This is a genomic window from Sphingobium estronivorans, from assembly GCF_008692605.1.
Lineage (GTDB): Bacteria > Pseudomonadota > Alphaproteobacteria > Sphingomonadales > Sphingomonadaceae > Sphingobium > Sphingobium estronivorans.
Genome location: NZ_LFCT01000006.1, coordinates 1 through 55,899, shown reverse-complemented (window position 1 = coordinate 55,899; position 55,899 = coordinate 1). Strand labels below are relative to the sequence as shown.

General features: G+C 64.1%; 57 protein-coding genes and 1 tRNA gene (1 of these 58 only partly in view). 14 read left to right on the top strand and 44 right to left on the bottom strand.

Annotated elements, in window-relative coordinates; genetic code table 11:
- From F7P65_RS06260 to rpsB, 6 genes are all read right to left on the bottom strand, one after another.
- Window positions 1-100 carry the beginning of a phosphatidate cytidylyltransferase gene (locus tag F7P65_RS06260; RefSeq protein ID WP_150290898.1) on the bottom strand. Its footprint begins 677 nt before the window's first position, so the window shows 100 of its 777 coding nt (coding positions 1-100); its start codon is at window positions 98-100; its stop codon lies off the left edge, out of view.
- 5 nt (window positions 101-105) lie between these two features.
- The gene (locus F7P65_RS06255) at window positions 106-885 is read right to left on the bottom strand and encodes an isoprenyl transferase (RefSeq protein WP_150290897.1); all 780 of its coding nucleotides are present in this window, start codon (window positions 883-885) and stop codon (window positions 106-108) included.
- Between the two features lie 43 nt (window positions 886-928).
- Window positions 929-1,486, bottom strand: a complete 558-nt coding sequence (gene frr, locus F7P65_RS06250) for a ribosome recycling factor (RefSeq protein WP_150290896.1) — start codon at window positions 1,484-1,486, stop codon at window positions 929-931.
- Between the two features lie 6 nt (window positions 1,487-1,492).
- A complete protein-coding gene (pyrH, locus tag F7P65_RS06245) occupies window positions 1,493-2,218 on the bottom strand; it encodes a UMP kinase (protein ID WP_150290908.1) in 726 nt (241 codons plus the stop codon).
- Window positions 2,219-2,399: 181 nt separating this feature from the next.
- The gene (gene tsf / locus F7P65_RS06240) at window positions 2,400-3,326 is read right to left on the bottom strand and encodes a translation elongation factor Ts (RefSeq protein ID WP_150290895.1); all 927 of its coding nucleotides are present in this window, start codon (window positions 3,324-3,326) and stop codon (window positions 2,400-2,402) included.
- Window positions 3,327-3,426: 100 nt separating this feature from the next.
- On the bottom strand, window positions 3,427-4,185 hold the full coding sequence (rpsB, locus tag F7P65_RS06235) for a 30S ribosomal protein S2 (RefSeq protein ID WP_150290894.1): 759 nt from the start codon (window positions 4,183-4,185) through the stop codon (window positions 3,427-3,429).
- Between the two features lie 248 nt (window positions 4,186-4,433).
- Here rpsB and F7P65_RS06230 point away from each other — a divergent pair, with 248 nt between their 5' ends.
- Window positions 4,434-4,664: a hypothetical protein gene (locus tag F7P65_RS06230; RefSeq protein ID WP_150290893.1), complete on the top strand. Its 231-nt coding sequence runs from the start codon at window positions 4,434-4,436 to the stop codon at window positions 4,662-4,664.
- 4 nt (window positions 4,665-4,668) lie between these two features.
- Here the strand turns inward: F7P65_RS06230 and F7P65_RS06225 are convergent, their stop codons facing one another.
- Window positions 4,669-5,445, bottom strand: a complete 777-nt coding sequence (locus F7P65_RS06225) for a CDP-alcohol phosphatidyltransferase family protein (protein WP_150290892.1) — start codon at window positions 5,443-5,445, stop codon at window positions 4,669-4,671.
- A complete protein-coding gene (locus tag F7P65_RS06220) occupies window positions 5,445-6,179 on the bottom strand; it encodes a phosphatidylserine decarboxylase (RefSeq protein ID WP_150290891.1) in 735 nt (244 codons plus the stop codon). The genes F7P65_RS06225 and F7P65_RS06220 overlap by 1 nt, the downstream gene beginning before the upstream one ends.
- Before the next feature lie 166 nt (window positions 6,180-6,345).
- Between F7P65_RS06220 and F7P65_RS06215 the strand changes: the two genes are divergently transcribed.
- Both F7P65_RS06215 and F7P65_RS06210 read left to right on the top strand, forming a co-directional pair.
- The gene (locus tag F7P65_RS06215) at window positions 6,346-7,566 is read left to right on the top strand and encodes an NADP-dependent isocitrate dehydrogenase (protein WP_150290890.1); all 1,221 of its coding nucleotides are present in this window, start codon (window positions 6,346-6,348) and stop codon (window positions 7,564-7,566) included.
- Between the two features lie 98 nt (window positions 7,567-7,664).
- Window positions 7,665-9,278: a carbon-nitrogen hydrolase family protein gene (locus F7P65_RS06210; RefSeq protein ID WP_150290907.1), complete on the top strand. Its 1,614-nt coding sequence runs from the start codon at window positions 7,665-7,667 to the stop codon at window positions 9,276-9,278.
- On the opposite strand, the gene F7P65_RS06205 is transcribed toward F7P65_RS06210, so the two are convergent.
- Window positions 9,275-10,489: an FAD-dependent oxidoreductase gene (locus tag F7P65_RS06205; RefSeq protein WP_150290889.1), complete on the bottom strand. Its 1,215-nt coding sequence runs from the start codon at window positions 10,487-10,489 to the stop codon at window positions 9,275-9,277. The two genes, F7P65_RS06210 and F7P65_RS06205, sit on opposite strands and share 4 nt — an antisense overlap.
- Window positions 10,490-10,533: 44 nt before the next feature.
- On the opposite strand from F7P65_RS06205, the gene F7P65_RS06200 reads away from it, so the two are divergent.
- A complete protein-coding gene (locus F7P65_RS06200; protein WP_150290888.1) occupies window positions 10,534-10,746 on the top strand; it encodes a KTSC domain-containing protein in 213 nt (70 codons plus the stop codon).
- On the opposite strand, the gene glmS is transcribed toward F7P65_RS06200, so the two are convergent.
- From glmS to glmU, 3 genes are all read right to left on the bottom strand, one after another.
- Window positions 10,733-12,556 (bottom strand): glutamine--fructose-6-phosphate transaminase (isomerizing), encoded by a 1,824-nt coding sequence (gene glmS, locus F7P65_RS06195; protein WP_150290887.1) that lies wholly within the window; start codon window positions 12,554-12,556, stop codon window positions 10,733-10,735. The genes F7P65_RS06200 and glmS overlap by 14 nt on opposite strands.
- A gap of 80 nt (window positions 12,557-12,636) precedes the next feature.
- A complete protein-coding gene (locus tag F7P65_RS06190; RefSeq protein WP_150290906.1) occupies window positions 12,637-13,491 on the bottom strand; it encodes a metallophosphoesterase in 855 nt (284 codons plus the stop codon).
- The gene (glmU, locus tag F7P65_RS06185) at window positions 13,491-14,783 is read right to left on the bottom strand and encodes a bifunctional UDP-N-acetylglucosamine diphosphorylase/glucosamine-1-phosphate N-acetyltransferase GlmU (RefSeq protein WP_240334219.1); all 1,293 of its coding nucleotides are present in this window, start codon (window positions 14,781-14,783) and stop codon (window positions 13,491-13,493) included. Before glmU ends, F7P65_RS06190 begins: the two co-directional genes overlap by 1 nt.
- A 163-nt stretch (window positions 14,784-14,946) precedes the next feature.
- On the opposite strand from glmU, the gene F7P65_RS06180 reads away from it, so the two are divergent.
- From F7P65_RS06180 to F7P65_RS06170, 3 genes are all read left to right on the top strand, one after another.
- The gene (locus F7P65_RS06180) at window positions 14,947-15,615 is read left to right on the top strand and encodes an HAD family hydrolase (RefSeq protein ID WP_205451955.1); all 669 of its coding nucleotides are present in this window, start codon (window positions 14,947-14,949) and stop codon (window positions 15,613-15,615) included.
- Window positions 15,612-16,373 carry an enoyl-CoA hydratase/isomerase family protein gene (locus tag F7P65_RS06175; protein WP_150290885.1) on the top strand — a complete coding sequence of 254 codons (762 nt, stop codon included), beginning with the start codon at window positions 15,612-15,614 and terminating at the stop codon, window positions 16,371-16,373. The genes F7P65_RS06180 and F7P65_RS06175 overlap by 4 nt, the downstream gene beginning before the upstream one ends.
- Window positions 16,374-16,525: 152 nt before the next feature.
- The gene (locus F7P65_RS06170) at window positions 16,526-17,704 is read left to right on the top strand and encodes a GGDEF domain-containing protein (protein ID WP_150290884.1); all 1,179 of its coding nucleotides are present in this window, start codon (window positions 16,526-16,528) and stop codon (window positions 17,702-17,704) included.
- 70 nt (window positions 17,705-17,774) lie between these two features.
- On the opposite strand, the gene lpdA is transcribed toward F7P65_RS06170, so the two are convergent.
- The 9 genes from lpdA to F7P65_RS06125 form a co-directional block, all read right to left on the bottom strand.
- Window positions 17,775-19,175 (bottom strand): dihydrolipoyl dehydrogenase, encoded by a 1,401-nt coding sequence (gene lpdA, locus F7P65_RS06165; RefSeq protein WP_150290883.1) that lies wholly within the window; start codon window positions 19,173-19,175, stop codon window positions 17,775-17,777.
- A 26-nt stretch (window positions 19,176-19,201) separates the two neighbouring features.
- A complete protein-coding gene (gene odhB / locus F7P65_RS06160; RefSeq protein ID WP_150290882.1) occupies window positions 19,202-20,440 on the bottom strand; it encodes a 2-oxoglutarate dehydrogenase complex dihydrolipoyllysine-residue succinyltransferase in 1,239 nt (412 codons plus the stop codon).
- Between the two features lie 8 nt (window positions 20,441-20,448).
- Window positions 20,449-23,244 carry a 2-oxoglutarate dehydrogenase E1 component gene (locus F7P65_RS06155; protein ID WP_150290881.1) on the bottom strand — a complete coding sequence of 932 codons (2,796 nt, stop codon included), beginning with the start codon at window positions 23,242-23,244 and terminating at the stop codon, window positions 20,449-20,451.
- A 91-nt stretch (window positions 23,245-23,335) separates the two neighbouring features.
- Window positions 23,336-24,220 carry a succinate--CoA ligase subunit alpha gene (gene sucD / locus F7P65_RS06150; RefSeq protein WP_022681282.1) on the bottom strand — a complete coding sequence of 295 codons (885 nt, stop codon included), beginning with the start codon at window positions 24,218-24,220 and terminating at the stop codon, window positions 23,336-23,338.
- 104 nt (window positions 24,221-24,324) lie between these two features.
- Window positions 24,325-25,287 (bottom strand): malate dehydrogenase, encoded by a 963-nt coding sequence (gene mdh / locus F7P65_RS06145; RefSeq protein WP_150290880.1) that lies wholly within the window; start codon window positions 25,285-25,287, stop codon window positions 24,325-24,327.
- A gap of 282 nt (window positions 25,288-25,569) precedes the next feature.
- The gene (gene zapE, locus F7P65_RS06140; RefSeq protein WP_150290879.1) at window positions 25,570-26,682 is read right to left on the bottom strand and encodes a cell division protein ZapE; all 1,113 of its coding nucleotides are present in this window, start codon (window positions 26,680-26,682) and stop codon (window positions 25,570-25,572) included.
- On the bottom strand, window positions 26,679-27,140 hold the full coding sequence (locus tag F7P65_RS06135) for a PaaI family thioesterase (RefSeq protein WP_420853307.1): 462 nt from the start codon (window positions 27,138-27,140) through the stop codon (window positions 26,679-26,681). Before F7P65_RS06135 ends, zapE begins: the two co-directional genes overlap by 4 nt.
- 5 nt (window positions 27,141-27,145) lie before the next feature.
- Window positions 27,146-27,934, bottom strand: coding sequence for a succinate dehydrogenase iron-sulfur subunit (locus tag F7P65_RS06130; protein WP_150290878.1), 789 nt, complete (start codon window positions 27,932-27,934; stop codon window positions 27,146-27,148).
- 88 nt (window positions 27,935-28,022) lie between these two features.
- Window positions 28,023-29,147 carry a glycosyltransferase gene (locus tag F7P65_RS06125; protein WP_162854544.1) on the bottom strand — a complete coding sequence of 375 codons (1,125 nt, stop codon included), beginning with the start codon at window positions 29,145-29,147 and terminating at the stop codon, window positions 28,023-28,025.
- A gap of 128 nt (window positions 29,148-29,275) precedes the next feature.
- Between F7P65_RS06125 and F7P65_RS06120 the strand changes: the two genes are divergently transcribed.
- Window positions 29,276-30,385 (top strand): CDP-alcohol phosphatidyltransferase family protein, encoded by a 1,110-nt coding sequence (locus F7P65_RS06120; RefSeq protein ID WP_150290876.1) that lies wholly within the window; start codon window positions 29,276-29,278, stop codon window positions 30,383-30,385.
- Entirely contained in the window at window positions 30,382-30,810 is a 429-nt protein-coding gene (locus F7P65_RS06115) for an HIT family protein (protein WP_150290875.1), read from the top strand. Before F7P65_RS06120 ends, F7P65_RS06115 begins: the two co-directional genes overlap by 4 nt.
- Here the strand turns inward: F7P65_RS06115 and F7P65_RS06110 are convergent.
- On the bottom strand, window positions 30,798-31,565 hold the full coding sequence (locus F7P65_RS06110) for a phosphocholine cytidylyltransferase family protein (RefSeq protein WP_150290874.1): 768 nt from the start codon (window positions 31,563-31,565) through the stop codon (window positions 30,798-30,800). The genes F7P65_RS06115 and F7P65_RS06110 overlap by 13 nt on opposite strands.
- A gap of 119 nt (window positions 31,566-31,684) precedes the next feature.
- Here F7P65_RS06110 and F7P65_RS06105 point away from each other — a divergent pair, with 119 nt between their 5' ends.
- Window positions 31,685-32,995, top strand: coding sequence for a lipopolysaccharide biosynthesis protein (locus F7P65_RS06105; protein WP_150290873.1), 1,311 nt, complete (start codon window positions 31,685-31,687; stop codon window positions 32,993-32,995).
- Window positions 32,996-33,099: 104 nt separating this feature from the next.
- Here the strand turns inward: F7P65_RS06105 and F7P65_RS06100 are convergent, their stop codons facing one another.
- The 7 genes from F7P65_RS06100 to F7P65_RS06070 all read right to left on the bottom strand — a co-directional run bounded on the left by F7P65_RS06100 (window position 33,100) and on the right by F7P65_RS06070 (window position 38,957).
- Window positions 33,100-33,603, bottom strand: a complete 504-nt coding sequence (locus tag F7P65_RS06100) for an asparaginase domain-containing protein (RefSeq protein WP_150290872.1) — start codon at window positions 33,601-33,603, stop codon at window positions 33,100-33,102.
- Window positions 33,604-33,738: 135 nt separating this feature from the next.
- Entirely contained in the window at window positions 33,739-34,551 is an 813-nt protein-coding gene (gene proC, locus F7P65_RS06095) for a pyrroline-5-carboxylate reductase (RefSeq protein WP_150290871.1), read from the bottom strand.
- Between the two features lie 11 nt (window positions 34,552-34,562).
- Window positions 34,563-35,069 carry a type III secretion system chaperone family protein gene (locus F7P65_RS06090; protein WP_150290870.1) on the bottom strand — a complete coding sequence of 169 codons (507 nt, stop codon included), beginning with the start codon at window positions 35,067-35,069 and terminating at the stop codon, window positions 34,563-34,565.
- A gap of 91 nt (window positions 35,070-35,160) precedes the next feature.
- Entirely contained in the window at window positions 35,161-35,451 is a 291-nt protein-coding gene (locus F7P65_RS06085) for an accessory factor UbiK family protein (protein ID WP_150290869.1), read from the bottom strand.
- A gap of 45 nt (window positions 35,452-35,496) precedes the next feature.
- Entirely contained in the window at window positions 35,497-36,045 is a 549-nt protein-coding gene (locus tag F7P65_RS06080; protein WP_150290868.1) for a TspO/MBR family protein, read from the bottom strand.
- Window positions 36,046-36,195: 150 nt separating this feature from the next.
- Window positions 36,196-36,933: a TlyA family RNA methyltransferase gene (locus tag F7P65_RS06075; protein ID WP_150290867.1), complete on the bottom strand. Its 738-nt coding sequence runs from the start codon at window positions 36,931-36,933 to the stop codon at window positions 36,196-36,198.
- Entirely contained in the window at window positions 36,933-38,957 is a 2,025-nt protein-coding gene (locus F7P65_RS06070) for a protein-disulfide reductase DsbD family protein (protein ID WP_150290866.1), read from the bottom strand. Before F7P65_RS06070 ends, F7P65_RS06075 begins: the two co-directional genes overlap by 1 nt.
- 80 nt (window positions 38,958-39,037) lie before the next feature.
- Between F7P65_RS06070 and F7P65_RS06065 the strand changes: the two genes are divergently transcribed.
- Window positions 39,038-40,705 (top strand): alkaline phosphatase family protein, encoded by a 1,668-nt coding sequence (locus F7P65_RS06065; protein ID WP_150290865.1) that lies wholly within the window; start codon window positions 39,038-39,040, stop codon window positions 40,703-40,705.
- Between the two features lie 147 nt (window positions 40,706-40,852).
- Here the strand turns inward: F7P65_RS06065 and epsC are convergent, their stop codons facing one another.
- The 8 genes from epsC to F7P65_RS06025 all read right to left on the bottom strand — a co-directional run bounded on the left by epsC (window position 40,853) and on the right by F7P65_RS06025 (window position 49,090).
- Complete coding sequence (epsC, locus tag F7P65_RS06060; protein ID WP_150290864.1) at window positions 40,853-41,836, bottom strand: serine O-acetyltransferase EpsC; 984 nt, start codon at window positions 41,834-41,836, stop codon at window positions 40,853-40,855.
- Window positions 41,837-41,943: 107 nt separating this feature from the next.
- Entirely contained in the window at window positions 41,944-43,257 is a 1,314-nt protein-coding gene (locus F7P65_RS06055; protein ID WP_150290863.1) for an ATP-binding protein, read from the bottom strand.
- Entirely contained in the window at window positions 43,254-43,964 is a 711-nt protein-coding gene (locus tag F7P65_RS06050) for a response regulator (protein WP_150290862.1), read from the bottom strand. Before F7P65_RS06050 ends, F7P65_RS06055 begins: the two co-directional genes overlap by 4 nt.
- Window positions 43,965-44,160: 196 nt before the next feature.
- A complete protein-coding gene (locus F7P65_RS06045; protein ID WP_150290861.1) occupies window positions 44,161-44,982 on the bottom strand; it encodes a TorF family putative porin in 822 nt (273 codons plus the stop codon).
- Window positions 44,983-45,277: 295 nt separating this feature from the next.
- Window positions 45,278-46,774, bottom strand: a complete 1,497-nt coding sequence (locus F7P65_RS06040; RefSeq protein ID WP_150290860.1) for a SulP family inorganic anion transporter — start codon at window positions 46,772-46,774, stop codon at window positions 45,278-45,280.
- 6 nt (window positions 46,775-46,780) lie between these two features.
- A complete protein-coding gene (locus F7P65_RS06035; protein ID WP_150290859.1) occupies window positions 46,781-47,479 on the bottom strand; it encodes a carbonic anhydrase in 699 nt (232 codons plus the stop codon).
- Window positions 47,480-47,675: 196 nt separating this feature from the next.
- On the bottom strand, window positions 47,676-48,386 hold the full coding sequence (locus tag F7P65_RS06030; protein ID WP_150290858.1) for a response regulator transcription factor: 711 nt from the start codon (window positions 48,384-48,386) through the stop codon (window positions 47,676-47,678).
- A 164-nt stretch (window positions 48,387-48,550) separates the two neighbouring features.
- Window positions 48,551-49,090 carry a 3'-5' exonuclease gene (locus F7P65_RS06025; protein WP_150290857.1) on the bottom strand — a complete coding sequence of 180 codons (540 nt, stop codon included), beginning with the start codon at window positions 49,088-49,090 and terminating at the stop codon, window positions 48,551-48,553.
- Window positions 49,091-49,427: 337 nt separating this feature from the next.
- Here F7P65_RS06025 and F7P65_RS06020 point away from each other — a divergent pair, with 337 nt between their 5' ends.
- Window positions 49,428-50,186, top strand: a complete 759-nt coding sequence (locus F7P65_RS06020) for an SDR family NAD(P)-dependent oxidoreductase (RefSeq protein ID WP_150290856.1) — start codon at window positions 49,428-49,430, stop codon at window positions 50,184-50,186.
- Between the two features lie 282 nt (window positions 50,187-50,468).
- Here F7P65_RS06020 and F7P65_RS06015 read toward each other — a convergent pair whose 3' ends face one another.
- Together F7P65_RS06015 and F7P65_RS06010 are read right to left on the bottom strand one after the other, a co-directional pair.
- Window positions 50,469-51,233: an SDR family NAD(P)-dependent oxidoreductase gene (locus F7P65_RS06015; RefSeq protein WP_150290855.1), complete on the bottom strand. Its 765-nt coding sequence runs from the start codon at window positions 51,231-51,233 to the stop codon at window positions 50,469-50,471.
- The gene (locus F7P65_RS06010) at window positions 51,230-51,964 is read right to left on the bottom strand and encodes a hypothetical protein (protein ID WP_150290854.1); all 735 of its coding nucleotides are present in this window, start codon (window positions 51,962-51,964) and stop codon (window positions 51,230-51,232) included. Before F7P65_RS06010 ends, F7P65_RS06015 begins: the two co-directional genes overlap by 4 nt.
- A gap of 175 nt (window positions 51,965-52,139) precedes the next feature.
- Between F7P65_RS06010 and F7P65_RS06005 the strand changes: the two genes are divergently transcribed.
- Window positions 52,140-52,547 carry a hypothetical protein gene (locus tag F7P65_RS06005; protein ID WP_205451951.1) on the top strand — a complete coding sequence of 136 codons (408 nt, stop codon included), beginning with the start codon at window positions 52,140-52,142 and terminating at the stop codon, window positions 52,545-52,547.
- A gap of 152 nt (window positions 52,548-52,699) precedes the next feature.
- Here the strand turns inward: F7P65_RS06005 and F7P65_RS06000 are convergent.
- The 5 genes from F7P65_RS06000 to F7P65_RS05980 all read right to left on the bottom strand — a co-directional run bounded on the left by F7P65_RS06000 (window position 52,700) and on the right by F7P65_RS05980 (window position 55,164).
- A tRNA-Arg gene (locus F7P65_RS06000) sits at window positions 52,700-52,776 on the bottom strand.
- Between the two features lie 34 nt (window positions 52,777-52,810).
- Window positions 52,811-53,293, bottom strand: coding sequence for a DUF1178 family protein (locus tag F7P65_RS05995; protein WP_150290853.1), 483 nt, complete (start codon window positions 53,291-53,293; stop codon window positions 52,811-52,813).
- Window positions 53,290-54,120 carry a carbon-nitrogen hydrolase family protein gene (locus tag F7P65_RS05990; protein ID WP_150290852.1) on the bottom strand — a complete coding sequence of 277 codons (831 nt, stop codon included), beginning with the start codon at window positions 54,118-54,120 and terminating at the stop codon, window positions 53,290-53,292. Before F7P65_RS05990 ends, F7P65_RS05995 begins: the two co-directional genes overlap by 4 nt.
- 5 nt (window positions 54,121-54,125) lie before the next feature.
- A complete protein-coding gene (gene grxC / locus F7P65_RS05985) occupies window positions 54,126-54,383 on the bottom strand; it encodes a glutaredoxin 3 (RefSeq protein ID WP_150290851.1) in 258 nt (85 codons plus the stop codon).
- A gap of 49 nt (window positions 54,384-54,432) precedes the next feature.
- Window positions 54,433-55,164: a ComF family protein gene (locus F7P65_RS05980; RefSeq protein ID WP_150290850.1), complete on the bottom strand. Its 732-nt coding sequence runs from the start codon at window positions 55,162-55,164 to the stop codon at window positions 54,433-54,435.
- Window positions 55,165-55,205: 41 nt separating this feature from the next.
- Between F7P65_RS05980 and F7P65_RS05975 the strand changes: the two genes are divergently transcribed.
- A partial coding sequence (locus tag F7P65_RS05975) for a class I SAM-dependent methyltransferase (protein ID WP_150290849.1) occupies window positions 55,206-55,899 on the top strand: 694 nt, incomplete at its 3' end.

Sequence of the window (55,899 nt, the reverse complement as noted above, 5' to 3'; positions counted from 1 at the left end):
GCAGCAGCCAGAAGAAGAAGCCACCGGCGAACAGCGCGCCCAGCGCCAGCAGGATCAGGACGACGCCGACAATCGCGCGGGTACGAAGCTCGCTCGACATATGCGTCACAGCCCGCCGAAACGGCGGTCCCTCAGGCGGAAGGCATCGAGCGCGTCGGCCAGCGCGCGCCCGTCGAAATCGGGCCACAGCATGTCGGTGAAGTAGAGTTCCGCATAGGCCGCCTGCCACAGCATGAAATTGCTGAGCCGCTGCTCGCCGGAGGTGCGGATGATAAGGTCCAGCGGCGGCAGGTCGGCGGTATAGAGCGCCCCGTCGATATCGCCGATGCCGATCTCCTCTGCCCCGATCTCGCCCGCAGCCACGCGACGAGCCAGCGTTTGCGCCACCCGCACCAGTTCGTCCTGCGCACCATAGTTGAGCGCAATGGCGATGATAGGGCCGGTGTTCGCCGCCGTGCGGGCCATCGCGTCCTCGATCAGGTCGACCAGCACCGGATCGAGAGCCTGATAATGACCGATGATCCGTAGTCGCACGCCATTGGCGTGAAACTCATTGAGATCGGACTGGATGAAATGGCGCAGCAGGCCCATCAGGTCCGCCACCTCGCTTGCCGGGCGCTTCCAGTTTTCCGAGGAAAAGGCGTAAAGCGTCAGGCACTCCAGCCCCAGTTCCTGCGCCGCGCGCGCGACGCGGCGCACCGCCTCCGCCCCGGCACGATGCCCGGCGACGCGCGGCAGGAACCGCTTCTTGGCCCAGCGGCCATTGCCATCCATGATGATGGCGACGTGACGGGGCCCGGGGGACCCCGTGCGGATGCCATCGACGTGACGCGCGCCATGGGCTGGCGCGCCGCTGGTCAGATCGGGCTTGGCTTGGCTGGCCATCAGAGGGTGATGCGTGCTTTGATCACGAAAGGAAAGCCCCGGCTCACTGGCCGAGAATTTCCTTCTCCTTCGTCGCCGCCGCCGCGTCGATGTCGGCGATGGTGCTGTCGGTCAGCTTCTGGACTTCAGTTTCCAGCCGCTTGCGCTCGTCCTCGCTGATCTCGCCCTTTTTCTCGTCGGTCTTCAGGCTGTCCATGCCATCGCGGCGCACGTTGCGGGCGGCGACACGGGCGCCCTCGGCATATTTACTGGCAAGCTTCGCCAGTTCCTTGCGGCGTTCTTCGGTCAGGTCCGGGATCGGCAGGCGCAGCGTCTGGCCGTCGACGATCGGGTTGAGACCCAGGCCCGCCGAACGGATCGCCTTGTCGCAGGGGCCGACATTGCTCTTGTCCCACACCTGCACCGACAGCATGCGCGGTTCGGGTGCGGAGACGGTCGCCACCTGATTGAGCGGCATATGCGCGCCATAAACCTCGACCGTCACCGGGTCGAGCAGCTGGATATTGGCGCGGCCGGTGCGCAGACCCGCCAGATCGCCCTTCAGCGATTCGACGGCACCGTGCATACGGCGTTCGAGGTCGGCCTTGTCATATTGAGCCATTGTCTTTCAGCGCTCCTGATTTTGCACGATCGTCGCCACACCGTCACCGGCCAGCACCTTGGCCAGATTACCGGTTTCACGGATGTTGAACACGACGATGGGAATATTGTTTTCGCGGCAAAGGGCAATGGCGCTTGCGTCCATGACCTTCAGATTGTCGTTCAGCACGCGATCAAAGCTGATTTCCTCATAACGCGCCGCATCGGGCACATTTTTGGGATCGGCATTGTAGATGCCGTCAACGCTGGTGCCCTTGAACAGCGCATCGCAGTTCATTTCCGCCGCGCGCAGCGCCGCCGTGGTATCGGTGGTGAAATAGGGGCTGCCGGTCCCCGCCGCGAAGATCACGATCCGGCCCTTCTCCATGTGCCGCACCGCCTTGCGCCGGATATAGGGCTCACAGACCGAGGCCATCGGAATGGCGGACTGGACGCGGGTGTCATAGCCCAGCTTTTCCAGCGCATTCTGCACCGCCAGCGCGTTCATGACGGTGGCGAGCATGCCCATATAATCGGCGCTCGCCCGGTCGAAACCCTTGGCAGCGCCCGCCAGCCCACGGAAAATATTGCCGCCGCCGACAACGACGCACAGCTCGAAACCCGCATCCTTCGCCGCAGCGATTTCGCCCGCGACCCGGTTCACGGTTTCCGGCTCGATGCCGAACTGCCCCTGCCCCATCAGCACTTCGCCCGAGAGTTTCAACAGGATGCGCTTAAAGGCGGGTCGGGTCATGCCGGGCAATGTTCCATTAATGATCAGGCCCATTTTACGGGCAAGGAAATGGCGCGCACCTTAACAGCACGCGCCATTATGTGAAGCGGGGTTTTAAGCCCCCGGCTTCCTTAGCGCCCCCTTCGGACTTGTCGAGAAGCCTCAGCCTCCCGTCATCGTCCGAAGCGAACCTTCTGCCAGATCAGACGCCAGCGGCCGCCGCGACTTCCGCCGCGAAGTCGCTCGTTTCCTTCTCGATGCCTTCGCCGAGCTGGAAGCGGACATAGTTCTTCAGCGTGATCGACGCGCCGGCATCCTTCGCCGCCTTGGCAACGACGTCTGCAACCGGGGTCTTGTTGTCCATCACGAACAGCTGCGAGAGGAGCGCCTGCTCCTTGGCGAACTTGGCGACCGCGCCGTCGACCATCTTGGCGACGATTTCAGCAGGCTTGCCCGATTCGGCAGCCTTTTCAGCGGCGATGGCGCGCTCACGCTCCAGCAACGCCGGGTCGATGTCGGCAGCCGACAGGGCCAGCGGGAAGGCAGCAGCGATGTGCATGGCGATCTGCTTGCCCAGCGGCTCCAGAACGTCAGCCGGCGCGTCGCCTTCGAGCGCAACCAGAACGCCGATCTTGCCCAGGCCCGGAGCAGCCGCATTGTGGACGTAGGGAACGACCACGCCCTGGCTCACTTCGATCTGGCCGACGCGGCGCAGGGTCTGGTTCTCACCGATGGTGGCGATGTTCGCGACCAGCTTTTCAGCGACCGTGCCGCCCGAGGGATAGGCCGCGTTCGACAGCGCATCGGCATCGGCAGTGCCGTTTTCCAGCGCGATGGTCGATACGGTGCGGACGAAGTCCTGGAACTGGTCGTTCTTGGCGACGAAGTCGGTCTCGCTGTTCACTTCAACGGCAACGCCCTTGGTGCCCGCAACGGCGACGCCCACCAGACCTTCAGCGGCGGTGCGGCTCGACTTCTTCTGGGCAGCGGCCAGCCCCTTGGCGCGCAGCCAGTCGGTTGCCGCTTCGATGTCGCCATTGGCTTCGGTGAGCGCCTTCTTGCAATCCATCATGCCCGCGCCCGAACGGTCGCGCAGTTCCTTGACGGCAGCAGCGGTAATCTCGGCCATGTTTCGGCTCCTAAATGTTCAAAGGGTTCAAATAAGCGCTAGGGCGCGTTCCATCGGAGCGCGCCCTAGCCTGTCATTCTTGCAGTTCGAAGACCGCGTCTCAGGCCTGAGCGACGACCTCTTCGGCCTCGGGCTCGTCCAGAGCGCCCAGGTCGACGCCCGAAGCCTGCTGCGCACCACGGTTGCCCTTGGTGGCGGCGGCGGCGATGGCGTCGCAGTAGAGGCGGATCGCTCGGCTGGCGTCATCGTTCGCCGGAACCGGGAAAGCGATGCCGTCGGGCGAGACGTTCGAATCGAGGATCGCGACGACCGGAATACCCAGCGTGTTGGCTTCCTTGATCGCCAGCTCTTCCTTGTTGGCGTCGATCACGAACATGACATCGGGGATGCCGTTCATATCGCGGATGCCGCCCAGCGACAGTTCGAGCTTCTCGCGCTCGCGGGTCATCTGAAGGACTTCCTTCTTGGTGAAGCCGTGGGTGTCGCCCGACAGCTTTTCCTCAAGGGTCTTCAGACGCTTGATCGAACCCGAAATGGTCTTCCAGTTGGTGAGCATGCCGCCCAGCCAGCGGTGGTTGACGAAATGCTGACCCGACTTGCGGGCGGCTTCAGCGATCGGATCCTGCGCCTGGCGCTTGGTGCCGACGAACAGCACCTTGCCACCGGCGGCGACGGTGCCGGACACGAAATCCAGCGCGCGGCCGAAGAGCGGCACGGTCTGCGACAGGTCGAGGATGTGGATGCCGTTGCGCTCGCCGAAGATGTACGGCTTCATGCGCGGGTTCCAGCGGTGGGTCTGGTGGCCGAAGTGGGCGCCAGCCTCGATCAATTGGTGCATGGTGACGACAGGTGCCGCCATAATAACTTCTCCTTCCGGTTACACCTCTGGGAATCAGGAACTGGGCGTCGCGCCACAGCACCGGATATGTCGATTCCCATGTGGAATGGGCGCGCCTTTAGACGCGTCCGAATATCAATGCAAGGGGTTGACTCTCCGTTCTGGATGGAACATAAGGAGAACATAGGGAACAAATGACGGTTTTCCGCCGTTTGCCCACCCATAGTGAACCAAGCCGTGCAAATGGCAAGACAGAAAGTGGATGCCTTATGTTCGCACTGATCGCCGCATTGGTTTTTACTGGATCGTTCCTGCTCGCCGCAGGGACCATCGTCGGCATGTTTCTGGCCTATCATGACAAGATGGTCGCGGCGCTGACGTTCGAACCGATCCCTCAGGAAGCGCCGGTTTATCGCTTGCGGATCAGCCGCCGCCGGGCCGCCCCTGCAACAGCGCAGCGTCCAGCCCGCGCCTTCCCGGCAACCGCCTTCGCCGCGTAAAGGGTTATTGCCCCTCGTCCAGCCGGTGACGCCGGACCTTGGCATAGGACATCATGCCGAAGGGGATAAGCGCGAGATAAATGGCGCAGAGAACCAGAAGCGTCAGCCAGGGATCGGTGAGCAACAAAGCCCCCAACAGACCGGCAAGCGCGATCGCCTCCAACCTGATCCGCTTGCGCAGACGAAGCGCGGACCAGCTGTAGGTCGCGACACTGGAGATCATCAAAAAGGCGGTAAAGGCCGTCCAGGGTGCCACCACATACCATTCGCGGAACAGCGGTTCGCCCGTCACCAGCCAGAGATAGAGCGGTACGAAAGCCAGTCCGGCGCCCGCCGGCGCGGGTACGCCGGTCAGAAAACCAGCCGATTTATGCGGCTGCACATCGGCATCGATATTCGCATTGAAGCGCGCCAGGCGCAGGGCACAGGACAGGGCATGCGCCAGCGCGAAAATCCAGCCGAATTTCGGCATGGCATGAAGCGACCAGAGATAGAGGACCAACGCCGGCGCCACGCCGAAGGCGATGGAATCGGACAGCGAATCCAACTCCGCGCCAAAGCGGCTTTCACCCCGCAGCAGCCGGGCGATGCGGCCGTCCAGACCGTCCAGCACACCTGCGATCAGGATGGAAAGAACCGCTTTCTCCCACTCGCCGGAAATGCCGTAGCGCACTCCGGTCAGGCCGAAGCAAAGCGCCATCGCCGTCACGGCATTGGGCGCCACCATCCGCAGGGTGATCCCGCGGCGCAGGCCGCGCGGGATGGCGCGCCGCTGTCGCATTATTGCTGAATCCCCGAAATGACGCGCATATCGCCCATCTGGCCGAGAATCGTCTCCCCCGCGACGGTGCGCTGTCCCAGCACCACGCGCGGCGCGGTTCCAGCGGGCAGATAGACATCCACCCGGCTGCCGAAACGGATCAGGCCGATCCGCTGCCCCGCCGCGACCATGTCGCCAGGCTTCACGAACGGCACGATCCGCCGCGCCACCAGCCCGGCGATCTGGGTGAAGCCGACGCGCACGCCGTCATGCCGCTCGACCAGGATATGCTGGCGTTCATTATCTTCGCTCGCCTTGTCGAGATCGGCGTTCAGGAACTTGCCCGAAATATAGACGACCGACTTCACCGTCCCGCCGATCGGCGTGCGGTTGATGTGCACGTCGAACACACTCATGAAGATCGACACGCGGATCATCGGCTGATCCCCCAGCCCGTCCGGCCCCGCCATTTCCCGAGGCGGCGGCACGCGCTGGATCAGCGTCACCAATCCGTCGGCCGGGGCGACGATGGCGCGTTCGTCCTGCGGCACGGCACGCACCGGATCGCGGAAAAAGGCAAAGACCCAGATCGACACCATCACCATCAGCCAGGCCGGAATCTGCCAGCCGACCAGGAACAGCAGGACGGTGATCGCCACCGCGATCAGGCCGAATTTCATGCCCTCCGGATGGACCGAAGGGAATCGCCATTTTACATTGCCGCCCAGCGCGACGGTCAGTTCGTCATTTTCCATGGCCACGTCTTTAGGGACAGTCGGTTAGAGTGACAACGTCCGATGCCGCCCGGCGCGCCATGAAATGATCCTGCCGGTGCAGATGGCATTGCGCAGTTGAACATTGCCGCCGCTTTCCCTAGGGCGTGTCGCAAATTCCACCCGAACGAAGAAAGCGAACAGGCGCATGGCTAAGATCAAGGTGAAGAACCCCGTCGTGGAGATCGACGGCGACGAAATGACCCGGATCATCTGGGAATGGATTCGTGAGCGCCTGATCCTTCCCTATCTCGACGTTGACCTGAAATATTACGATCTGGGTGTCGAGAAGCGCGACGAGACCAACGATCAGATCACCATCGATTCCGCCAACGCGATCAAGGAATATGGCGTCGGCGTGAAGTGCGCCACCATCACCCCGGACGAAGCGCGCGTCGAGGAATTCGGCCTCAAGGAAATGTGGAAGTCGCCTAACGGCACGATCCGCAACATCCTGGGCGGCGTGGTGTTCCGCGAACCCATCGTCATCCGCAACGTGCCCCGCCTGGTGCCCGGCTGGACCGACCCCATCGTCATCGGCCGTCACGCGTTCGGCGACCAGTATCGCGCCACCGACTTCCTCGTCCCCGGCCCCGGCAAGCTGCGCATGATCTGGGACGGCGAAAATGGCGAGAAGATCGAAAAGGACGTGTTCAACTTCCCCAGCTCCGGCGTCGCCATGGGGATGTACAACCTCGACGACTCGATCCGCGATTTCGCCCGCGCCAGCATGAACTATGCGCTGGGCCGCGGCTGGCCGTTGTACCTGTCGACCAAGAACACCATCCTCAAGGCCTATGACGGTCGCTTCAAGGATCTGTTCCAGGAAGTGTTCGACAAGGAATTCGCCGACCAGTTCAAGGCTGTGGGCGCCGTTTACGAACACCGCCTGATCGACGACATGGTCGCCTCCGCCCTCAAGTGGAGCGGCAAGTTCGTCTGGGCCTGCAAGAACTATGACGGCGACGTCCAGTCGGACACCGTGGCGCAGGGCTTCGGTTCGCTCGGCCTCATGACCTCCGTACTGCTCTCGCCCGACGGCAAGACCGTCGAGGCCGAAGCCGCGCACGGCACCGTCACCCGCCACTATCGCCAGCACCAGCAGGGCAAGGCGACCTCGACCAACCCGATCGCCTCGATCTTCGCCTGGACGCAGGGCCTGGCCTATCGCGGCAAGTTCGACGAGACGCCGGAAGTCACCAAGTTCGCCGAAACGCTGGAGCGGGTCTGCATCGAGACCGTCGAAAGCGGCGCGATGACCAAGGATCTGGCGCTGCTGATCGGTCCGGATCAGGCGTGGATGACCACCGAACAGTTCTTCGAGGCAATCCGCGTCAACCTGGAAACCGCTATGGGCCAGTGGAACTGATCCGCTTTTCCTAGGTTCAATACGCTAACGGAACGAGGCGGCGCCGCATCCCGGCGCCGCCTTTTTTCATGGGTCGTATTGGACGGGAGATTACAGCGATGACGACGACGGCCAAGAAACGTCTGGAGGTCCGCGCAGCGGTTCCTGCTGACGTGCGCGGCATCCAGCGATTGATCGCCCGCGTCTATCCGGGCCTCCCCAATTATTCGCTCGCCACCCTGCGCGGGCAGATCAACAATTTCCCGACCGGCTGCTTCGTCGCGCTCTACGACAGCAAGGTCGTGGGCTATTGCGCGACCATGCGCGTCAGCAGGAGCATGGCCTTTTCCACCCATGATTGGGAAGAAATCACCGCCAATGGCTTCGGCACGCGGCACAGCGCGGCGGGCGAGTGGCTCTATGGCTATGAAATGGCCGTCGACCCCAAGCTGCGCGGCCTGCGCATCGGTCAGCGGCTGTATGATGAGCGAAAGGAACTGGCCGAGGAACTGGACCTGCACGGCATTGTGATCGCCGGGCGGATGCCGGGCTATGCCCGCGCCAAACGGCGCGTTCAGGGTCCCTCCGACTATCTGGAGAGGGTCGTTCACGGCAAGATCCGCGACCAGGTGATCAGCTTCCAGCTGAAAAACCAGTTCGAACCGATCGGCATCCTTGAAAATTATCTGCCCGAGGACAGGCAGTCCGACGGACATGCCGCCCATCTGGTCTGGCGCAATCCCTATGTCGATCCCGACGAAGCGCCGGAAATGCGGGTTCCGCGGGGGGTGGAGAGCGTTCGCCTCGCCACCTGCCAGCTACAGGCGCGCGCCGTGAAGGATTTCGACGAGTTCGTGCGCAACATCGAATATTTCGTCGACGTGGCGGCGGATTACCGATCCGACTTCATCGTCTTTCCCGAACTGTTCACCCTCCCGCTCCTCTCCTTCGAAACGAAGAAGCTGTCGCCCATCGAGGCCATCGACAGGCTGACCGGCTACACACCGCGCCTCACCCGGGAACTGACGCGGATGGCGCTGGAATATAATATCAATATCATCGGTGGCTCCCACCCGACACGCGCCGAGGATGAGGATATTCAGAACATCGCCTATGTGGCGCTGCGCGACGGATCGGTCCACACCCAGGAGAAGATTCACCCGACGCCCAATGAAGCCTTTTGGTGGAACATCAAGGGCGGGGATTCGCTGGACGTGATCCAGACCGATTGCGGGCCGATCGGCGTCCTCATCTGTTATGACAGCGAGTTCCCGGAACTGGCGCGGCGACTGGTCGACCAGGGCGCGCGGATCATCTTCGTCCCCTTCTGCACCGACTCGCGGCTGGGCTATATGCGGGTGCGCTACTGCGCGCAGGCGCGCGCCATCGAAAATCAATGCTATGTCGTGATGTCGGGCAATGTCGGCAATCTGCCCAATGTCGACAATATGGACATCCAATATGCCCAGAGCGCGATCCTGACCCCCTGCGACCTGCCCTTTGCGCGGGACGGCATCGCGGCGGAATCGACGGAGAATGTCGAGACGCTGACCATGGCGGACGTGAACCTCGCGGACCTGAGCTGGGCGCGGGCGGAGGGCACGGTGCGCAACCTGCGCGACCGGCGGTTCGACCTCTATCATATCGATTGGGACAGCAATCCCGATCACAGCCACGCCCCCAGCGGCGGCCCGGTGCCTGCGGGCGGGCATAATGCGCCGGGTGGGGGTTAACCCCGCTTCCCGGCATCCGGCGAGCGGATATGCTCGCGACGGATGCCCAGACCGACAAGCCGCGCCGGGATGCCACGCAATGGGGCGCAGCGGTCGAGCAGTCTTACCACCCATGGCGGCCGGACGAGGCGCGCGTCGAGATCGAGCAGCGCGCCGATGATCCGGTCATGCGCCATCTTCTGCGCCCGCTGGATCACCCGCGTGGGAAACAGCCGGCGCTGCTGAACGCGGGACGCGGCGGCGTCCACGTCTCCGCCCTCAACCATGGTCTGCGCCATCAGGTTGGCCGCCGCCACCGCATCCTGTATGGCAAGGTTGATCCCGACCCCACCCACCGGCGACATGGCGTGGGCCGCATCGCCGATCGCCAGCAAGCCGGGTCGATACCAACGCGTCAGCCGGTCCAGCGCCACCGAGAGCAGCTTCACCTGATCCCAATCCGTCAATGCCCCGGCGGCCGCGCCCAATTCGGGCAGCAAACGGGCAATCTCCTCCCGAAAAGCCGGCAGACCGCGCGCCCGCACTGCATCCGCCTGCCCCTTGGCGAAGACATAGGCGCACTGCCAATAATCGCGGCGGTCGATCTGAACGAACAGCCGCCCCGCCTCGAACACGCCCATGGTCTGGTTCTCCAGCGTCGCCGCCTTGGGCAATCGGAACCAGAAGACATCCATCGGCGCACCCAGATCCTCCAGAGGCAGCGCCGCCGCATCGCGCAGCACGGATCGCCGCCCATCCGCCGCGATGACATAATCGGCGGGCACCCGTTCCCCGCCCGCCAGCATGACGCCATTCACGCGTCCGGCCGCATCATGGCTCAGGCCCACGGCTTCCGCACGCATGCGCAGGGTGAAGTCGGGATAGCATTCCGCTTCCCGCGCCACGAAATCCAGGAAATCCCATTGCGGCATCAGGGCGATGAACTTGCTGTCCACCGGCAGGCGACGGAAATCGGCAATCCGCAACCGCTGGCCGGCGATGCGTCCGGCAAGTTCGCTCACCTTGTCATGCGGCCGCTCCAGCAATCGGTCGCGCAGGCCGAGTTCGCGAAACAGTTCCAGCGTCGAGGGATGCACCGTGTCGCCCCGGAAATCGCGCAGGAAATCGCCATGCTTCTCCAGCACCGTGACCGGTACGCCTGCCCGCGCGAATAACAGGCCCGCCATCATGCCCGCGGGGCCACCCCCGACAATCACCAGATGCGCTGCCATAGCCTCTCCCGAAACATCGCCCGCCGCCGCGCATTATAACGGGCATGCCGTCGATCGCCATCCAGAGCTTTGTCTATGATCCGGACTGGCACCGGCTGGACGTGCAGTTCGTCAGCGGCAAACGCTACAGCTATTTCGACGTGCCCGCCGAAGTGGCGGAAGGCATGCGGGCGGCGGCATCGCAAGGCGGTTATTTCAACCGCCTGATCCGCGATCGCTATCGCTTCACCCGCCTGTCCCGCTTCACTCCACCGTGACGGATTTGGCGAGGTTCCTGGGCTGATCGACGTCCGTGCCCTTGGCGACGGCGACATGATAGGCGAGGAGTTGCACCGGCACGGCATAGACCATCGGCGCGATCAGCGGATGCACCTTGGGCATGGTGATGGTCGCCATGCAACCCTCGCCCGCTGCAGCCACGCCGTCATAGTCGGAGATCAGCACGACCTTGCCGCCGCGCGCCTGCACTTCCTGCATGTTGCTGACGGTCTTTTCGAACAAAGGCCCGCTGGGCACCAGCACGATCACCGGCACCTTGTCGTCGATGAGGGCAATCGGGCCATGCTTCATCTCGCCCGCCGCATAGCCCTCGGCATGGATATAGCTGATTTCCTTGAGCTTGAGCGCCCCCTCCAGCGCCAGCGGATAATCCGGCCCGCGCCCCAGATAGAGCACGTCCCGCGCCCCGGCGATCAGATGCGCCATCGCCTCGATCGATTCGTCATAGGCCAGCGCGCCGTTGAGCGCGGCGGGCGCTTCGGCCAGATGCCGCACCAGTTCCTTCTCGGCCTTCGCGTCCAGCCGTCCCTTGGCCCGCGCCAGATTGGCCGCGAACGCCGCCAGCACCGCCAACTGGCAGGTGAAGGCCTTGGTCGAGGCCACGCCGATTTCCGGTCCGGCCAGCGTCGGCAGCAGCAGGTCCGCCTCCCGCGCCATGGTGCTGGTCGGCACATTGACGACGGCGGCGATCTTCTGCCCCTCGGCCCGCGCATGGCGCAGCGCGGCCAGCGTATCGGCGGTCTCCCCCGACTGGCTGATGACGATCATCAGCCCGCCTTCCTCCATCACCGGCGCGCGATAGCGGAATTCGCTGGCCACATCGATGTCGACGGGTACGCGGGCGAACTGCTCGAACCAATATTTGGCGACCATGCCGGCATAATAGCTGGTTCCGCACGCGACGATCGTCACCCGGCGAATCGTGCCCAGATCGAAATCGGGGATCGGCAGCGACACCCGGTCCTCCATCCGCTGGAGATAGGATTTCAGCGTCTGGGCCACGACCACCGGCTGCTCGTAAATCTCCTTGAGCATGTAATGGCGGTGATTGCCCTTGGAGATCAGCTCGCCGGTCACGCCGGAGATGGTGACAGGACGCTCGGCGGGATTATTGTCCTTGTCGAAAATCTCCGCGCCGTCGCGGGTGATGACGACCCAGTCGCCTTCCTCCAGATAGGCGATGCGCTGGGTCAGCGGCGCAAGCGCCAGCGCGTCGGAACCCAGATAGGTCTCGCCCTCGCCATAGCCCACCACCAGCGGCGAGCCGAGGCGCGCGCCGATCAGCATGTCGGGATGGCTGCGGAACAGGATCGCCAGCGCGAAGGCGCCGTGCAGGCGGGGCAGAACCTGTTGCACGGCCTCCTTCGGCGAAGCGCCCTGCTCGACCAGTTCGCTCACCAGATGGGCGACGACTTCGGTGTCGGTCTGGCTGTCGAAGGTCCGGCCGCGCGCCATCAGTTCTTCGCGCAGCGGCTTGAAATTCTCGATAATGCCGTTGTGGACCAGCGCCACCTCGCGCGTCGCATGGGGGTGTGCATTGCTGGTCGTCGGCGCGCCATGGGTCGCCCAGCGCGTATGCGCGATGCCGGTCGTGCCGGGCAGCGGAGCCTCCGCCAATCCCTTCACCAGATTGACCAGCTTGCCCTCGGCCCGGCGGCGGTCGATCGCGCCCTCATACACCGTCGCCACGCCCGCGCTGTCATAGCCGCGATATTCCAGACGCTTGAGCCCCTCGACAAGCCGCTCCGCCACGTCGTCCTGGCCGATGATTCCAATGATGCCGCACATGGATTGAAGCCCCAAACCCCAAGAAATTCAACAATGCGATGCCTATGCCATGTTCGCGCGACCGGCGACAGGGGCATGGTTCATCGTGGACGAATTGTAATCAGCCAGACATCCGGCGGCGCGAGCATCCGGATCGGCAGGCCGCTGGTACCCAGGCCGCCCGAAACCACCATGGTCTTCGCACCGTCGCGATAGGTGCCGCAGGCATAGCGCGTCCCGTACCGCGACGGGACATAGACGATCCCCGCAAAGGGCAGCGCCACCTGCCCGCAATGGGTATGCCCCACCAGCGTCAGCATGGCCCGGTCCGGCAGCAGCGGAAAGACATCCGGCCCATGGGAAAGCATCAGCGGCGCCCCGCCCAGCACGCGCATCTCCGCCAGCGTGCCGGGAATATCGGGCCGGGCGGTATAGATGTCGCGCAGGCCGCCCACCACCAGCGGCCCCTTCCGCACCGCCTCATTATCGAGCAGGCGGATGCCGATCCGATTGAACAGGATGCGCCATTGCTTGCGGCCGATCCCGGCATGTTTGCGGGCATCGTGATTGCCCAGCACGGCGAGCACGCCCAAGGGCGCGCGCAAGGCCGCGAAAGGCGCAAGGCTTTGCACCGGATCATAGGTGGCGCCCCCCTTGGCATCCCCTATATAATCGCCGCCCAGCGCGATCAGATCGGGCTTCAGCCCATTCACCAGAGCCACGATCCGCGCCATCCGCTGCGGGCTGTTGTCCGGCCCGGACAAATGGCTGTCGGTCATCAGGGCGACCGTGATCGGGCGGCGTGGCGCATCCGCCGGAAAGGGCAGCGCGATCTCCATATGCCGGACGACCGGCATCGCCCGCGCATTGGCGATCAGCCAGACGATCCCGCCGACCAGAGCGAAAAGAAAGATGAGCAGCGCCGTCAGCCAGCGCCGCCTGCGGACAAATCCCATCACTTGCCGGCTTTGCGCGCCTGCATCCTGGCCCGGAAACGGGCGGCCCAGCCCGGCTTGCCCTCCTGCTTCGGCCGCACGAGACAGAGCGCGTCGGCCTCCACCTCCTGCGTCACGACGCTGCCCGCGGCGACGATCGCGCCGGCGCCGATCTTCACCGGCGCGACCAGCGCGCTGTTGGAGCCGATGAACGCCCCCGCGCCGATCTCCGTCCTGTATTTGAAGAAGCCGTCATAATTGCAGGTGATGGTGCCCGCGCCGACATTGGCGCCCGCGCCGATGCTGGCGTCGCCGATGTAGGACAGGTGATTGGCCTTCGCCCCGTCTCCCAGTTCGGCCTTCTTCACCTCGACGAAATTGCCGACCTTCGCCTTGACGCCGATCTTCGCGCCGGGGCGCAGGCGGGCATAGGGGCCGATCTGAGCGCCGATCCCGACCGTTGCGCCTTCCAGATGGGAGAAGGCATGGATCGTCGCCTCGTCCGCGACCGTCACGCCAGGACCGAAGACGACATGCGGTTCGACCACCACATCCCGGCCCAGCACCGTATCATGGGCAAAGAACACCGTTTCCGGCGCGATCAGCGTCACCCCTTCGCGCATCGCCTCGGCGCGGCGGCGGTCCTGCCAGACGGCCTCGACACCGGCCAGTTCGGCCCGGCTATTGACGCCCGCCACTTCCCAGGCTTCCGCCTCGATCACCGCGCTCTGGGCACCGGGCAGCATGACGATGTCGGGCAGATAATATTCCCCCGCCGCATTGTCGTTGCCGATCTTGTCGAGCAGCACGAACAAGTCGGTCGAGCGCACCGCCATCAGCCCCGAGTTGCACAGCGTCACCGCCCGCTCCTCGGCATTGGCATCCTTATATTCGACCATCTTCTCGATCACGCCCTGATCGCGGGCGATGATCCGGCCATAGGCGGCCGCATCCTCCGGGCGGAAGCCCAGCACCACGGCGCGCGGCTCATCGCCCCAGTTCAGCCGCTCCAGCATGGTCCGCATGGTTTCGGTCCGCACCAGCGGCACGTCGCCGTAGAGAATCAGGATGTCGCCCGCAAAACCGGCCAGCGCATCATGCGCCTGCGCGACGGCATGGCCCGTGCCGAGTTGCTCCGCCTGCACGGCAATCACGGTGCCGCTACCCTCCACCGCCTTTTCCACCTGTTCGCGTCCGGCGCCGACCACGACCACCTGCCGCTCCGGCTGCAATTCGGCGACGCTGGCGAGCAGATGGAGCAGCATCGGCCGCCCCGCAATCGGGTGCAGCACCTTATGCTTTGCGGACTTCATGCGGGTCCCCTGCCCAGCGGCAAGGATGATGACGGCCAAAGGGCGAGCAGGTGGGCGAGTGGCAGTCACAGGAACGTCCTTTATGGCAAAGAGGCCAAGAATCTGAGCGCTCTCTGCCATGTTTGGCTTGCCATTGCCACCGCCGAGACGGCATGAGCCGCCTATGGCCTCCATCCCCTTCGACATCGTCGGCTTCGACCTTGACGGCACTTTGCTCGACACCAGCGGCGATCTGGCCGCCGCGGTCAATTACGCCATCGCTACCGATGGCCGCCCACCCTTCCCGGTCGAGGCGATCCATCCCTTCGTCGGCAAGGGCGCGAAGGTGATGCTTCAGCGCGCGCTCGATGCTTCGGGCGGCTATGATGAGGCCATGCTGGCTAAGATGTTGCCGATCCTGCTCGATTATTACGAGCAAAATTTGGCGATCCATTCCCTCCCCTATCCCGGCCTGATCGCGGCGATGGACGCGTTGCAGGCAACAGGCGTGAAGCTCGCCATCTGCACCAACAAGGCGGAGCGCTTCACCATTCCGCTGCTGCACCAGATCGGCCTGTCGGAACGCTTCGCCAGTGTGGTCGGCGGCGATACGGTCGGCATCGCCAAGCCCGATCCGGCGCCGATCCATGCCATGATCGCGCGCGCCGGTGGCGGCCGGACGATCTTCCTGGGCGACACGATCAACGACATTGCGGGCGCGCGCAATGCGGGCATTCCCAGCATCGCGGTCAGCTTCGGCTTTCTCGACGGTCCGGTCGAAGATCTGGAGGCGGACGCCGTCATCCATCATTTCGATGAACTGCTGCCTGTGCTGGAGCGCTGGCCCGCATGACGCTGCGGCTGGAACGGAACGGCGCCGTCGCGACGCTGCTGATCGACCGGCCCGACCGGCACAATGCCATGACGCAGGCGATGTGGGAGCTGCTGCCTGAACTGGTCGGGCAGGCCATGGCCGATGATGCGGTGCGCGTCCTCATCCTGACCTCCGCCGCGCCCGGCCTGTTCTGCGCGGGCGCCGACATTCACGAATTCGCCAGCCATTCGGGCGAAGAAGACTGGCGCATCGCCAATCAAGCCGCGATCCGTTCGACCCAATATGCCTTGGCCCATGCCGAAAAGCCGGTGATCGCCGCCATCGACGGAGACGCCGTTGGCGGCGGCTGCGGGCTGGCCATCGCCTGCGACCTGCGGATCGCTTCGCCCAAGGCGCGGTTGGGCATCACCCCGGCGAAACTCGGCATCGTCTATTCATTGTTCGACACCAAATTGCTGGTCGATCTGGTCGGCCCGGCACGGGCCAAGCGCATCTTGTTCACCGGCGCGCTCCATGACGCGAACGACGCGCTTTCCATCGGCCTGATCGACGAGATCGCACCCGATCCCCTGCTTGCCGCGCAAGCCATGGCGGGCGTGATGGCGGCCAATGCGCAACATTCGATCCGCTCGTCCAAGGCGATCATCCGCCGCATTCTGGACGGCCAGGCCGATGATGACGCAACGACGCTCGGCTTGTTCCGCGATGCCTTCACCTTGCCTGATTTCAAGGAAGGCGTGCAGGCGTTTCGCGAAAAGAGGCGACCCCGCTTCTGAACTACATTCCCTTCGCCATGTAATTCATCCATATCGGACTAACATCTCATCCGATCTGGAAATATTTGTTAAGGATCAGCCGATACCCGCTTGTCGGCCCGAACAGGTGCTGGCCCGCATATATTTCCGCAAACAAGGAACGACAGAGCTGCGTGGGAGAAAATTTCGCCTTCTTCCTGCCCGTCATGATGGCAAGCTTCGGCGTCCTGTTCGCGGGCGTCTGGCGATTGCGCGTGCGATCGGCGGGTTATTGGAGCGGCGCCTTTTTCTCCGTCGCGGGCGGCTTCGCCATTCCGGCGGCCTTTGCTGCATTGCCCAGCACGATCTGGGGCTTCGTCGCGGACCTGCTCTTCGGCACCGGTTTCCTGCTGTTCAGTCAGGCGCTGCTGGAACGCTGGCATCCATCCTGGCTGTTGCGGGAACGGTTCGCCATTTTGGGGTTGTCGATGCTGCTTTGCGCGATCGCCGTCGCCCTCGACAATCTCCCTCTGGAACTGGTGGCCTCCGATTTCGGCTGCTTCCTGCTGATCGGGTTGCCCCTGATCGCGGGCAGGAAACATCTGCGCCATTGGCCCGACCGCACCCTGTTCGGCGCGGTCACGCTGGTCGCCCTCGACAATTTGGTGCGAGGCAGCACCGTGCCGCTCACTTTGTCGAGCAACGATTTCCAGAACAGCGCCTATGCCTTTCTGATGCAGGCGCTGGCCTGTGTCTTCGGACTTTTCCTCGCGCTCACGGCGCTCGCGGCGAACATGCTCGATCTCCTCGCCCGCTACCGACACGAAGCGCTGCATGATCCGCTATCCGGCCTGCTAAACCGGCGCGGCTTTGACGAAGCCATAGCCACGCAGGTGCGCAAGCCCCTCCCGGATGGCAGCCTGATCGTCTGCGACATCGACCATTTCAAGACGATCAACGACGAATATGGCCACGCGCTCGGCGACCGCGTCATCGTTGCCCTTGCCGGAATATTGGCAAAAGCCACACCGCCGGGCGCCGTCACCGCCCGTTTCGGGGGTGAGGAGTTTGTGCTGTTCCTGCCCGACACCAACGCGGCGCGGGCAGCGGGTATCGCCAATGACATTCGCGAAACGCTTGCCCAGGACGTCGCAGGCAAATTCGGCCTGGCTCGCCCGCTCACGGCCAGCTTTGGCCTGTCGACGGTCCAACGGACCGATAGCGCGATTCATGACGCGATCGCGCGGGCCGACGCGGCGCTTTATGAAGCAAAGGCGCGCGGCCGTAACAGGGTTTGCGTGAGACGGGCGCTATCGTCACCGAGTGCATCCGGTATCGAGCCGGTAGCCGCGCATCTCTCCAACCGAGCCTGATCCAGCGCCCCAAATGAAAAAGGCCGCCCCCAGGGGCGACCTCCTCATGCTTACGAAAAGCAGGCAGCGATCACATATGGATCGGCTTGCCGGTCACGGCCATGGCCGCTTCCTTGATCGCTTCGCTGTGCGTCGGATGCGCATGGCAGGTATAGGCGATGTCCTCGCTCGACGCGCCGAATTCCATCGCCTGCGCCGCCTGCGCGATCATCGTGCCGGCCACCGAAGCGATGATCCAGACGCCCAGCACCTTGTCGGTTTCGGCATCGGCGATCACCTTCACAAAGCCATCCGGCTCATGATTGGTCTTGGCGCGGCTGTTCGCCATCATCGGGAACTTGCCGACTTTGACCGCACCCTTTTCCTTGGCGGCTTCCTCGGTCAGGCCCACACCTGCGATCTCCGGCTTGGTGTAGACCACCGAGGGGATCACGTCATGGTTCACGATGCCGGTCAGGCCCGCGATATTCTCGGCCACGGCAATGCCTTCGTCCTCGGCCTTGTGCGCGAGCATCGGCCCGGGGATGACGTCGCCGATCGCCCAGACGCCGGGAACCTTGGTCGCGAAATCATGATCGGTCTCGATCTGGCCGCGTGCGTTGAGTTCCAGGCCGATCTTGTCGAGGCCCAGCCCGTCCGTGTTCGGGCGACGGCCGATCGACACCAGCACGACATCGGCCTCGATTGTCTCGGCATCGCCACCGGCGGCGGGTTCGACGGTCAGGGTCACGCCCTTCTTGCCGACTTCAGCGCCCGTAACCTTCGTGCCGAGCTTATATTCGAAGCCCTGTTTCTTGAAGATCTTGTTCGCTTCCTTGCGGACTTCGCCGTCCATGCCGGGCAGGATCTGGTCGAGATACTCGACGACCGTGACCTTGGCCCCGACGCGGCGCCACACCGAGCCCAGTTCCAGGCCGATGACACCGCCGCCGACGACGACCAAATGGCCGGGAACCTTGTCCAGTTCCAACGCGCCGGTCGAATCGACGATCTTGCCGCCCGCATTGTCAACCTGAACGCCCGGAAGCGGCGTGACCGACGAACCGGTGGCGATGACGATATTCTTCGCGGTTACCGTCTTGCCAGCCACCTCGACGGTGTTGGCGCCGGTGAAGGTCGCCAGGCCCTTCAGCCAATCGACCTTGTTCTTCTTGAACAGGAACTCGATGCCGCCGGTCAGGCCCTTCACCGCGTCCTTGCGCTGGCCCTGCATGGTGTCGAGGTCCAGGCTCATCTTGTCGATCTTCACGCCCAGCTTGGCGAGCGCGCCGTTCGCAGCTTCCTCATAAAGCTCCGAAGCGTGCAACAGCGCCTTGGACGGGATGCAGCCGACATTGAGGCAGGTGCCGCCCAGCGTCTCGCGGCTTTCGGCGCAAGCGGTCTTGAGGCCCAGTTGCGCCGCGCGGATCGCGGCGACATAGCCGCCCGGACCCGCGCCGATTACCAGAACGTCATAATCGAATTCAGCCATGGTTCGTCTTCCTCTGGCGTGATGTATTACAGGTCGATCAGCAGGCGGGTCGGATCTTCGATCGCGTTCTTGACCGCGACGAGGAAGGTGACCGCTTCGCGACCGTCGATCAGACGATGGTCATAGCTGAGCGCAAGATACATCATCGGACGAATGACGATCTCGCCGTTGCGGACGACCGGACGGTCCTCGATCCGGTGCAGGCCCAGCACCGCCGACTGGGGCGGGTTGATGATTGGGCTGGACAGCAGCGAGCCGAAGACGCCGCCATTGGAGATGGTGAAGGTGCCGCCCTTCATATCGTCCATGGTCAGCGTGCCTTCCTTGGCCTTCTTGCCGAAGCCGCCGATGGTCTTTTCGATCTCGGCCACGCTCAGCGATTCCGCGTTGCGGATGACCGGCACGACCAGACCGTTCGGGGCCGACACGGCGACCGAGATGTCGGCGAAATCGTTATAGACGATCTCGTCGCCCTCGATCTGCGCGTTGACGCCCGGAATGTCGCGCAGCGCCATGCAGACGGCCTTGGTGAAGAAGCCCATGAAGCCCAGACGGACGCCATGCTTCTTCTCGAACAGGTCCTTATACTTGGCGCGCGCCTCGATGACGTTGGTCATGTCCACGTCATTATAGGTGGTGAGCAGCGCGGCGTTGTTCTGCGCTTCCTTCAGACGCTTGGCGACGGTCTGGCGCAAACGGGTCATCTTGACGCGTTCCTGCGCGCGGCTGGGACCAGCGGCGGGGGCAGCGGCGGCAGGCGCAGCGGCCGGGGCAGAAGCCGCTGCCTTGGCGGTGCCGGCGGCGACAGCGGCCATCACGTCATCCTTGGTCAGGCGGCCATCCTTGCCCGTGCCCTTGATCTTGCTCGGGTCCAGACCATGTTCCAGCACCAGGCGACGAACGGCCGGGGACAGGGTCAGGCTGCCGCCCTCGTCCTCGTCAGCCGGAGCCGCAGCGGCCGGAGCCGGGGTCGCGGCTTCCGCCTTGGCAGCGGGCGCCGCAGCGGCAGGAGCAGCCGCGGCGGCCGCGCCTTCGTTCACATAGGCCAGCAGGGCGCCGACATTCACCGTGTCGCCTTCCTTGGCGACGATGTCGCCCAGCGTACCGCCGACCGGCGCCGGCACGTCGACCGCCACCTTGTCGGTTTCGAGGGACACGATGGGCTCATCGGCCTTCACGGCATCGCCGGGCTTCTTGAGCCACTGGCCAACGGTTGCTTCGGTAACGGATTCGCCCAGCGTGGGGACTTTAACTTCGGTAGCCATGAGCTTGTTCAGCCTTTCTTCTGGCGACGGATTTCTTCACGGACGCTGTGACCCAGCGCATCGGCGACGAGGGCGCCCTGTTCGGCGACATGGCGCTTGGCAAGGCCCGTTGCGGGCGACGCCGAGGCCTTGCGACCGGCATAGCGGGCGCGCATCGGCGCCTTGCCCGCCGTAGCCAGAGCTTCCTCGATATAGGGTTCCACAAAGAACCAGGCGCCATTGTTGCGCGGTTCTTCCTGACACCAGACGACTTCCTGCAGGTTCGTCATGCGCTTGATGCGCTCGGCGAGAGCTTCCGTCGCGAACGGGTAGATCTGTTCGATGCGAACGATCTGCACGTCCTTGTCGCCGGCGGCGTCGCGGGCTTCCATCAGGTCGTAGAAAACCTTGCCGGAACACAGGACCAGCCGCTTGGTGTCCTTGTCGGGTGCCGCATTGGGGTCCGACAGGATGCGCTTGAAGTGCGTTTCACCCAGGAAGTCCTCCGCCTTGCTGACCGCCAGCTTGTGGCGCAGCAGCGACTTGGGCGCCATGATGATGAGCGGCTTGCGGAAGGGCCGCAGCATCTGACGACGCAGGACGTGGAAGTAATTTGCCGGGGTCGTGATGTTCGCGACCTGGATATTCCCTTCGGCGCAGAGCTGGAGGTAACGTTCCAGACGGGCCGAGCTATGCTCCGGCCCCTGCCCTTCATAGCCATGCGGCAGCAGGCAGACGAGGCCGTTGGACCGCAGCCACTTGGTCTCCGACGAGCTGATATACTGGTCGAAGATGATCTGCGCGCCATTGGCGAAGTCGCCGAACTGGGCTTCCCAAAGCACAAGGCTCTTGGGATCGGCCAGCGCGAAGCCATATTCGAAGCCCAGCACGCCATATTCGGACAGCGGCGAGTCCAGCACCTCGAACCGGCCATGCGGCACGGTGGAGAGTGGAATATATTTCGCTTCCGTATCCTGGTCGGTCCATACGGCGTGACGCTGGCTGAACGTGCCGCGTCCGGAATCCTGCCCCGAAAGACGGACGCCATAGCCCTCCGACAGCAGCGAACCGAAGGCCAGCGCCTCACCGGTCGCCCAGTCGAAATTCTCGCCGGACTTGAACATTTCCGCCTTGGCGTCGATCACGCGCTTCAGCGTCTTGTGGACATTATGCCCTTCCGGGATTGTCGTCAGCGTCTTGCCGAGGCTGTCGAACAGCTTCTGGCTGACTGCGGACTCCACGCTCTGGCGGGTGGTTTCAGCATCGGCGGGCTTGTGCAGCCCCGACCAGCGGCCGGCGAACCAATCGGCCTTGTTGGGCTTATAGCTCTTGCCCGCCTCGAACTCGTCTTCCAGATGGTTGAAGAAATCGCCGGTCACCTGATTGACATAGTCGTCATCGACCACGCCTTCAGCCTTCAGGCGTGACGAATACATGTCGCTGACCGGCGGATGCTGGCGGATTTTCGCGTACATTTGCGGCTGCGTGAACGAAGGCTCGTCGCCCTCATTGTGGCCGAAGCGGCGATAGCACCACATATCGATCACGATGTCGCGATGGAATTCCTGACGATATTCCATCGCCAGCTTGCAGGCGAAGGTCACCGCTTCCGGATCATCACCATTGACGTGCAGGATCGGGGCCTGAACGCCCTTCGCCACGTCGCTCGGATAGGGCGAGCCGCGCGAGAATTGCGGGCTGGTCGTGAAACCGATCTGGTTGTTGACGATGAAGTGGATGCAGCCGCCGGTATTATAGCCCGGCACACCCGAGAAGCCGAGGCATTCCCAGACGATGCCCTGTCCGGCAAAGGCTGCGTCGCCATGGATCAGCACGGGCAGGACCTGCTCATGCTTTTCGAGGTCGTCGCGGAAGGTCTGCTGCGCGCGGACCTTGCCCAGCACCACCGGATCGACGGTTTCGAGGTGCGAGGGGTTGGGGACCAGCGACATATGGACCTTGACGCCGTCGAACTCGCGGTCGGTCGAGGTGCCGAGGTGATATTTCACGTCACCCGAACCGCCGACATCCTCGGGGTTGGCGGTGCCGCCGGAAAATTCGTGGAAGATGACGCGGAAGCCCTTGGCCATGACATTGGCCAGCACGTTCAGACGGCCGCGATGCGCCATGCCGAACACGATCTCGCGCACGCCCGACTGGCCGCCATATTTGATGACCGCTTCCAGCGCCGGGATCATCGATTCGCCGCCGTCCAGGCCGAAGCGCTTGGTGCCGACATATTTACGGCCCAGGAACTTCTCATATTGCTCGGCGTGGATCACCTTGGTCAGGATCGCCTTCTTGCCCTCGGGCGTGAAGTGGATTTCCTTATCCTTGCCCTCCAGGCGGTCCTGCAGGAAGCGGCGCTCCTCCACATCGGCGATGTGCATATATTCCAGGCCGACATTGCCGCAATAATTGGCCCGCAGGATCGCGACGATCTCGCCCACCGTGCCATATTGCAGGCCCAGCGTGCCGCCGAGATAGATCTTCTTCTCAAGATTGGTGAGACCGTGATATTCGGGCGTGAGGTCCGCAGGCAGGTCACGCTTGGCCAGGCCCAGCGGATCGAGATTGGCCGCCAGATGACCGCGGACGCGATAGGTGCGGATCAGCATCTGGGCGCGGATTGCATCTTCGGCCGCTTCTGCGATATCGGCGTCCGAAACCGCCTTCCCCGCGGCCTTGGCGGCGGCCTTCACGGCCACCTGCATCTGAGTGGGGTCAAGCGCCCCGGTCAGGTCGTCGGTGTCAATCGGCGGCCAGTTGGTGCGCGCCCAGCTCGGCCCGCGCTCAATCTCGAAATCCTGCTTCTCGTAACCCATTTCTCACGTCCCATCCGTGCCGCGTGCAGTCGCGGAGCGGCGTAACAGGCGGCCGGGGTGCAGCCCGGCCGTCTTGTCTGGTCTGGCTTGATTAGCCCTTCAGCACTTCGAGCAGGGTCGTGCCCAGCTCGGAGGGGCTGGCAGCGACCTTGATCCCGGCCGCTTCCATCGCCGCGATCTTGCTTTCCGCGTCGCCCTTGCCGCCCGACACGATCGCGCCGGCATGGCCCATGCGACGGCCCGGAGGCGCCGTGCGGCCCGCGATGAAGCCAGCCATCGGCTTCTTGCGGCCCTTCTTGGCCTCGTCGATCAGGAACTGGGCAGCCTGCTCTTCCGCGTCGCCGCCGATTTCACCGATCATGATGATCGATTCGGTGGCGTCGTCGGCCAGGAACAGTTCCAGCACGTCGATGAAGTTGGTGCCGTTGACCGGGTCGCCGCCGATGCCGACAGCCGTGGTCTGGCCCAGGCCCGCATTGGTGGTCTGGAACACCGCCTCATAGGTCAGCGTGCCCGAACGCGACACGACGCCGACGCTGCCCTTGGAGAAGATGTTGCCGGGCATGATGCCGATCTTGCATTCGCCGGGGGTCAGCAGGCCGGGGCAGTTCGGGCCGATCAGGCGCGACTTGGAACCCGAAAGCGCGCGCTTCACGCGCACCATGTCGAGCACCGGAATGCCTTCCGTGATACAGACGATCAGCGGGATTTCGGCATCGATCGCTTCCAGGATCGAGTCGGCCGCGAACGGCGGTGGAACATAGATGACCGAGGCGTCGGCGCCGGTCTTCGACTTGGCTTCGGCAACCGTGTCGAACATGGGCAGACCGATATGGGTCGTGCCGCCCTTGCCCGGCGTGACGCCGCCGACCATCTGCGTGCCATAGGCAAGCGCGGTTTCGGTGTGGAAGGTGCCGGTGGCACCGGTCATACCCTGGGTGATGACCTTGGTGTTCTTGTTCACCAGAATGGACATGTGTGTCCCTTCATATTCTGTGGACGTGGCACTTTGGGTCTAAAGCGACCCATCCCAGGCTGCACACTTACCTGGGACGGACCGGTGCAAGTTCGCTTACGAAATCAGGCGAGCGAGGAATCGATGCCCTTGCAGGCTTCCAGCAGTTCCTTGACGGCATCGACCGACACCTGAAGGTTGGCCTTGGCTTCGTCGTTGAGGTCGATCTCGACGATCTGCTCGACGCCGTCCTTGCCGATGATCACGGGCACGCCGACATAGAGGTTGTCGACGCCATACTGGCCGGTCAGGTTGGCGGCGCAGGGCAGCAGGCGCTTCTGATCGAACAGATAGGCCTCCGCCATGGCGATGCCGCTGGTCGCGGGCGCGTAGAAGGCCGAGCCGGTCTTGAGCAGCGCGACGATCTCGCCGCCGCCCGAACGGGTGCGCTGCACGATCGCGTCGATGCGCTCCTTGGTGGAGCGGCCCTGCTTGATGAGGTCGGGGATCGGGATACCGGCGACGGTCGAATATTCGACGACCGGCACCATGGTGTCGCCATGGCCGCCCAGAACGAAGCTGTTCACTTCCTTCACCGACACCTGGAACTCTTCGGCCAGGAAGTGGCTGAAGCGCGCGGAGTCGAGAACGCCCGCCATGCCGACGACCTTGTTGTGCGGCAGGCCGGAGAATTCACGCAGCGCCCACACCATCGCGTCGAGCGGGTTGGTGATGCAGATCACGAAAGCGTTGGGGGCGTTGTTCTTGATGCCCTCGCCAACGGACTTCATGACCTTGAGGTTGATGCCCAGCAGGTCGTCGCGGCTCATGCCCGGCTTGCGGGCGACACCGGCGGTGACGATGATGACGTCGGCGTCCTTGATGTCGGCATAGTCATTGGTGCCGGTGATCTTGGCGTCGAAGCCTTCGACCGGGCCGCACTGCGACAGGTCGAGCGCCTTGCCCTGCGGCACGCCTTCGACGACGTCGAAGAGAACAATGTCACCAAGCCCCTTGAGGGCCGCGAGATGCGCGAGGGTGCCACCGATGTTGCCAGCGCCGATCAGCGCGATCTTCTTACGGGCCATATATAATCCTCCAAGCCGTGGAAACTGGAATTGAGAGAGCGCTTAGGCCCATACGGTCAAGGATTCAACCGCGCAAAAGCCTTCGTTTCAAATTATCTTTGCAACTTATTCGCAATTGCATTAAAGACGATTTCACCTCTGTTGCCCAAGCGCTCCTACCCTGGCGCATGGCCCTTCCCCACAGCGGCCACCTGCCGCACCCTTCCCTACCCGGAAGCGTGCGGGCTCCTTCTTCCTGATTTCAGATTATTACCACATGAATGGCCGCGCGGCAGGACGAGATTATTTCTCGCCGTGGCCAAGCGCCAGATAGTCGTCCGACTGCATTTCCATAAGGCGCGATACGGTGCGCTCGAACTCGAACGCGCCGTCGCCTTCGGGATAGAGCCGCGCAGGCTCCGCATCGGCAGAGGCCAGCAGCTTCACCTTATATTCGTACAGCGCGTCAATCAGCGTGACGAAACGCGCTGCCTCATTGCGGTTTTCCGGCCCCAGCACGGGAATGCCGACGATGATGACCGTGTGATATCTGCGCGCGATCGCCAGATAGTCCGGCGCGCCGCGCGCCTCGGCGCAGAGACGCTTGAAGGAAAAGACGGCCACGCCCTTCAGGCTCTTGGGCACATGCAAGATGCGCCCGCCCTGTACCTTCAGATCCTCGGCCGGCACCTTGGCACGGTCCTCGACCGGATAGTCGGTCAGGCGGAAAAAGGCGTCCGACAGCGCCCTGGTCGCGTCCGGTCCATTGGGCGCATGCCACAGCGTCGCATCGCCCAGACGATCGAGCCGGTAGTCGGTCGGCCCGTTCAGCGTCATCACGTCCAGCTTGACCTTGATAAGGTCGATGAAGGGCAGGAAAAGCTGACGGTTGAGCCCGTTTTTATACAGCTCGCCCGGCTCCCGGTTGGAGGTGGTGACAATCGTCACCCGCTTGTCGAGCAAGCCCGTGAACAGGCGCGACATGATCGCCGCATCCGCCATATTGTTGACGACCATCTCGTCGAAACACAGCAGCCGCGCTTCCTCGGCCAGCGACTCGACCACCGGAGGGATCGGATCGCCGGTTTCCGACTTGCGCGCCTCGGCCAGCCGGGCATGGACGTCGAGCATGAATTCATGGAAATGCGCACGCATCTTGCGCTGGACATGAACCGTGTCGAAAAACAGGTCCATCAGCATCGATTTGCCGCGCCCGACGCCGCCCCACATATAAAGGCCCCGGGGCGGCTCCGACGCCTTGCGGAGCAGTTTCCACAGCGTCGAACCCCGCGGCGGCGCCGTTTCCAGTTCCCGTTGCAGACGGTCCAGCCGTTCCGCCGCCGCCCGCTGGTCAGGATCGGCCCGCAATTCGCCCGCCGCGACGAGCGCGTCATATCTGGCGATGACGCTGGTCACTTCGGACCGGGCGCCTTGCGCACCGTCGCGGTCGATGCCGCGATCAGATCTGCATCCTGATGGATGGTGAGGCGCAGGAACATCAATCGACCCGTCTCGCGCAGCAATTCGACCTCCGCACGCAGCATCGGACCGATTTTCCCGGAACCGCAATATTGCATAGCCAGATCAACGGTCACCGCCGCCGCCTGTTCCGGCCGCCCCATGGCCGCGAGCGCGGCGAAATAGGCGTGATCGGCAAAACCGGCCAGGAACCCGCCATGCAGCGCGCCCAACCGATTGGCGTGCGACGGCAGGCTTGCCAGCATGACCGTCGCCTTGCCTGCCGCGTCGCTCCGCGAATAGCTGGTCCCGATCGCCGAGTCGAGGAACGTTCCCGGCACCGTGTCGGTCCAGGACAGCCAGCCCGCCCAAGGCCCTTCGGCCACCGGACTCAGATGGCCCGCTCCATCGCTCACGTCGATCAGAGCTGCCTTTCGACCATCATCTTCTTGGTTTCCGCGATCGCCTTGGCCGGGCTGAGACCCTTGGGGCAGACATTCGCGCAGTTCATGATGGTGTGGCAGCGATAGAGGCGGAACGGATCTTCCAGATCGTCCAGGCGCTCCCCGGTATATTCGTCGCGGCTGTCGGCCAGCCAGCGATAGGCCTGAAGCAGGATCGCCGGACCCAGGAACTTGTCGCTGTTCCACCAATAGCTGGGGCAGCTGGTCGAGCAGCAAGCGCACAGGATGCACTCATAAAGACCGTCCAGCTTTTCGCGGTCGGCGGGCGACTGAAGCCGCTCCTTGCCGCTCGGCGCCGGGCTAACGGTTTGCAGCCAGGGCTTGATCGAATTGTACTGGGCGTAGAAATGCGTGAAATCGGGCACCAGATCCTTGATGACGTCCATGTGCGGCAGCGGCGTGACGCGCACTTCCTTGCCCGAGCATTCCTCGATGGAAGTGGTGCAGGCCAGGCCATTGCGGCCGTTCATGTTCATCGAGCAGGAACCGCAAATGCCCTCGCGGCACGACCGGCGGAAGGTCAGCGTCGGATCATATTCATTCTTGATCTTCAGCAGCGCGTCCAGAACCATCGGCCCGCAATTGTCGAGATCGATCTCGAACGTATCATAGCGGGGGTTCTGGCCGGAGTCGGGGTCGTAGCGATAGACCTTGAAGCTCTTGACGTTGGTCGCCCCGTCCGGCGCCTTGTGGGTCACGCCCTTGGCGCTGATCTTGCTGTTCTTGGGCAGAGAAAATTCGGCCATTTATCGCATTCCCTTCTGTTAGGCGCGCGATAGCCAAACAGAGGCCGTGGGGGAAGCCCTCTTTTTCCCGATATTCACGCCACCCGCATCAAAGCAGTGCCGCCATCGCTTCGGCATGTTCATTAACCCCGTTCGCGACGCTATAGGCCAGGACCGCCGGCGGTACCGTCCGGTCCAGGGGGCGATCCAGCATCTGCGCCATAGCCTGCGCCAGTGGACCGGCCTCGACCGGAACGACTCTGCCGAAACCTGTCGCGGCGATGAGAGTAGTCAAGGCCGCAGAACAATCGGTCGCCACCACCGGGCACCCCACGCCCATCGCCTCCAGCGCGACGGCCGGCAAGTCCTCCCAAAGCGAGGACAGCACCAGAAAATGGGCGCGATCATAATGGGGGCTGGGATCCACGACATAGCCTGCAAATTCGACACGATCCGCAATGCCCAGCGCAACGGCCCGGTCTTGGAGCGCGTCCTTTTCTGGCCCCTCACCCAACAGGACCAGGCGCCATTCGCGATGCTGGATTTCGGCCAGCGCCTCCAGCAGCAGGCCGAAATTCTTCTGCCGCGACAGCCTGCCCACGCCGAGAATGACTGGCATATTCTCCGCCGATGGCGCTGCGACCGCGGCTCTTGCCTGGATATAGGGGTTATGCACGAATTTGACCGGCACAGGGCGCCCCGCCTGCGCCCTAACCTCCGGACAACTTTCTTGAGAGAGAACCAAAATCTGATCGGCCCGCCGGTAAAGCCAGCGATAATAATGCGACTTCATCCCCCGCCGAGCGCCCTGGTGCCACGTCTTCAAGACGGGATTGGTCAGCTTCACAACGAGCCGCACGTCTCGGCACCTCGCCAGCGCATGGGCCAGTCCGGCCGCCAGATGCGTATGATTGCCGGGCGAGAGAAACACGGCGGGTCGTGTCCGCCGTATCTGCCAGGCGATTTGCGGAATGGACAGCAGCAGGCGCAGCTTGCGTCCGCCCCATGTTCCGAACAGGAAAGAGCTGATCCTGACGCCTTCATTCAGAAGCGAGCGGGCGGGGCCCGTATCATTGGAAACCCAGAAGCGCACATGCCATCCTTGCTCGGCAAGGCCGTTGGCAATCAGGCAGCTCACTCGCTCCACGCCTCCCGAACCGAACCGACCCAACAGGATGGCAATAGTCTTGCTCGATGCAGGGCCCTTCACGACCTCATTCTTCCGACCTGTCATGGGAGTGGCCATAAGCCGCCGCCGCCCGTTAGACAATCTGGCCGTAACCGGTTGAAGGGTCCCTTAAGCACTTGGCGTCGCAGACCGCCTCTGCCAAGGAGGAGCCAGCAATCGAAAATGAGCCATTCATGTCCCAACTTTCCGTTCGCCTGATCGGCGACAACCCGACCCGCATATGGAGCATCTCCTGCGCCGAGCGTGTGCATCGCATCGCCAAGGCCGCCGGATTTGCTGTGACCGACAGCAATGACGGCCCCACCTTGCTGATCAACAGCGCCTTTGCCTTCGACCCGCAATGGCTGGGTTTCATGAAGCTTCGTCCGAATGCCGTACTGACCATCGACGGCGTGCCAGCCATCGCCCATATCACCGGAAATAACGAAGAAGCCGCGCAAGCCCTGCTTTCCAGCCGGATGCCCGCGGGACTTCAGCCCGTGGCGGCAGAGGACCACAAGGGTTTCTACAATAAAAGCCTCCGCAAAAAGGAGTGGCCGTTTCTCCTGCCGCTGACGCCCGCCAATGTTCCGGCGATCGAACGCGCAAGCTATCAGGCTTCCTATAAGGGGGTCACCGACCTCCTCACCAAATATCTCTGGCCCGAACTCGCCTTTCACCTGACGCGCTTGGCCGCGCGGATCGGCCTTTCGCCCAATATGGTGACGGGCATCGGCGCCCTGTGCTGCATCGCCGCGACATTCCTTTTTGCCCAAGGCCTGTATTGGACTGGTTTCCTCATCGGCTTCCTCTTCATGGTGCTCGATACGGTGGACGGGAAGCTCGCCCGCTGCACCATCACCTCATCCAAATGGGGCAATATATTCGACCACGGCGTCGATCTCATCCACCCGCCCTTCTGGTGGTTTGCCTGGGGTCTGGGCCTTCAGCATTGGGGGCTGGCCCTTTCGCCTGAAATCTTCTGGATGGTCATGGGCGTGATCCTGGGGGGCTACGTCCTCCAGCGCCTCATCGAAGGCACCTTCATGCGCGCCTTCAACGGCATGCATATCCATGTCTGGCGCCGGTTCGACACCCGGTTCCGCCTGATCACCGCGAGACGCAATCCCAATATGGTGATATTGTTTGTCGCGCTGCTATTTGGTCGGCCAGACCTGGGCCTGATCGGGATTGCCTGGTGGACGGGGATCTCGCTGCTGGTGCATGCCGTTCAATTGCTGCAAGCCCATGGCGCGAAGCGGGCGGGGCAACCGGTCGTAAGCTGGATGGAACCGCAGGCATGAACGCGACGATCGACAAATTCGGCTTCCCAGCGACCCTGATCGCCGAGTTCACCCATTGGGTCGTCCTGCTGCGACCGGCGCAACCGACGCTGGGATCGCTGGTGCTGGCGGCGAAGTCCGACGCCACGGCCTTCGGAGACTTGCCGAGCGAAGCCCATGCCGAACTCGCCACCGTGACCAAGGCGATCGAACGCGCGCTCGCCCAAGCCGTCGGCTATGCGAAGATCAATTATCTGATGTTGATGATGGTCGATCCGCACGTCCATTTCCACGTGCTGCCCCGCTATGAAGGCAGCCGCGAACAGGCGGGCGTCGCAGCCTCCGACGCCGGATGGCCGGGGCAGCCCGATCTCGGCAACGCGGTGAAGCTCACCCCTGGGCAGATCGCCGCGCTGACCGATTGGCTGAAGCCTTATTTCGCGTAGCGCCCTTCGGCCAGCCAGCGGGCGGTAAGCGCCTTCGCCGCTTCGACATCCTGCGGGAAGTCGACCTCCTGCCAGTCCAGCCCCTCGATCGAGACGGTGCCGATGCGATTGCCCTTGGCGATGAGGTCGATGGCGCGCAGATACCAGCGCTCGACGCCCTCGGGCGTCCGCATCATCTGATCGATCTGGTTGCGGAAGATCGCGGGCCCCTCGCCCCTGAACGCCAGCATACCGATGGATTCGGCGTTGGTGTCGGGCGGCAACAGCCGCTTGCCGATGGCGTGCAGGCGGCCCGTCTCGTCCCGGTTCACCTTCATGTCGTCATCGTCGTAATCGCCCGGTTTCACGTCGACAGTGACGGTGATGGCGTCCTGCGCACCCTCGATCAGCTTCGCCACGATCTCGTCCGACACGATGGTGTCGCCGTTGAGGATGATGAAGTCGCGGTCCATCTCCTCCCGCACGATCCAGCAGGTGCCCAGATTGTCCGCGACCTGGAAGAAGGGATTGAACATGGTGCGGATGCGCGCGCCGGTGTCGCGGTAGAGTTGCAGCGCATGATCCTCCACCCGCTCGGTGCGGAAGCCGGTGACGACGACGATATCGGTCACGCCATTGGCGACCAGCGCCGCGATCTGCCAACTGATGAGGGTCCGGCCGTTGAAGTCGATCATGCATTTGGGAACGTCGCGGGTCAGCGGCAGCAAGCGCGACCCTTGGCCCGCGGAAAGGATGATGGCTTTGGTGATACTCATGGGCCGCCGCCTTAAAGCAAAGGGCTCGCCAGGAACAGCCTGTGTTGCATCGCATCCCTCCCAATCCTAGATAGGCGCGCGCCCGGACGGCGGCGTCACAACGAAAGGCCCGAGTTTCAGTGAAGATCAAGCGCGGATCGGGTGGCGCTCAGGAAGGCTTTGCCCGCATCCTGGCAAATACCGGATGGCTGCTGGGCGGCAAGGGCGTGGGCGGGATATTGAGCCTGGCCTATCTGGCCATCGTCACGCGGACGCTGGGCGTCGCGGACTTCGGCCGGTTCGCGCTGGTGCTGAGCGCCGCCAATGTCATCCAGACGCTGGTCAGTTTCGACAGCTGGCAGATCGTGGTGCGCTATGGCCAGCCGCATCTGGCCGCCGGCAACGGCGATGCGCTCAACCGGGTGCTGCGCTTCTGCATCCTGATCGACCTCACCTCTGCGGCGGTGGGCGGGCTGATCGCGGCCTTCATCATCCTCGTCTTCGGGCCGCTGATGCAATTGTCGTCGGGCATGGGGTGGCAGGCCTGGATCTTCTGCATGGTGACGATGATCACCATCCGGTCCAGCCCGACCGGCGTGCTGCGGCTGTTCGACCGTTTCGATTCGGGCGCCTTTGCCGAAACGATGATCCCGGTCGGACGGATGATCGGCGCCGCACTCGCCTGGGTGCTGATGCCCAATATCACTGGCTTCCTGATCGCCTGGGGGGCGGCCGAGCTGCTCTGCGCGACGAGCTACTGGCTGTTGGCGTTCCGGATCGGCGGTGAGAAGCTGGGCAGCTGGCGAGCGGGCAAGGCGCTAGACGCGCGGGCGGAAAATCCCGGCATCGTCGGTTTCCTGACCGCGACCAATTTGCAGACCACCCTCTCGTCCATGGGGCAGCAGGTGGCGGTGCTGGTGGTCGGCCTGTTCGTCGGGCCGACCGGCGCAGGGCTGTATCGGCTCGCCAACCAGCTCGCCAATTCGCTGACCAAGATTTCCGGCCTGTTGTCCCGCAGCATCTTCGTGGAACTGAGCCGCACCCATTCCAGCCAGGGACATGAGGCGCTGGGGACGCTGTTCCGGCGGACCAACCGGCTGGCGCTGATCGCCGGCGCGGTCATCATTGGGCTGATACTGACCGTCGGTCATCCGCTGTTGGGGCTGATCGCGGGGAAGGCGTTTCTGCCGGCCTATCCGCTGCTGGTGCTGCTCGGGATCGCGGCCTGCATCGATCTGGTGGGCGTGAGCTATCGCCCGCTGCTGATGGCGACCGACCGGTCCAGCCTGTCGCTGCGCATCACGCTGGTGTCGACCGTGCTGCTGCTGGGGATGCAGGCGGCGCTGCTGCCGCTCTATGGCACCATCGGCGCTGCGGCGGCCAATGTCATCGCCTCCATCATCGGCTTTGCGATGATGAGCCTGGCGAGCCGTCGCGTCATGCTTGGCTAATAGCAAGGTTCAAGCCCGCGCGGCGCTTGAGCGAAACCCACTTGTGATCGGTCGAAGACCGAGCACGATGGTATAAGGGTGGCAATGCCGGAAGCGGAAATCCATCATTCCTCGACGGGAACGAACGCCCCCCTGGCTCTGTCCTTCACCACTTTGTCGGCGCGAAACACCGATCCGCTCATCGTGATATAGACCCCCGGCTCCGCCACCTGAACCGTGGCGAAGGCCATGCCGAGGTTGAAGCTGGCGTCGCTCTCGCCGAAGCGCGCCGGGGCCAGCGCGCCGACCAGCACCACCGTCTTGCCGGGGATGGCAGAGAGCAACTTTGCCGTCTCGGTCATCGTATCAGTGCCATGGGTGATGATGACATGGCATTCCGGCGCCGCCGCCACGCGGTCGCGGATCAGCGCGCGATCGGCATCGTCCAGTTCCAGACTGTCCTTGCGCACCACTTCCTCGACCCGGAAGGGGCGCTTGACGCGGGCGATCTCCAGCAGCTTGGCCATCACCGTTTCCCCGACCTGATAATCCGACAGCGCGTCGAAATAGATCTTGTCGATGGTCCCGCCGGTGGTGAGCAGCAGGATGGGCGTTTGGGGGGGCAACATGGCAGGACTCCAAGGCGGATTGGCCGCCTCTTTAGAGCATTTCAGCAAAGCCGTGAACCGGCGGCTTTATACCAAGTCGCTGAGATGCTGACACTTCACGACTTGGCAGCGCTCAAGCGCCGCGCGGGCTTGGCCTTACCCGCCTTTCGCCATTTCCTCACCCCGGTCGCGGGCGGCGACAAGCGTGTCGGTGAGCAGCTTCAGCAACCGGTCGTCCGCGTCCAGCACATTCAACCCCTGCCGGGTCATGCCGCCCGGACTGGCGACTTGGTCCGCGAGGATCGCCGGGCTTTCGCTGGCCTGAGCCGCCATGCTGGCCGAACCGCGCATCGTGGCGAGCGCCATGCGCGCCGCCTGATCGGCGGGCAGGCCCAGCGCCTCACCCGCACGGGCGAAGGCATCGATGAAGCGGAATAGGAAGGCCGGGCCGCAGCCCGACAGCGCCGTGACTTCGTTGAATTGCCGCTCATCGGCAATCCACTCGGCAAGGCCCAGCGGCGCGATGAAGGCTTCGACGGCAGCGCGCGAAGCGGTCGGGAGCGCGGCATCGGCGTGAAGCGCGGTAACGCCCTCCCCTATCCCCACCGGCAGGTTGGGCATGGCGCGGACGACTTCGCCCGCCTGCGCGAAACGCGCCCGCAATTCGGCAAGCGGCGTCCCCGCGAGGATCGAGACGATCCGCGTGTCACCCGTGCAAAGCGGCGCGAGCAACCTTGCCACATCGCCCAATTGATAGGGCTTCATGCCCAGCAGCACGGTCGTCCCGTTGGACAGCGCGGCGGGATAGTCGGTGACCACCCGGACGCCCTCCGCCACGGGTTTGCCGCTGGGGCGCAGCACTGTAACGCGGGCGGGATCGAGCCCGCAGGCGAGCCAGCGCGACAGCATCTGCCCCGCCATATTGCCGCAGCCAACAAGGAACAGATGATCGGGCCAGATTGGGGTCATGGAAGAGCTACTCAAGCTTCGCCGCGGGTTTCGATCAGGCTGGCGGAAATCGCTTCGGTCGGGGTCTTGCCGCCCCAGAGCACGAACTGAAATACCGGATAGAAGCGTTCGCACTCGTCGATCGCGGTTTCGATCAGGATCTGCGCCTGGTCGAGCGTCAGCGTGCCGCCCGCGCCCAGCAGCGCGCCGTGGCGGAAAAGGACAATGCCGCTCGACGACCAAAGCTCGAAATGACCGAGCCAGAGCTGTTCGTTGATGAGGCCCAGCGTTTCATAGATGGCTGAACGCTTGTCGTCATTCACCCGGATGTCGGGCAGCGCAAGCAGTTGGAGCACCTGATCTTCATCGCGCCAGATGCCGCGCAGTTCATATTGAGCCCAGGACCCCTGGGTGCTGGCGACGATTTCGTCTTCGCCCACCTGATCGAAACTCCAGCCATGCGCCTCGAAATAGGCGGCCAGCATGTCGATCGGCGCGGCTTCCTGGCCGCCATTTTCAAATTCGTCGCTGTCCATCATCAGGGCGCCTTAGAGCATTTTTCCACGCCGGGGAAAGCACGGCCATGGAAAAATGCGTGGACAACCAAAGGCGGGCGGGCAAAAACGCCGCTTATTCCGCGTCTTTGCCTTTTGCGCGGACCGTCTTCGTGACGGGTTCGGGGGCCTTGCCCTCCAGCGCGTCGAGGCGGGCCTTCAGCAACTCCACCTCTTCGCGGGCGGCGGCGGCCAGCGCCTTCATCGCATCGAATTCGTCGCGGCTGACGAAATCCATGCCACCGATCCACTGCTTGGCCTTTTCGCGGGCATTGGTTTCGAACTCGCGGCTCATGCCCGCGACCGTTCCGGCCGCGCCATTCACCAGCTTGGCAAGGTCGTCGAAAAAGCGGTTTTCGCTCTGCATGATGCTTGGTCCTTGTATGGGGCGCCCCTTTCAGGCCGCCAAAAATCATATCTGGGTCTGGAATGCGGGTTTGCCAAGGCTTTCCGCGTCCGGATTGAGGCGGCCAATCTCATAGTTGAGGTAGGATGCAAAGGCCAGCCAGCACAGATAGGGGAGCAGCAAAAGGCCCGCGATGCGCCGGACCCGCCAGAAAAGCGCCGCCGTGACCGCCACCAGCGCGAGCAGGACGACGATGAGGACCAGCGCCTGATCCACCTGATGCGCGCGAAAGAAGAGCGGCGACCAGAGGAGGTTGAGCGCAAGCTGGACGAGAAAGGCCGCGATGGCGATCCCCCGCCCCCGCGCGCCGCGCGCATGGAGGACGATCGCCAGGGCAAGCGCCATCAGGATATAAAGAACCGTCCACGCCACGCCGAACGCCCAGCCGGGCGGGATCAGTTCCGGCTTGGCCAGTGCCGCGAACCAGCGGTTGCCATAACCACTATTGGCGAGCTTGCCGGAGAGGAAGCCAAGGAAAACAATCGCAGGCACAGTAACCAGCGCCCAGCGCAGATAGGCGAGGCGTAATTGACCCGGAGACGCAATCTCGTTCATCGGCAACGAAGCTCCACGATTTACTCAGCGGCTTCGAGCGAATCCTTCAAGGCCGAGTCAAGCCGCCGCCTGACGGTTTGCGGTGAAACGGTTCGTCCTGCAACCCGTGAATAGAAGATCAGGATCGGGAATAATGCGATGAGTGTCCCATTATCCGCCCAATATGGCGGAGAGGAGAAATTCCACATTACCCTGCGGCCCGGTGATCGGGCTGGTGGCGATGCCCTCCACCTGCCAGCCTTTGGATTCCGCCCATGCGCGCGCTTCGTCGCATACGCGCTGATGGATGGCGGGATCGCGGACGACGCCGCCCTTGCCCACTTCCTCTCGCCCGGCCTCGAACTGGGGCTTGATGAGGGCGATGAGACGCGCGCCGGGGCGGGCGAAGCTCAAGGGGCGGTCCAGCACCTTGGCCAGCGAGATGAAGCTGGCGTCGCACACGATGATGTCCACCGGCTCCGGTATGTGATCGGCGGTCAGGATGCGGGCGCTGGTCTGTTCATGGACGATGACGCGAGGGTCGGAGCGCAGCTTCCAGGCAAGCTGGTTGGTGCCGCTGTCCACCGCATAGACCCGCGACGCGCCGTTCGTCAGCAATACGTCGGTGAAGCCGCCGGTCGAGCTGCCGACATCGATGGCGACCGCACCCGTCACGTCGATGTGGAACGCCTCCAGCGCATGGGCAAGCTTGATGCCCCCGCGCGAGACCCAGGGATGGTCGCGGCCCTTCACTTCCAGTTCGGCGTCGGCGGCGACCTGCTGCCCGGCCTTGTCGATCTTTTTGTCGCCCAGGAAGACGAGGCCCGCGAGGATGAGCGCCTGCGCGCGGGCGCGGCTTTCCGCGAGGCCATTGTCGACGAGCAGTTGATCGGCGCGGATCTTGGCCATCAGGACACCAAAGCCGTCAGGGTGGCGGGGGTCAGGATCTGGGGCAATGTCTGCGCGTCCTTGCCGGGGGCGTACCACAGATAGAGCGGGACGCCCGACCGGCCTTGCCCTTCCAGAAAGCGGGTAATGGCGGGGTCCGCATTGGTCCAGTCACCGACCATCACGGTCACGCCGGCCTTGTCGAAGGCGGCGCGGGTTTCGCTGCGGTCGATGGCGGCGGCTTCATTCGCCTTGCAGGTGAGGCACCAGTCGGCGGTGAAATAGAGGAACACCGGCTTGCTGGCAGCGCGCAGGCTGGCAAGGCGGGCTTCGTCAAAGGGAATTCGGCCTTCGACTTCGGCGGCAACGGCGGGCGCCCGGGTGGGCAAGAGCATGGTCGATCCACCGAGCAGGGCCAGCGCCGCGACGGTCACCAACAGGCCGCCGCGCTTGCCCTGATGCTGGCGGCTGCCGAGCCACCAGAGCAGCAGCGCGAGGATCAGCGCGGCGCCGAGGCCCAGCGTCATGGCGGGCACGCCCCGCTGCTGGCCGAGCAACCACGCCAGGCCGAGCGCCGTCAGGAACAACGGCACGGACAGGATTTTCTGCACCCGGCCCATCCATGCGCCGGGTTTGGGCAGCCGCGTCCGCAGCGCGGGCAGATAGGCCAGCAGCAGGAACGGCAGCGCAAGGCCAAGACCCAGTCCGGCAAAGATCGCCAGCGACGCCGCCAGCGGCAGCACCAGCGCCGCGCCCATGGCCGCGCCCATGAACGGCCCGGTGCAGGGCGTCGCGACAAAGGCCACCAGCACGCCGGTCCAGAAGGCGCCCGCAAGGCCGCCCTTCCCCGCCAGCTTCCCGCCACCGCCATAGGCGCTGAGTTCAAACAGCCCGGCGAGGTTGAAGGCAATCGCCGTCACCAGCAGCAGCAGGCCAAGGATGATGCGCGGGTCCTGCAACTGGAACGCCCAGCCGACCGCCGCGCCCGCTGCGCGCAGTCCCAGCAACAGCCCGCCCAGCGCAAGGCAGGTCAGGACGATGCCAAGGCCGTAGGCCAGCGCTTCACGGCGGACGACATGCTCATCCCCGCCCGCCTTGGCGAGCTTCATCGCCTTGAGGCCAAGGATCGGGAAAACACAGGGCATGATATTGAGCAGCAGACCGCCCAGCACGGCTCCGCCGAGCGCGATCAGCGCGGTGCGAAGCGTGCCGGACCGGATAGCCGGAACCTCTCCGGGCCGGGCGGTCAGCAGGAAGCCGACATGGTCGCCGGTGCGCAGCACGGCCTGCATCGGACCGGGCTTCAGGCCCTGCCCCACCTCGGTCTCGATCAGCAGGCGGTCGCCTTGCCGCGAAACGGCTTGCGGCGCGGCATAGCGGGTCAGGCCATCGGCGAGCGGGAAGAGATGCACGTCGCGCGCGTCGGCGCCCGCCGGAAAGGGAATGGCCAGACGCAGCCGGCCATCGGCAACCGCATAGCGCGCCTCGCCGCCCAGGGGTCGGGGCAGATGGCTGCGCCAGCCGTCGAACTGCGCCCGCCGCGATGGCGGGATGGTGCCGTCTCCGGCGGTCAGATCGAGGCGCAATTCCGCGCCTTCCGGCACGCACACCTTGTCAGTGCAGGCCAGCCAGTCGGCACGGACCGTGATCGGCAGCTTCGTGCCCGCGGCGACATCCGGCGCGAGCGTCAGCTTCGCCAGGACGCCATAAGGACCTTCATAGACATGGTTCATCAGGCCCGAGATCAGGAGAGTCTCCGGCACCGGGTAACGCAGCGCGCCGATGGTCACGCCCTTGGGCAGCGTCCATTTGACCGTCATGCCCAGACCCGCATCGCCGGGATTTTCCCAATAGCCATGCCAGCCCGCTTCCGGCGTCATGGAAAAGGCAATGGTCGCGTCCCTGCCCGGCTGCGGCACCGTCGTTTCCGCCGTCAGTTCCGCCGCGATGTGGGGAACACCCTGCCCGAACGCGCCTTGCGCCCGCGCCGCCACCGGCGCGAACGTCAAAAGCACTGTCATCAGAAAGACATGAAAAATCCGCATCGGACCTCTGTTCGGCTGGATGCAAGGGGGCTAGGTCCCGATGCATGCGCCGTCAAGGCATCAGAAGGTATCCTCCGCCCATGTTGAAAAAAGTCGCTGCCGCCCTGCTTTTGGCCAGTTCGCTCCCCGCGCTGGCCCAGGCCCCGGCGGTTTCGGCGGCAGCCGCTCCTGCCCCGTCGACGCCACCCAAGCTCATCGTCGCCATCTCCGTCGATCAGTTCTCCGCCGATCTGTTCAGCGAATATCGGCAATATTATACGGGCGGCCTCAGGCGGCTGACGGAACAGGGCGTGGTCTTCCCGCGCGGCTATCAGAGCCATGCCGCGACCGAAACCTGCCCCGGCCACAGCACCATCCTGACCGGCAGCCGCCCGTCGCGCACCGGCATCATCGCGAACAGCTGGTACGACCTCAACGCGGCCCGCGCCGACAAGCTGGTCTATTGCGCGGAGGACGAGGCGCAGCCGGGCACCGACAGCAACCATTATCAGGCGTCGCCCGTGCATTTGAAGGTGCCGACGCTGGGCGGGCGGATGAAGATCGCCAACCCCGCCACCCGCGTCGTGTCGATTTCCGGCAAGGATCGCGCCGCCATCATGATGGGCGGGCCGACCGCCGATCAGGTCTGGTGGCTGGGCGGGCCGCAGGGTTATGTCAGTTACAAGGGCGTGGCTGTCCCGCCGCTGGTGGCCAAAGTCAACGCGGTCATGGCAGAACGGCTGGCGCAGCCCAATCCGGGCTTCGAATTGCCGCCGCAATGCGCGGCCAAGGATTTTCCGGTGACGGCGGGGGACAAAACGGTCGGCACCGGACGCTTCGCGCGCGCGGCCGGCGATTACAAGGGCTTCCGCATTTCCCCCGAGCAGGACGCGATGACGCTGGCCTTCGCCGCCGCCGCCATCGAGAATATGGCGCTGGGCAAGCAGGCGCAAACCGACATCATCTCCATCGGCCTGTCCGCCACCGACTATGTCGGCCACAGCTTCGGCACGGAGGGGACGGAAAGCTGCATCCAGGTCGACCGGCTGGATCGGGAACTGGGCGCCTTCTTCGACCTGCTGGACACGGATGGGCTGGACTATGTGGTGGTGCTGACCGCCGACCATGGCGGCCATGACCTGCCCGAACGACACCGGATGAACGCCATGCCGATGGAGCAGCGCGTCGACAAGGCGCTCACGCCCAAGGCGCTGTCGGCCGCCATCGCGGACAAGACCGGCATCAAGGGCAAGACGCTGATCTGGGGCGATGGCCCGGCGGGCGACCTTTATTTCGACAAGGGGCTGACCGTCGCCCAGCGCAACAAGGTGGAAGCCGCGACGCTGACCCTGCTGCGCGCCCATCCCCAGGTGCAGCTGGTGTTCACCAAGGCGGAAATCGCAGCCACCCCCTCCCCCTCCGGCCCGCCGGAAAGCTGGTCGCTGTTGCAGGAAGCCCGCGCCAGCTTTGATCCGCAACGGTCGGGCGACCTGCTGCTGCTGTTGAAGCCGCGCGTCATGTCGATCCCCGAAAGCGCGGTGATGGACAGCGTCGCCACCCACGGTAGTCCCTGGGACACCGACCGGCGGGTGCCGATCCTGTTCTGGCGCAAGGGCCTCACCCATTTCGAACAGCCGCTGGGCGTCGAGACGGTGGACATCCTGCCGACGCTCGCGGCGCTCATCCATTTGCCGGTGCCGAAGGGCGAAATCGACGGACGCTGCCTGGACCTGATCGCGGGCAATGGGGATAGCTGCGCGGGCGACTAATACTACGGCGCGATGAGTTTGACTCATCGGACCTTGGTAAAGCCCGCGCGGCGCCTGAGCGAAACCCACTTGTGATCGGTCGAAGACCGAGCGCGATAGTATAATATGTCCTGAGCGGAACGAGGACTCCTCGTCCCGCTCAAGCGATCAGATATTCTCCGCGATCCCCTCCCCCTCCACCACCGCGTGGACGCGATGGGGGGCGGAGACTTCGACCCGGCTGGTCACTTCATAATGGGCCTTGGCCTGCCGGACATTGCTGTCGGCGGGCACGCTGTCGGTCAGCCAGACATTGCCGCCAATCACGGAACGGCTGCCGATGATGATGCGCCCCAATATGGTCGCCCCGGCATAGATCACCACATCGTCCTCGATGATCGGATGGCGCGCCAGCGCCTTTTCCAGCCGCCCCTTCTCATCCGCCGGGAAGCTGCGCGCGCCCAGGGTCACGCCCTGATAGATGCGCACCCGGTCACCGACGATAGCGGTTTCCCCGATGACGACGCCGGTGCCATGATCGATGAAGAAGCTGCGGCCGATCTTCGCGCCCGGATGAATGTCGATCCCGGTGCTGCTGTGCGCGATTTCGGAAACGATTCGCGCCACCAGCGGCGCGCCCAGCTGATAGAGCCGATGCGCCAGCCGATGATGGATGATCGCCATCATCGAGGGGTAGCAGATCAGCACCTCGTCCACGCTGCGCGCCGCGGGATCGCCCAGAAAGGCCGCCTCCACATCGCTGTCGAGCAATTCACGCACTGTTGGGAGGCTTTGGGCGAAGGCGCCGATGATCCGCGAAGCCTCCCGGTCCAATGCCTCGGACGGCTCCCCCTGCATCGCATAGATCAGTTCCAGGCGGATCTGGCCATAGAGGCGACTCAGCACGGTCTGCAAGGTCTGCGCCACATAGGCATCCTCATTATGCAGCCGCACGAAGCTGGGACCGAGGCGCAGCGGGAACAGCGCGCCGCACAGCGCGCCCATGATCTTGGTCAGGGATGCGCGGGATGGAAAGCCCTCCGCGCCATATTCGGCATGATGCTCCTGCCCCTCCCGCCAGCGCCGCCGCACGGTCCCCAGTTCAGCCGCCAGCCGGTCAATGTCCCAATAGCCTTCGCCTTGCGCCGTCATATGTGCCTCTTACCGAACAGGCTATCGGCATAGCCCGCCGGAGTGCGCGGCGATAAACGAGTTTTGCTTGGGGGTTGCCAGATTCTCTTTTGGCCGGGCTGTCTTTTTCAATGCCCTTCCGCCGGCGGATACAGACAGATTTCCGCCCGCAATCCCCCTTCCGGCCGGTTGGCGAGGACCAACTGCCCGCCCTCCTGCTCGACCGCGCGGGCGACGATGGCCAGGCCCAGACCCAGTCCGCGCGTGTTGCGCTGGCGCGCCACATCCAGCCGGGCGAAGGGCTTCAACACCTCCTCCAGCTTGTCGCGGGGAATGCCGGGACCGTCGTCATCGATCCGGATCAGCACTTCCCTCTCCCGCCGCTCCAGCGTCACGCGGGCACGGCCGCCATAATGCAGCGCGTTCTCGATCAGGTTGCCGACCGCTCGCCGCAGCGAAAGAGAACGCACCGCCATTTCCAGATGATCCGGCCCGGCATAATCGACGTCCTTGCCATGATCCTGAAAATCGTCGACCACCGTGGCGACCATCACCGCCACGTCGGTCCGCACCGGTGGCTCTCCATTTTTTTCGCCGCCCAGAAAGGCGAGGAGCGAGTCGATCATCTCGCCCATTTCCTCCAGGTCGCCCTCGATCGCCTCGCGTGCCTCATTTTCAGGGAGGCTTTCGAGCCGCAGTTGCAACCGGGCGAGCGGCGTGCGCAGATCATGGCCGACCGCAGCCAGCGTCTCGGTTCGCTCCGTGATGAGGCGGTGGATGCGCGTCTGCATGGCGTTGAAGGCGCGGATGAGGTTGCGCACATCGTTGGAACCGCCCTCTTCCACCATGACTTCGTCGCCAAGGCCGATGCGTTCCGTCGCGCGGGTGAGGTCGCGCAGCGGCGCCAGCGTGCGGCGGATCAACATGCCGCCGACGATCAGCAACGCCAGCACCGGGATCAGCGCCAATCCCATGCGTCCAAGGGTGAAGGTCCATTTGCCGCCGCTATGCCGCATCCCGAAATAGAGCCAGCTTCCGTCCGCCAGCCTCAGGCCGCCATCGATCTGCGACATGCGCGCCGGGGCGGCGAGCCGCAGCCAGAGATGCGCCTGTTCCAGCGACGGTTCCCAGTCGATGATCTGGCGCCGCATCCGCTCCAGCCCCGGCGCCAGCGGCGGCGGCGGGGGCGATGCGGCCGTCCAGTGAATGTCGTAGCGGTCTGTGGTCAGTTGCAGCGCCAGCGCGTGCCGCTCGTCCGGTGGCTGTTCGGTCAGCAGCTTGCGGGCGATGACCAGATGCTCGGCCAGGCGACGGGCCTCGTCATCCTGGAGCGAAAGCTGGTTCGCACGTTCATTGACCAGGGTGCCAAGGGCAAATTCCAGCGTGAGGGTCAGCAGCAGGATCGCGAAGATCTGGCCGACCAGGCTGACATGCCGTCTCAAGCCCGGCTGACCTCCGCATTGAACATATAACCGACGCCTCGCACGGTGGTGATCGGCGCGGCGCGATCCTGCGTGGACAGCTTGCGGCGCAGGCGGCTGACCAGGACATCGATGCTGCGGTCGGAGCTGTCGCCCATGCGGGTGCGGGACAGTTCGATCAGCCGCTCGCGGGCGATGACGCGCTGCGGATGGCTGAGGAAGGAGCCGAGAAGGTCGAACTCCGCGCCGGTCAGGTCGACGATGGCACCGGTGGGCGAGCGCAGTTCGCGGCGGGGGAAATTGACGATCCAGCCGTCGAACCGCGCTTCATTCTCCCGATGCTCGTCCGGGCCGCGCTCCACGCCGACGCGACGCAGGATGGCGCGGATGCGGGCGATCAGTTCGCGGGTGCCGAAGGGTTTGGGAAGATAATCGTCGGCGCCCAGTTCCAGGCCGACGATACGGTCGGTCTCGCTGCCCTTGGCGCTGATGAAGATGATGGGGACGTCGCTCTTGCGCCGGATCTGGCGGCAGAGGTCGATGCCATTCGTGCCGGGCAGCATCACGTCGAGGACGACGAGATCGACCGGACCCGCATCGAAGGCCACCCACATTTCCGGGCCGGAGGAAGCCGGGCGGACCTGATAGCCATGTTCCTGCAATGCCCGCGCGGTCAGCGTGCGCAGCGGCGGGTCGTCCTCCACCAGGATGATCGTGGGGGCGGTCATGCCGGAAGGGTGGCCGGGGAAAATCTGCTCATGGGAGGGAGATAGGTCCCGCAGGATAGGCGGTCAACCGGACGTTGCCACAGCAATAGCCGGGGCGAAGTTCAGCAACAATTTGTCATGGTCGCGACAACCGCCTGCCCCGCCGCAGCAAGATTTGTCACGCCGGGCCTCTTGCCAAGGCCCGGCGTGAATCGCATCAGAAAGCGGCCGAAAGGGAGAAGACCACCCGGCTCCGCGCGATGGACGACCCATCCGCGTCCGAGAAGTTCGGACGGATGTAATTTTCCTCGACCCAGGCAATGTCGGTGTCGACATAGGCGAGGCCCAGCGTCAGCGGCGTGCCGGGAATGGCGACGTCGGCGCCCACCAGCCAGTCGAGATATTTGCCCGTGGGCGCGATCGAGGTGCCGTTGGGACCAAGGCCCGGATTGCCATTCGACCAACCCAGATGCGCCTTCAGCGTGACCGGCGTGTTGGGCACGGCGCCGCTGACATCGCCCCAGATGTAGAGATTATCCTCCTTGTCACCGATGCGGCTTTCCGGCGTGTTCGACCAGTTGCCCAGCGCCTGCTGCTTGGGCGCATATGCGACGCCGAGAAGGCCCTTGACCGGGCCGAGTTCGCTCGACAGCTTCACATAGGGTTCGGCAAAATCGGTCTCGTCGGCGCCCGAGGGGTACATATACCATGTCAGGCCGACGTCCAGCGTCGCGCCGCCCAACGGGATCGCGTAGCCCGCGAACAGATCGAGTTCCATGTTCGAGCCGCCGAAAGTGCCCCAGCCGGAAAGGTTGGAGGCCCAGGTGCCGGCATAGGCGCCGCTTTCATGGGTCACAGTGACGCCGCCCTGCACCGCCATGCCCTTGTCGGTCTGCGACACGCCACGGAAGCGATAATCGGACACCAGCGCGACGCTGCCGGAAACGGCGACGGGACCCGCGGGCTCTTCCTGAGCGAAGGCCGGGGCGCTGAAAAACAGCGCAAGCGCGGCACAGGCAATCTGATACTTCATGAACATTCCCCTTTAAGGCAAGAATGTTCCGTCCTGCGTCCGCGCATTCGAAAATCTGTGTGAAGTCAAACGTCTTCGATATTTGCGGAACAGGAGCAGGTTATTGGGAAGGGAGCGGTTCAGGAAACAGGTTTTTCGCAACTGCGAGAGGATGGCCTGGCGCTGTGGCGCCACCAACACGCTATTTTTCCTTCACGATGCCGAATGTTTCTATTTGATTTCCAAACAGCAAGAAAAAGGCCGCCGCCTCACAGGGTCCCTGTGACGCGGCGGCCTGCTGGTGGCCTGATGAGGGGGGAAATCAGGCGACGAGATGACGCATCCGGCCGGTAGCGCCGAACAGTTCGACCTGCGCGCCGGTTCCCCGGCGACGGTCGACCCACTCGCGCACCATTTCCGCGCAGGTATGATCGATATGGCCCAGCCGTTCGACGTTCAGGATCACCAGACGCCCCGCAGGCACCGATTCCAGCCGGGCCGAGAGGCTTGGCAGATTGAGGAAGGTGGCGGTGCCGTGCAGCGCCACTTCATGCGCGTCCTCGCGGCTTTCCTCTTCCATGCCAAGGCGCAGGCGCCGGACGTGGGGCAGCATTTCCAGCAGCGACAGGCCGATGCCCACCAGCACGCCGGTCAGCAGGTCGGTCGCCACGACGCAGATCAGCGTCGCCGCCCACACCACAGCCGGGAGCGGGCCGTAGCGGTGGAGCAGGTGCTTCGCGTGGTCAAGGCTGACCAGACGAATGCCGGTGACGACCAATATGCCGGCCAGCGCCGCCATCGGGATTTCCCGCAGCAACCAGGGCAGCAGGGCCACGAAGCCCAAAATCCAGATGCCGTGCAGGATCGTCGACAGACGGGTCTTGGCCCCGGCCTGGACGTTGGCCGAACTGCGGACGATCACGCCGGTCATCGGCAACGCGCCTGCGACGCCGCAGAGCAGATTGCCTACGCCCTGCGCACTGAGTTCGCGGTTATAATTGGTGCGAACGCCATCATGCATCCGGTCGACCGCCGCCGCCGACAGCAGCGTTTCGGCGCTGGCGATGAAGGCGATGGCAATGGCGGTGGTGATGACCGTGGGGTTCATGAGCTGCGCCAGCAGCCCCTGTTCGGGCAGCGAAATGGCGGCGACGATCGATTCCGGCACCACCACGCGCGCGACGGGCAGGCCAAGGAAAAACGCCACCAGCGTGGCGAGCACCACGCCGATGAGCGCGCCGGGCACCAGTTTCAGCGAAGCGGGGCGGAATTTCTCCCAGCCCAGCATGCCGCCGATCGTGACCAGCCCGACCGCGAAAGCCATCGCCGCGTCCTGATGGGTGAGGCCGAAAATCTGCCCCGGCATCGCGACCAGATTGGCAAGCCCGCTGGACAGCGGCTTGTCGTCGAACAGGACGTGGAACTGCCCCACGACGATCAACACGCCGATGCCGGCCAGCATGCCGTGCACCACCGCGGGCGAGATCGCGCGGAACCAGCCGCCGACGCGCAACAGCCCGGCGATGACCTGGATGATGCCGGCCAGGATCAGAATCGGACCCAGGGCGGAAAGCCCCTGTTTCTGCACGATTTCGAAAACGATGACCGCCAGGCCCGCCGCCGGGCCGCTGACCTGCAGGGGCGACCCCGCCAACAGGCCGACGATCAGGCCGCCGATCATGCCGGTGATCAGGCCCTTTTCCGGCGGCACGCCGGACGCGATGGCGATGCCCATGCACAACGGCATCGCCACCAGGAAGACGACGATGGACGCCGTGAAGTCGCGGCTGAAGGTGCCGCCGGAAAATGCCTTCATCATGGGAAGTTACTCCGCCGCCACGGCATAGCCGGTGTCGGCGGCCAGCCGCTTGGCATGGGGCAGCGCGATCGGCAGCGGCTGGCCTTCCCGCAGCGGTATGAAGCGGCCGGTTTCGCCGTCCAGACCCAGAACCTGACCCGCATGAATGTCGACATACCAGCCGTGCAGCGCAATCTCGCCACGCGCGATGCCCGATGCGACCGACGGATGGGTCCGCAAATGGGAAAGCTGCACCACGATGTTTTCCAGCGCCATGTTGCGCAGCTTCTCCGCGTCGCTCAAATCGTCGGGATAGCTTTCGCGGCAGACCTTCTGCGCGGCATGGCTGTGGCGCAGCCAGGCGGCGACATTGGGCATCGCCGTGAGATCGGCATTGGTGGACAGCGCCTTCATCGCGCCGCAGTCGCTATGGCCGCAGACGATGATGTCGCGCACGCCCAACGCCATGACGGCATATTCGACGGTCGAGGTGACGCCGCCATTCTGCGTCGCATGGGGCGGCGCGATATTGCCCGCATTGCGGCAAACGAACAGATCGCCCGGGTCCGCCTGCATGATATGTTCAGGCACGATCCGCGAGTCCGCGCAGGAAATCATCAGCGCCTTGGGGCTTTGCCCGTCGCTGGCCAGGCGGTTGTAAAGCGTGCTCTGGTTCGGAAAGACATGGCTTTCGAAGCTGAAGACGCGACCGATAAGCTCGTTCATGTCACTGCATCCTTCTTCATGAGTGGGCCGGTCAGGGGGCAGACCGGCGTTAGGCAGGAAGGATAGGGACGCGTTTTTGCTGCGGCGCAGCGGCTTTGTTAAATACTGTGTCTGTGCGGCGGGAGGAGCATCGCGAACGGCAATCCGTCCGATTCTCCAGGAAAATCAGAGCAATAGACTGGAAAGGATAAGAGGTTCAGCGCCGGTCGACCACGGCGCTGAACAGATATTCGCCGCCGCGCACCGTGACGATGGGGGCGGCCCGTCCGCCATGGCGAAGCTTTCGCCGCAACCGGCTGACCAGCACGTCGACGCTGCGGTCGGAGGATGGCGTATCGCGCACCCCGGCCAACTCCATCAGGCGCGCCCGGGCGATCACCACCTGCGGATGATCGAGCAATACCAGCAACAATGAAAATTCGGCAGCGGTCAGTTCCACTCGGTCTCCATCGGGATCGATCACCTCCCGGCGGGAAGAATCGACCGTCCAGCCGTCGAAGCGCGCCTCGGCCGGACGACGCGTGCCAAGCGCGCGGTCATTGCGGCGCCGGCGCAGCACCGCGCGCAGCCGGGCGGCCAGTTCGCGCGGAGAATAGGGTTTCGCCATATAATCGTCAGCGCCCAGTTCCAGCCCGACCACGCGGTCGACCTCGCTGCTGTTGGCGCCCACCAGGATGATCGGCACGTCGCTGCGCTCCCGCACGTCACGGCACAGGTCCATGCCATCCGGCCCGCGCAAGGCGGCGTCGAGCACCACCACGCCGACGGCCATGCTGTCCATCGCCTTCCAGATGTCGTTCGCGTTGGCGGCGGGCAAGGCGCGGAATCCGCTCTGCTCCAGTGACTGGCGCACCTCATGGCGCGCCTCCGGCTCAGCCTCCGCGATCACGATGAGCGGCAGACTCATTGCCCGGCCACGGACGGCGCATGGAGGCCGCGCAGTCCATCGACGAGAATGTGCGACAAGAGGGCCTCCTTCCTGACAACCGGCATGGTCGATCGGGATTAGGCCCCCTGAATGTCTCCGTAATTTGCCGAGCGTTACAAATTATTGCTGGCAGGCAATATCGCTCAACCCAGCCGTACCAACGCAGGCCGCGCGACAGCCGCCTTGCCCGATATATGGTCCAGCAAAGCCGACAGCCACAGCGCGTCGCTCGCCGCCCGATGCCGTTCGACATAATGGGCGTCGGCGAACGCGACAGCGGCGCTGATCCGCTCCTCATCCGCGCGATGTTCGTCCAGCAGCAGCGAGACATGGTCGATGAGGAAGGGCGTCGCCTGCCCCGCCGCATCGGCCAGCGTGTCCAGCCAATATTGGTCGATCATGCTGTCGGCCACGATGCGCCGCCCGTCGCAGGCGACGGCAAGTTCCGTCAGCACGGTTTCCGCAGGCAGGCCGTTGCGATATATCTGGGCAAGGCTGATGCCGTGCAGCGCCTCGGCCTCTGCCGACCAATGCCAACCCGCCCAATCGTCATGCGGACGGATCAACCAGCTTTGTGCTTTCCCATCATCGGCAATGCCGACTTCGATCGGGTAGGACAGACCGTGCCGGGGCAGGCACGACGCCTCGAAATCGATCGTGAGGATCGTCAAGTTACTCTCCATGTTTCAAGGCCGTGTCCGCCCCTCTCCAGACCGGCCAGCCAGCTTTTCGATGCGCCCTTCCTAGAAAGGGACTATTGCAGTCCAAAGTCAGCCGCGCTGAAAATGATGTCGGCGGCCTCTTTCCGGCGATCAGCCGAACCGGGTCATTCCAGCGCAAAAACCGGACATGAAAGGGCAACCGACCGGCAAGTGGCACTTGGCAATGCCGCAATCATCCCTAGAGCGATTTCCAGTCAGATGGCATCATCTGACGGTCAAGAAATCGCGGTAAAACAAAAAATAGATCGCGGAACCGTTATCGCCCCCTTCGCGGGCGCAAGAAGGATGGAGTCGCACCATGGCAGGAACTGCATTCATCACCGGAGCAACCGCTGGCATCGGCGCCGCATCGGCGCGGCGTTTCGTCGCCGCGGGATGGAAGGTGATCGTCACCGGACGCAGAGCCGACCGGCTGGAGGCGCTGGTCGCCGAACTGGGTGGCGACAAGGCGCATGCGATCGGTTTCGACATGCGGGACGAGGCCGCCATCGATGCCGCGCTGGCGGGCCTGCCCACGGAATTTTCCAGCATCGACCTGCTCATCAACAATGCCGGGCTGGCGCTGGGCACCGCGCCCGGGCAAAAGGCCGATCTCGACCAGTGGCGTCAGATGATCGACACCAATATCACCGGGCTGGTGACGATCACCCACAAGCTGCTGCCGCGTCTGATCGAGCGCAAGGGCGCGATCATCAACATCAGTTCCGTCGCGGCGACCTATCCCTATGCGGGCGGCAATGTCTATGGCGGGACCAAAGCCTTCGTGACCCAGTTCTCGCTCGGCTTGCGTTCGGACCTGCATGGCACCGGCGTCCGCGTCACCTCCATCGAGCCGGGCATGGTCGAAACGGAATTCACCCTGGTCCGCACCGGCAGCCAAAGCGCGTCCGACGCGCTCTATGGCGATGCCAATCCCATGACCGCCGAGGATATTGCCGAAACCCTGTTCTGGGTCGCCAGCCAGCCCAAGCACCTCAACCTCAACCGGATCGAGTTGATGCCCGTGACCCAGTCCTTCGCTGGCTTCCAGGTCGCGCGGGAGGGACAGTCTCTCTAATACCGCTCGGCCTTGCGGATGCCCTTTCGCGACACATGCAGATCACCGGCGGACGTGCCTTCACACTGTCCCAGCCGTCACCGAACGATCAGTCGGGAAAGACGGGTTGGATCGTCGCGAAGAGATTGTCGACCGCCGGCTCGGGCGATGGATATGCTCGCTTGCCGTGCGTCAATTTCGACGCATCACGGGGCACACACCGCGCACATACCGCAACCCAATTGGCGAACGCCGAACCGTCGCCTCACCGGATGCAAGATGATGCGACGGCTCGGTCCGTCGTCATCGGCACATAATGGCGCCGTCCACGAACATCGTATCGCCGGAGATATAAGCGCCTTCGGCCGACGCCAAAAACGCAACGGCATGGGCAATGTCGATCGGCTGCCCCATGTAGCCTATCGGGATGCTGGCCTCGACGGCAGCGCGTGTATCGGCCCCGTCAATGTATTGGCCGAGCTGGGGCGTTTCGATAAAGCCCGGGCAGATCGCGTTCACGCGAATGCCGTGCGGCGCATATTCCTTGGCCGCCGCCTTGGTCAGCCCCAACACGCCGTGCTTTGCCGCTGTATAATGAGGCAAACCCGGTGCCGCCATCACGCCCGCACCCGAACAGTTATTCACGATCGTCCCGCCGCCACATTTCAGCATGGCGGTAATCTGATGCTTCATGCTGAGGAATATGGAACTGAGATTGGTGCGAATGACCTGTTCCCAGTCAGCCAGTTCCTGCTCATGGAAAGGCGCGACGGTGCCGGTCATACCCGCATTGTTGAAGGCGATGTCGAGCCGACCGAAATGATCGACGGTTTTTTTCACCATTGCGGCGATCGCTTCTGGTTTTTCCACATCCGCATGGATGAAAATGGCGATGCGCCCGGCAGACAGGATCCTGTCTGTTGTTTCGCGTCCGCGATCCACGTTCCGCGCAACAACGGCAACGCTTGCGCCGCGCTCGGCCAGATACTCCGCAGTTGCCTGCCCGATGCCGCTGCTCGCGCCGGTGACAAGCGCAATCTTTCCCGTGAAGTCGAGGGGCCCACTCACCGTTGCTTACTCTGCAAGGCTTCCGGATCCGTCCACCCGCCGACGCGATAGGCGCTGGTGATCATGACTGAAACATTGGGCAGGTCCAGGAAGCGAGCGACGTTAGCCATTTCTCGCGCATAATTGGCCTTGTACACCTCTTCGGAGCCGTCGGCTTTCCAAAAAACGAGCGGGTCCGTCATGGCCTCAATCGGGTAACATTCCTCCACGATCCCGTCCCAGGCAGGCGCACCGGGCGTGAGGACGCGGGTCACGATATTCTGGCAGTAATAGAATGTATCCTGCGTTTCCACGCCGACACGGGTCTGATCCCGCATCCAGATTTCCATGTAGCCGTCGCGCGTTATGCCGGGCAGCTTGAACAGAAATGCCAACTGCGAAAATCCGCGCACGCGGTCGGTAGTATCAGGCGCTTCGGTGTTGGGGAGTACGGTCGATTCCGCCACAGCATAGCCTGCGATGCGAGGGGCAATGCTGTTCAGGATTGTCTCCACAGGCTGCCTGTCATGCGCAGCGTTCAGCCAGAAGGCCACCATGGCGGTTGGCGATGGCTGTACCGGTTCGGCCCTGAGCGGTGCTCCAGGTGCCACGGTCTCATCGACGATGTTGATCTGGAGGCGATCTACGGGAAGAGAGAGAAGATGGTCCCGAACGCTTCCCAGCAACAACGAGTTGAATTGTTCGATGGGCTGGGTATCCGGCTTCCAAAGTATATAAATTATCTTCTCCAAAGGCGCCTCTTCAGTTTCGTCATCAGTACAAAATGCGCTCGAATTCCGATGATTTCAGATTTGCCGGGCTTGGACACTAATGCAACGGGCTGATCACCGCTATAGTCGGTTGCTATGCGTAAGCGCTCACCCAAGTTATGGCGGCTTTTCGACTGAGGCCGAGCAGCGGGAGTTCTTGACCAGCCGCCGCCGTCTTGTTGCGTTGCTGGATGGCACGGCGCCAGTCGTCGAAGACGACGGCCACCGCCTGCCGCTCCACATCGAAACCGTGCCGGATCGGCGTGGGCGCAATCTCAAGCTGGTGCTGCGATCAGGCGAGGAGCAGAAGCTCAACGTCGATCTGGAGCTGATCGCTCTGATCCGCAAAGCGGAAGTCGCTCGGCAGCAGCTCTTCACGCAAGCTTCAGTGACGAGCGATCGCACAGCCGAGCGGGTCGCGCGACTGGCTTTCCTCGCGCCGGACATCATCACCGCCATTCTAGAAGGCCGGCAACCGGCGACACTCACGTCCCGGCGACTCATGAAGCATGCGGCCATTCCGCTGGACTGGAAAGCGCAGCGCGAGGCGCTCGGCTTCCAGTGAGTCTTGGCAAAACCGTGTGCCACCCGAAGAGGCCCAAAAGCACGTCTCTGCGGCACTCGGTTCTGCGGCAGCTCGACAGAATGGCGCGGAACTGCGCCATTTTCGAGGCCCGGCACAGGCACTGCCTAAAGACGTCGTAATACGAGAATATGTGGTGCGCCCAACAGGATTCGAACCTGTGGCCTTCGGATTAGGAATCCGACGCTCTATCCTGCTGAGCTATGGGCGCCCGGTCACGGCTCTATGCTGCGTGCGGCGTGTGGTCAATTCTTTGCTTCGGAGGGTATCACCGGGAAAGGCAGCGGCGCCACCTCCACCCCTTCGGCGATCAACGCCCGCGCCTCTTCCAGCGCGACCTCGCCATGGATGCTGCTGCGGTCCTGTTCGCCATAATGCATGGCACGGGCCTGTTCGGCAAAGCCCCTGCCGACCCATGTGGAATCTTGCAGCGCCTTCTTCTGCGCGTCCGCCAGCGCCTGGATCAATTCCCGCATCTTGCTTTCCTCGCCCGCGCCCATGGCGATGGACGCGCCGTCGGATGGGCCGACCTGCGCCGGCAGTTCGGTGCGGCTGTTACCCTTGGCCGCGACGGCGGGCGCCATCACGGCCTTGCCCACCTGCATGTCGCCGCAGAGCGGGCAGGACAGCAGGCCCCGCGCCTTCTGGTCTTCATAATCGGTGCTGGAACCGAACCACGCCTCGAACACATGGCCTTGGGATTCGCATTTGAGGTCGAAAACGATCACGACACTGTCACATCCATGGGCAATGATCGCCGATTGGCGAGCGCGGGGACTCGTCCGCGCACGTCCTCTATGCGCGACAGGTCGATCTCCGCAAGAGCAAGACCCGCCGTTTCGCCCATATCCAGGACAATGTCCCCCCATGGGTCAACGATCAGGCTGTGGCCATAGGTGTCGCGGCCATCGGCATGATGGCCGGTCTGCGCGGCGGCGATCACGAAACAGCCCGCCTCGATCGCCCGCGCCCGCAGCAAAATGTGCCAGTGCGCCTTGCCCGTGGGCACGGTGAAGGCGGCGGGCATCAGCAGCACCGTCGCGCCCGCATTGGTGAGCGCGCGGTAAAGATCGGGAAAGCGCATGTCGTAACAGACCGACAGCCCCATGCGCGCCCAGGGCGTATCGACCGCCACCACTTGCTCGCCTGGCCCATAGACCGAGGATTCGCGCCAGCTCTCGCCCGTCGCCAGATCGACATCGAACAGATGGATCTTGTCATAGCGGGCGCGGATGACGCCGCTGTCGTCGATCATGAAACTGCGATTGGCCCAGCGCCCGTCGCTCCGCTCGTCCTTCAGCGGCAGGGAACCAAGATGCACCCAGAGCCCCTGCTTCGCCGCCGCATCGCGCACCGCCGCCAGCACCGGATCGTCCGCCTCCGAGCGCAGCGTCGCCGTCGCCCGCTGCCGGTCGCGGTCCAGATAGCCCGCCATTTCCGGGGTAAAGAGCATGTCCGCCCCCTCCCCCTTGGCGCGTGCCGCCATCTCCGCGATCGCGGCGGCATTGGCGGCGGGATCGATCCCGCTGGTCATCTGGAAGATCGCGGCGCGCATTGCCCTTATACTCCGAGCAGCGCGTCGAGCTTACCCTGCCGGTCAAGCGCCGCCATATCATCGCTGCCGCCGATATGCGCGCCGTCGATGAAGATTTGCGGCACCGTCGTTCCGCCATTGGCCCGGCCCAGCATTTCCTCGCGCTTCGGGCCGCCCATGGTGATGTCATATTCCTCGAACGCGACGCCCTTGCCTTCCAGCAGCGCCTTTGCCCGCGCGCAATAGCCGCACCACGCCTTGGTATAGATTTCGACCTTCGCCATATATTCCGATACTCCTTGACCGCCGAAATTGTGGCTCCGCGGGCTTTTGTCAATCGGGGAGCACCCGCGCCCAGCAGAGAAGGTGAACGCTCGCCGCGCCGCCGCGTTTCAACGTCCGGGCGCAGGCAGCCGCCGTTGCGCCGCTGGTGTGCACATCGTCGATCAACAGCACAGCCCGGCCGCTCAGGCCATGGTCCGGTACCAGCGCGAAGGCGCCATGCACCGCCTTTGCCCGCGCTTTGGGGTTCATACCCCTGAGCGGCACGGTTCGCCGGGCGCGGAGCAAGGCGTGATTGTCGACCGGCAGGCCCGTCATCCGCGCCAGATGCCCGGCGATCAGTGCGGACTGGTTGAACCCCCGCCACCACAGGCGCGAACGGTGCAAAGGAACGGGCACGATCAGCGCGTCCGCCAGCGTGGGGAGTTGCCGCGCCATCTGCTTCGCGATCAGCCGGGCGAGGCCGATGCGCCGCCCATATTTGAGCCGCAGCGCGACCGCCCGCGCCACATCGCCATAGGCCAGCACCGCCCGCGCGCTGTCGAAGGGCGGCGGATCGGCCAGGCAGGCGCCGCATTCCGCGCCCGCCCCGTGATCGTGATCGAAGGGCACGCCGCAGCGCGCGCAGCACGGCTCCCCCAGAAAACGCATCCCGCTCCAGCAGGCGAGGCAGAAGGCATCGTCCGCATCCACGATCATGCCGCAACCGGGGCAGCGCGGCGGCAGGGCGAAATCGAGCGCCGGGCGCAGCATGGTCTTGAGAAGCGGCGAAAGGGGCATCATCTCCCTTGTTCCCGCTCCTTCACCGATGCACAAGGCCCGCCATGACCAACCCCGACATCTTCGACCGCCGATTGCGCGCCGTGCGGCGCGACCGGATGGCGGCGCGCTTTGCCGAGCATGACTTTCTTTACCGGGCCATGCTGGACGAACTGCTCGACCGGCTGGGCGATGTGCAGCGCGAGTTGAAGGAAGTGCTGGTCATCGGCTGTCCCGACGACAGCGCCAGAACCGCGCTGGAGGCGATGGGCAAGACGGTCGTCTGCGTCGATCCCGGTTTCGCGGCGGCGCAGGCGCAGGCCGGGGGGCTCGGGAGAGTGCAGGCGGATGAGGATGCCCTGCCCTTTGCCGACGACAGTTTCGATCTGGTGATCGCCTGCGGCACGCTCGACAGCGTCAATGACCTGCCCGGCGCGCTGATCCTGATGCGGCGGATATTGCGGCCCGATGGACTGATGCTGGCGGCCTTTACCGGCGCGGGCTCCCTGCCCCGCCTGCGCGCCGCGCTGATGGCCGGCGAAGGCGACCGGCCGGGACAGCATATCCATCCGCAGGTCGATGTGCGTTCGGCGGGCGACCTGCTGAGCCGGGCGGGCTTCGCCATGCCGGTGGCGGACGGCGATGTGCTGACCGTGCGCTATGGCGACATGCTGCGCCTGATGCACGACCTGCGCGGCATGGGGGCGGGCAATGTGCTGGCCTCCCGCCCGCCGGCGCTGCGGCGCGAGGCGCTGATGG

Excerpts from the sequence above, each read along its gene's own strand:
- F7P65_RS06190 (WP_150290906.1), bottom strand. The coding sequence starts at position 13,491 with ATGGGATTTGTCCGCAGGCGGCGCTGGCTGACGGCGCTGCTCATCTTT.
- F7P65_RS06075 (WP_150290867.1), bottom strand. The coding sequence starts at position 36,933 with ATGGCCAAGATCCGCGCCGATCAACTGCTCGTCGACAATGGCCTCGCG.
- frr (WP_150290896.1), bottom strand. The coding sequence starts at position 1,486 with ATGGCTCAATATGACAAGGCCGACCTCGAACGCCGTATGCACGGTGCC.
- F7P65_RS06230 (WP_150290893.1), top strand. The coding sequence starts at position 4,434 with ATGTTCGCACTGATCGCCGCATTGGTTTTTACTGGATCGTTCCTGCTC.
- rpsB (WP_150290894.1), bottom strand. The coding sequence starts at position 4,185 with ATGGCGGCACCTGTCGTCACCATGCACCAATTGATCGAGGCTGGCGCC.
- F7P65_RS06175 (WP_150290885.1), top strand. The coding sequence starts at position 15,612 with ATGACGCTGCGGCTGGAACGGAACGGCGCCGTCGCGACGCTGCTGATC.
- pyrH (WP_150290908.1), bottom strand. The coding sequence starts at position 2,218 with ATGACCCGACCCGCCTTTAAGCGCATCCTGTTGAAACTCTCGGGCGAA.
- F7P65_RS05980 (WP_150290850.1), bottom strand. The coding sequence starts at position 55,164 with ATGATGCCCCTTTCGCCGCTTCTCAAGACCATGCTGCGCCCGGCGCTC.
- F7P65_RS06225 (WP_150290892.1), bottom strand. The coding sequence starts at position 5,445 with ATGCGACAGCGGCGCGCCATCCCGCGCGGCCTGCGCCGCGGGATCACC.
- F7P65_RS06085 (WP_150290869.1), bottom strand. The coding sequence starts at position 35,451 with ATGCAGAGCGAAAACCGCTTTTTCGACGACCTTGCCAAGCTGGTGAAT.
- F7P65_RS06220 (WP_150290891.1), bottom strand. The coding sequence starts at position 6,179 with ATGGAAAATGACGAACTGACCGTCGCGCTGGGCGGCAATGTAAAATGG.
- F7P65_RS06255 (WP_150290897.1), bottom strand. The coding sequence starts at position 885 with ATGGCCAGCCAAGCCAAGCCCGATCTGACCAGCGGCGCGCCAGCCCAT.
- F7P65_RS06115 (WP_150290875.1), top strand. The coding sequence starts at position 30,382 with ATGAACGCGACGATCGACAAATTCGGCTTCCCAGCGACCCTGATCGCC.
- lpdA (WP_150290883.1), bottom strand. The coding sequence starts at position 19,175 with ATGGCTGAATTCGATTATGACGTTCTGGTAATCGGCGCGGGTCCGGGC.
- F7P65_RS06200 (WP_150290888.1), top strand. The coding sequence starts at position 10,534 with ATGCCGTCGATCGCCATCCAGAGCTTTGTCTATGATCCGGACTGGCAC.
- epsC (WP_150290864.1), bottom strand. The coding sequence starts at position 41,836 with ATGACGGCGCAAGGCGAAGGCTATTGGGACATTGACCGGCTGGCGGCT.
- F7P65_RS06130 (WP_150290878.1), bottom strand. The coding sequence starts at position 27,934 with ATGGCCGAATTTTCTCTGCCCAAGAACAGCAAGATCAGCGCCAAGGGC.
- proC (WP_150290871.1), bottom strand. The coding sequence starts at position 34,551 with ATGACCCCAATCTGGCCCGATCATCTGTTCCTTGTTGGCTGCGGCAAT.
- odhB (WP_150290882.1), bottom strand. The coding sequence starts at position 20,440 with ATGGCTACCGAAGTTAAAGTCCCCACGCTGGGCGAATCCGTTACCGAA.
- F7P65_RS06205 (WP_150290889.1), bottom strand. The coding sequence starts at position 10,489 with ATGGCAGCGCATCTGGTGATTGTCGGGGGTGGCCCCGCGGGCATGATG.
- F7P65_RS06065 (WP_150290865.1), top strand. The coding sequence starts at position 39,038 with ATGTTGAAAAAAGTCGCTGCCGCCCTGCTTTTGGCCAGTTCGCTCCCC.
- F7P65_RS06030 (WP_150290858.1), bottom strand. The coding sequence starts at position 48,386 with ATGAGTCTGCCGCTCATCGTGATCGCGGAGGCTGAGCCGGAGGCGCGC.
- sucD (WP_022681282.1), bottom strand. The coding sequence starts at position 24,220 with ATGTCCATTCTGGTGAACAAGAACACCAAGGTCATCACCCAGGGTATG.
- glmU (WP_240334219.1), bottom strand. The coding sequence starts at position 14,783 with ATGAAGTCCGCAAAGCATAAGGTGCTGCACCCGATTGCGGGGCGGCCG.
- mdh (WP_150290880.1), bottom strand. The coding sequence starts at position 25,287 with ATGGCCCGTAAGAAGATCGCGCTGATCGGCGCTGGCAACATCGGTGGC.
- F7P65_RS06090 (WP_150290870.1), bottom strand. The coding sequence starts at position 35,069 with ATGATGGACAGCGACGAATTTGAAAATGGCGGCCAGGAAGCCGCGCCG.
- glmS (WP_150290887.1), bottom strand. The coding sequence starts at position 12,556 with ATGTGCGGCATCATTGGAATCATCGGCCAGGACGACGTGGCGGAGCGG.
- F7P65_RS06180 (WP_205451955.1), top strand. The coding sequence starts at position 14,947 with ATGGCCTCCATCCCCTTCGACATCGTCGGCTTCGACCTTGACGGCACT.
- F7P65_RS06020 (WP_150290856.1), top strand. The coding sequence starts at position 49,428 with ATGGCAGGAACTGCATTCATCACCGGAGCAACCGCTGGCATCGGCGCC.
- F7P65_RS06040 (WP_150290860.1), bottom strand. The coding sequence starts at position 46,774 with ATGATGAAGGCATTTTCCGGCGGCACCTTCAGCCGCGACTTCACGGCG.
- F7P65_RS05990 (WP_150290852.1), bottom strand. The coding sequence starts at position 54,120 with ATGCGCGCCGCGATCTTCCAGATGACCAGCGGGATCGATCCCGCCGCC.
- F7P65_RS06210 (WP_150290907.1), top strand. The coding sequence starts at position 7,665 with ATGACGACGACGGCCAAGAAACGTCTGGAGGTCCGCGCAGCGGTTCCT.
- F7P65_RS06080 (WP_150290868.1), bottom strand. The coding sequence starts at position 36,045 with ATGAACGAGATTGCGTCTCCGGGTCAATTACGCCTCGCCTATCTGCGC.
- F7P65_RS06025 (WP_150290857.1), bottom strand. The coding sequence starts at position 49,090 with ATGGAGAGTAACTTGACGATCCTCACGATCGATTTCGAGGCGTCGTGC.
- F7P65_RS06100 (WP_150290872.1), bottom strand. The coding sequence starts at position 33,603 with ATGTTGCCCCCCCAAACGCCCATCCTGCTGCTCACCACCGGCGGGACC.
- grxC (WP_150290851.1), bottom strand. The coding sequence starts at position 54,383 with ATGGCGAAGGTCGAAATCTATACCAAGGCGTGGTGCGGCTATTGCGCG.
- F7P65_RS06120 (WP_150290876.1), top strand. The coding sequence starts at position 29,276 with ATGTCCCAACTTTCCGTTCGCCTGATCGGCGACAACCCGACCCGCATA.
- F7P65_RS06110 (WP_150290874.1), bottom strand. The coding sequence starts at position 31,565 with ATGAGTATCACCAAAGCCATCATCCTTTCCGCGGGCCAAGGGTCGCGC.
- F7P65_RS06070 (WP_150290866.1), bottom strand. The coding sequence starts at position 38,957 with ATGCGGATTTTTCATGTCTTTCTGATGACAGTGCTTTTGACGTTCGCG.
- F7P65_RS06125 (WP_162854544.1), bottom strand. The coding sequence starts at position 29,147 with ATGACAGGTCGGAAGAATGAGGTCGTGAAGGGCCCTGCATCGAGCAAG.
- tsf (WP_150290895.1), bottom strand. The coding sequence starts at position 3,326 with ATGGCCGAGATTACCGCTGCTGCCGTCAAGGAACTGCGCGACCGTTCG.
- F7P65_RS06155 (WP_150290881.1), bottom strand. The coding sequence starts at position 23,244 with ATGGGTTACGAGAAGCAGGATTTCGAGATTGAGCGCGGGCCGAGCTGG.
- F7P65_RS06035 (WP_150290859.1), bottom strand. The coding sequence starts at position 47,479 with ATGAACGAGCTTATCGGTCGCGTCTTCAGCTTCGAAAGCCATGTCTTT.
- F7P65_RS06045 (WP_150290861.1), bottom strand. The coding sequence starts at position 44,982 with ATGTTCATGAAGTATCAGATTGCCTGTGCCGCGCTTGCGCTGTTTTTC.
- F7P65_RS06050 (WP_150290862.1), bottom strand. The coding sequence starts at position 43,964 with ATGACCGCCCCCACGATCATCCTGGTGGAGGACGACCCGCCGCTGCGC.
- F7P65_RS06215 (WP_150290890.1), top strand. The coding sequence starts at position 6,346 with ATGGCTAAGATCAAGGTGAAGAACCCCGTCGTGGAGATCGACGGCGAC.